Annotated in this window: 57 protein-coding genes, 2 tRNA genes and 2 pseudogenes (1 of these 61 cut by a window edge); 31 read left to right on the plus strand and 30 right to left on the minus strand. The window is 62.9% G+C overall.

The annotated features are described in order from the left end of the window. Positions 1-76, minus strand: a tRNA-Glu gene (locus D906_RS14655). A gap of 289 nt (positions 77-365) precedes the next feature. Between D906_RS14655 and D906_RS14660 the strand changes: the two genes are divergently transcribed. Next, on the plus strand, positions 366-1,133 hold the full coding sequence (locus D906_RS14660; protein WP_019099435.1) for a hypothetical protein: 768 nt from the start codon (positions 366-368) through the stop codon (positions 1,131-1,133). Between the two features lie 136 nt (positions 1,134-1,269). Here D906_RS14660 and D906_RS14670 read toward each other — a convergent pair whose 3' ends face one another. Together D906_RS14670 and D906_RS14675 are read right to left on the minus strand one after the other, a co-directional pair. Next, the gene (locus D906_RS14670) at positions 1,270-1,752 is read right to left on the minus strand and encodes a GAF domain-containing protein (protein ID WP_019099436.1); all 483 of its coding nucleotides are present in this window, start codon (positions 1,750-1,752) and stop codon (positions 1,270-1,272) included. After that, the gene (locus D906_RS14675) at positions 1,753-2,640 is read right to left on the minus strand and encodes an ATP-binding protein (protein ID WP_027615872.1); all 888 of its coding nucleotides are present in this window, start codon (positions 2,638-2,640) and stop codon (positions 1,753-1,755) included. A 76-nt stretch (positions 2,641-2,716) separates the two neighbouring features. Between D906_RS14675 and D906_RS14680 the strand changes: the two genes are divergently transcribed. Next, positions 2,717-5,074 (plus strand): response regulator, encoded by a 2,358-nt coding sequence (locus tag D906_RS14680; protein WP_019099438.1) that lies wholly within the window; start codon positions 2,717-2,719, stop codon positions 5,072-5,074. On the opposite strand, the gene D906_RS14685 is transcribed toward D906_RS14680, so the two are convergent. Both D906_RS14685 and msrB read right to left on the minus strand, forming a co-directional pair. Next, positions 5,064-5,552, minus strand: coding sequence for a glutathione peroxidase (locus D906_RS14685; RefSeq protein WP_019099439.1), 489 nt, complete (start codon positions 5,550-5,552; stop codon positions 5,064-5,066). The genes D906_RS14680 and D906_RS14685 overlap by 11 nt on opposite strands. 13 nt (positions 5,553-5,565) lie before the next feature. Beyond that, positions 5,566-5,961, minus strand: a complete 396-nt coding sequence (gene msrB, locus D906_RS14690; protein WP_016715103.1) for a peptide-methionine (R)-S-oxide reductase MsrB — start codon at positions 5,959-5,961, stop codon at positions 5,566-5,568. Positions 5,962-6,128: 167 nt separating this feature from the next. Here msrB and D906_RS14695 point away from each other — a divergent pair, with 167 nt between their 5' ends. Both D906_RS14695 and htpX read left to right on the plus strand, forming a co-directional pair. Further along, positions 6,129-7,340, plus strand: a complete 1,212-nt coding sequence (locus D906_RS14695; RefSeq protein ID WP_019099440.1) for a pyridoxal phosphate-dependent aminotransferase — start codon at positions 6,129-6,131, stop codon at positions 7,338-7,340. A 290-nt stretch (positions 7,341-7,630) separates the two neighbouring features. Then, positions 7,631-8,518 (plus strand): protease HtpX, encoded by an 888-nt coding sequence (gene htpX, locus D906_RS14700; protein ID WP_016715101.1) that lies wholly within the window; start codon positions 7,631-7,633, stop codon positions 8,516-8,518. Positions 8,519-8,571: 53 nt separating this feature from the next. On the opposite strand, the gene D906_RS14705 is transcribed toward htpX, so the two are convergent. Next, on the minus strand, positions 8,572-9,222 hold the full coding sequence (locus D906_RS14705) for a thiopurine S-methyltransferase (RefSeq protein ID WP_027615873.1): 651 nt from the start codon (positions 9,220-9,222) through the stop codon (positions 8,572-8,574). Between the two features lie 110 nt (positions 9,223-9,332). Here D906_RS14705 and D906_RS14710 point away from each other — a divergent pair, with 110 nt between their 5' ends. Then, positions 9,333-10,100, plus strand: coding sequence for a class III extradiol ring-cleavage dioxygenase (locus D906_RS14710; RefSeq protein ID WP_027615874.1), 768 nt, complete (start codon positions 9,333-9,335; stop codon positions 10,098-10,100). 86 nt (positions 10,101-10,186) lie between these two features. On the opposite strand, the pseudogene D906_RS14715 reads toward D906_RS14710, so the two are convergent. After that, positions 10,187-11,900: pseudogene (locus D906_RS14715) on the minus strand (DEAD/DEAH box helicase). Positions 11,901-12,221: 321 nt separating this feature from the next. Further along, the gene (locus D906_RS14720) at positions 12,222-12,977 is read right to left on the minus strand and encodes a spermidine synthase (RefSeq protein ID WP_016715097.1); all 756 of its coding nucleotides are present in this window, start codon (positions 12,975-12,977) and stop codon (positions 12,222-12,224) included. A gap of 116 nt (positions 12,978-13,093) precedes the next feature. Between D906_RS14720 and D906_RS14725 the strand changes: the two genes are divergently transcribed. Further along, entirely contained in the window at positions 13,094-14,440 is a 1,347-nt protein-coding gene (locus D906_RS14725; protein WP_016715096.1) for a class II 3-deoxy-7-phosphoheptulonate synthase, read from the plus strand. Positions 14,441-14,551: 111 nt separating this feature from the next. Here the strand turns inward: D906_RS14725 and D906_RS14730 are convergent, their stop codons facing one another. Then, complete coding sequence (locus D906_RS14730; RefSeq protein ID WP_019099444.1) at positions 14,552-14,770, minus strand: DUF1127 domain-containing protein; 219 nt, start codon at positions 14,768-14,770, stop codon at positions 14,552-14,554. Between the two features lie 97 nt (positions 14,771-14,867). Between D906_RS14730 and D906_RS14735 the strand changes: the two genes are divergently transcribed. Beyond that, positions 14,868-15,719, plus strand: a complete 852-nt coding sequence (locus tag D906_RS14735; protein ID WP_025754764.1) for a LysR substrate-binding domain-containing protein — start codon at positions 14,868-14,870, stop codon at positions 15,717-15,719. 28 nt (positions 15,720-15,747) lie between these two features. Here D906_RS14735 and D906_RS14740 read toward each other — a convergent pair whose 3' ends face one another. After that, positions 15,748-16,497 (minus strand): sulfite exporter TauE/SafE family protein, encoded by a 750-nt coding sequence (locus tag D906_RS14740; protein ID WP_025754763.1) that lies wholly within the window; start codon positions 16,495-16,497, stop codon positions 15,748-15,750. Positions 16,498-16,610: 113 nt separating this feature from the next. Between D906_RS14740 and D906_RS14745 the strand changes: the two genes are divergently transcribed. The 3 genes from D906_RS14745 (at position 16,611) to D906_RS14755 (ending at position 18,647) form a co-directional block, all read left to right on the plus strand. Continuing rightward, entirely contained in the window at positions 16,611-17,564 is a 954-nt protein-coding gene (locus D906_RS14745; protein WP_027615875.1) for a LysR family transcriptional regulator, read from the plus strand. 57 nt (positions 17,565-17,621) lie between these two features. Next, positions 17,622-18,077, plus strand: coding sequence for a MarR family winged helix-turn-helix transcriptional regulator (locus tag D906_RS14750; RefSeq protein ID WP_027615876.1), 456 nt, complete (start codon positions 17,622-17,624; stop codon positions 18,075-18,077). Between the two features lie 141 nt (positions 18,078-18,218). Further along, complete coding sequence (locus tag D906_RS14755; protein ID WP_012271110.1) at positions 18,219-18,647, plus strand: organic hydroperoxide resistance protein; 429 nt, start codon at positions 18,219-18,221, stop codon at positions 18,645-18,647. Positions 18,648-18,704: 57 nt separating this feature from the next. On the opposite strand, the gene efp is transcribed toward D906_RS14755, so the two are convergent. Next, positions 18,705-19,274, minus strand: coding sequence for an elongation factor P (gene efp / locus D906_RS14760; protein ID WP_012271109.1), 570 nt, complete (start codon positions 19,272-19,274; stop codon positions 18,705-18,707). 48 nt (positions 19,275-19,322) lie between these two features. Then, a complete protein-coding gene (earP, locus tag D906_RS14765; RefSeq protein ID WP_025754761.1) occupies positions 19,323-20,450 on the minus strand; it encodes an elongation factor P maturation arginine rhamnosyltransferase EarP in 1,128 nt (375 codons plus the stop codon). Between the two features lie 130 nt (positions 20,451-20,580). Between earP and D906_RS14770 the strand changes: the two genes are divergently transcribed. Further along, entirely contained in the window at positions 20,581-20,979 is a 399-nt protein-coding gene (locus D906_RS14770; protein ID WP_027615877.1) for a hypothetical protein, read from the plus strand. 2 nt (positions 20,980-20,981) lie between these two features. Then, positions 20,982-21,452: a GreA/GreB family elongation factor gene (locus tag D906_RS14775; protein ID WP_027615878.1), complete on the plus strand. Its 471-nt coding sequence runs from the start codon at positions 20,982-20,984 to the stop codon at positions 21,450-21,452. Between the two features lie 8 nt (positions 21,453-21,460). Here D906_RS14775 and D906_RS14780 read toward each other — a convergent pair whose 3' ends face one another. Beyond that, complete coding sequence (locus D906_RS14780) at positions 21,461-22,399, minus strand: LysR family transcriptional regulator (RefSeq protein ID WP_019098183.1); 939 nt, start codon at positions 22,397-22,399, stop codon at positions 21,461-21,463. Positions 22,400-22,517: 118 nt separating this feature from the next. Between D906_RS14780 and D906_RS14785 the strand changes: the two genes are divergently transcribed. Then, on the plus strand, positions 22,518-23,267 hold the full coding sequence (locus tag D906_RS14785) for a 3-oxoacyl-ACP reductase family protein (RefSeq protein WP_016715087.1): 750 nt from the start codon (positions 22,518-22,520) through the stop codon (positions 23,265-23,267). 41 nt (positions 23,268-23,308) lie between these two features. On the opposite strand, the gene D906_RS14790 is transcribed toward D906_RS14785, so the two are convergent. Further along, entirely contained in the window at positions 23,309-24,193 is an 885-nt protein-coding gene (locus tag D906_RS14790; RefSeq protein WP_025754759.1) for a LysR family transcriptional regulator, read from the minus strand. 106 nt (positions 24,194-24,299) lie between these two features. Between D906_RS14790 and D906_RS14795 the strand changes: the two genes are divergently transcribed. The 3 genes from D906_RS14795 to D906_RS14805 all read left to right on the plus strand — a co-directional run bounded on the left by D906_RS14795 (position 24,300) and on the right by D906_RS14805 (position 28,184). Next, positions 24,300-25,469: an MFS transporter gene (locus D906_RS14795; protein WP_027615879.1), complete on the plus strand. Its 1,170-nt coding sequence runs from the start codon at positions 24,300-24,302 to the stop codon at positions 25,467-25,469. A gap of 116 nt (positions 25,470-25,585) precedes the next feature. Further along, positions 25,586-25,966 (plus strand): hypothetical protein, encoded by a 381-nt coding sequence (locus D906_RS14800; protein WP_019096930.1) that lies wholly within the window; start codon positions 25,586-25,588, stop codon positions 25,964-25,966. Positions 25,967-26,042: 76 nt separating this feature from the next. Continuing rightward, complete coding sequence (locus tag D906_RS14805) at positions 26,043-28,184, plus strand: TonB-dependent siderophore receptor (protein WP_025754757.1); 2,142 nt, start codon at positions 26,043-26,045, stop codon at positions 28,182-28,184. 93 nt (positions 28,185-28,277) lie between these two features. On the opposite strand, the gene D906_RS14810 is transcribed toward D906_RS14805, so the two are convergent. Next, positions 28,278-28,367: transfer RNA gene (locus D906_RS14810), tRNA-Ser, on the minus strand. A 198-nt stretch (positions 28,368-28,565) separates the two neighbouring features. Here D906_RS14810 and D906_RS14815 point away from each other — a divergent pair. The 3 genes from D906_RS14815 to D906_RS14825 all read left to right on the plus strand — a co-directional run bounded on the left by D906_RS14815 (position 28,566) and on the right by D906_RS14825 (position 31,091). Next, the gene (locus D906_RS14815; RefSeq protein WP_019096932.1) at positions 28,566-29,255 is read left to right on the plus strand and encodes a crotonase/enoyl-CoA hydratase family protein; all 690 of its coding nucleotides are present in this window, start codon (positions 28,566-28,568) and stop codon (positions 29,253-29,255) included. An 81-nt stretch (positions 29,256-29,336) separates the two neighbouring features. Next, positions 29,337-30,050: a 1-acyl-sn-glycerol-3-phosphate acyltransferase gene (locus tag D906_RS14820; protein ID WP_025754755.1), complete on the plus strand. Its 714-nt coding sequence runs from the start codon at positions 29,337-29,339 to the stop codon at positions 30,048-30,050. Positions 30,051-30,119: 69 nt separating this feature from the next. Continuing rightward, positions 30,120-31,091: a magnesium and cobalt transport protein CorA gene (locus tag D906_RS14825; RefSeq protein WP_016715080.1), complete on the plus strand. Its 972-nt coding sequence runs from the start codon at positions 30,120-30,122 to the stop codon at positions 31,089-31,091. A gap of 33 nt (positions 31,092-31,124) precedes the next feature. Here D906_RS14825 and D906_RS14830 read toward each other — a convergent pair whose 3' ends face one another. Beyond that, a complete protein-coding gene (locus tag D906_RS14830; protein WP_019096934.1) occupies positions 31,125-31,856 on the minus strand; it encodes an amidotransferase in 732 nt (243 codons plus the stop codon). A 528-nt stretch (positions 31,857-32,384) separates the two neighbouring features. On the opposite strand from D906_RS14830, the gene D906_RS14835 reads away from it, so the two are divergent. Continuing rightward, complete coding sequence (locus D906_RS14835; protein WP_027609496.1) at positions 32,385-33,185, plus strand: cytochrome c; 801 nt, start codon at positions 32,385-32,387, stop codon at positions 33,183-33,185. A 54-nt stretch (positions 33,186-33,239) separates the two neighbouring features. On the opposite strand, the gene D906_RS14840 is transcribed toward D906_RS14835, so the two are convergent. The 4 genes from D906_RS14840 to D906_RS14855 form a co-directional block, all read right to left on the minus strand. After that, the gene (locus tag D906_RS14840) at positions 33,240-33,572 is read right to left on the minus strand and encodes a ribonuclease E inhibitor RraB (protein ID WP_016715077.1); all 333 of its coding nucleotides are present in this window, start codon (positions 33,570-33,572) and stop codon (positions 33,240-33,242) included. A gap of 179 nt (positions 33,573-33,751) precedes the next feature. Continuing rightward, entirely contained in the window at positions 33,752-33,988 is a 237-nt protein-coding gene (locus D906_RS14845) for a hypothetical protein (RefSeq protein ID WP_016715076.1), read from the minus strand. Positions 33,989-34,129: 141 nt separating this feature from the next. Continuing rightward, positions 34,130-36,187, minus strand: coding sequence for an LTA synthase family protein (locus tag D906_RS14850; RefSeq protein ID WP_016715075.1), 2,058 nt, complete (start codon positions 36,185-36,187; stop codon positions 34,130-34,132). 141 nt (positions 36,188-36,328) lie between these two features. After that, the gene (locus D906_RS14855; RefSeq protein WP_012271091.1) at positions 36,329-36,520 is read right to left on the minus strand and encodes a PLDc N-terminal domain-containing protein; all 192 of its coding nucleotides are present in this window, start codon (positions 36,518-36,520) and stop codon (positions 36,329-36,331) included. A 126-nt stretch (positions 36,521-36,646) separates the two neighbouring features. On the opposite strand from D906_RS14855, the gene D906_RS14860 reads away from it, so the two are divergent. Further along, the gene (locus D906_RS14860; RefSeq protein ID WP_019096936.1) at positions 36,647-37,585 is read left to right on the plus strand and encodes a ZIP family metal transporter; all 939 of its coding nucleotides are present in this window, start codon (positions 36,647-36,649) and stop codon (positions 37,583-37,585) included. Between the two features lie 62 nt (positions 37,586-37,647). Here D906_RS14860 and D906_RS14865 read toward each other — a convergent pair whose 3' ends face one another. Both D906_RS14865 and D906_RS14870 read right to left on the minus strand, forming a co-directional pair. Further along, entirely contained in the window at positions 37,648-38,178 is a 531-nt protein-coding gene (locus tag D906_RS14865) for a hypothetical protein (RefSeq protein ID WP_019096937.1), read from the minus strand. Between the two features lie 60 nt (positions 38,179-38,238). Continuing rightward, on the minus strand, positions 38,239-38,763 hold the full coding sequence (locus D906_RS14870) for an ankyrin repeat domain-containing protein (RefSeq protein WP_019096938.1): 525 nt from the start codon (positions 38,761-38,763) through the stop codon (positions 38,239-38,241). Positions 38,764-39,028: 265 nt separating this feature from the next. On the opposite strand from D906_RS14870, the gene D906_RS14880 reads away from it, so the two are divergent. Beyond that, positions 39,029-39,301 carry a DUF3509 domain-containing protein gene (locus tag D906_RS14880; protein WP_016715071.1) on the plus strand — a complete coding sequence of 91 codons (273 nt, stop codon included), beginning with the start codon at positions 39,029-39,031 and terminating at the stop codon, positions 39,299-39,301. A 60-nt stretch (positions 39,302-39,361) separates the two neighbouring features. On the opposite strand, the gene D906_RS14885 is transcribed toward D906_RS14880, so the two are convergent. From D906_RS14885 to aroC, 3 genes are all read right to left on the minus strand, one after another. Then, positions 39,362-39,898, minus strand: coding sequence for an oxidase (locus tag D906_RS14885; protein ID WP_025754753.1), 537 nt, complete (start codon positions 39,896-39,898; stop codon positions 39,362-39,364). Next, a complete protein-coding gene (locus D906_RS14890; RefSeq protein ID WP_027615880.1) occupies positions 39,898-41,052 on the minus strand; it encodes an MFS transporter in 1,155 nt (384 codons plus the stop codon). The genes D906_RS14885 and D906_RS14890 overlap by 1 nt, the downstream gene beginning before the upstream one ends. A gap of 75 nt (positions 41,053-41,127) precedes the next feature. After that, entirely contained in the window at positions 41,128-42,219 is a 1,092-nt protein-coding gene (gene aroC, locus D906_RS14895) for a chorismate synthase (protein WP_016715068.1), read from the minus strand. Between the two features lie 175 nt (positions 42,220-42,394). Between aroC and D906_RS14900 the strand changes: the two genes are divergently transcribed. After that, positions 42,395-43,357, plus strand: a complete 963-nt coding sequence (locus D906_RS14900) for an alpha/beta hydrolase (RefSeq protein ID WP_027615881.1) — start codon at positions 42,395-42,397, stop codon at positions 43,355-43,357. A 65-nt stretch (positions 43,358-43,422) separates the two neighbouring features. Next, positions 43,423-44,205, plus strand: a complete 783-nt coding sequence (locus tag D906_RS14905; protein WP_019096942.1) for a hypothetical protein — start codon at positions 43,423-43,425, stop codon at positions 44,203-44,205. Between the two features lie 49 nt (positions 44,206-44,254). Here D906_RS14905 and prmB read toward each other — a convergent pair whose 3' ends face one another. Beyond that, positions 44,255-45,163: a 50S ribosomal protein L3 N(5)-glutamine methyltransferase gene (gene prmB / locus D906_RS14910; RefSeq protein ID WP_016715065.1), complete on the minus strand. Its 909-nt coding sequence runs from the start codon at positions 45,161-45,163 to the stop codon at positions 44,255-44,257. 180 nt (positions 45,164-45,343) lie between these two features. Here prmB and D906_RS14915 point away from each other — a divergent pair, with 180 nt between their 5' ends. From D906_RS14915 to D906_RS14935, 5 genes are all read left to right on the plus strand, one after another. Then, entirely contained in the window at positions 45,344-45,934 is a 591-nt protein-coding gene (locus D906_RS14915) for a cysteine hydrolase family protein (RefSeq protein WP_016715064.1), read from the plus strand. Between the two features lie 86 nt (positions 45,935-46,020). Beyond that, positions 46,021-46,341, plus strand: a complete 321-nt coding sequence (locus D906_RS14920) for a hypothetical protein (protein ID WP_016715063.1) — start codon at positions 46,021-46,023, stop codon at positions 46,339-46,341. Between the two features lie 60 nt (positions 46,342-46,401). After that, positions 46,402-46,962, plus strand: a complete 561-nt coding sequence (locus D906_RS14925; RefSeq protein WP_016715062.1) for a Smr/MutS family protein — start codon at positions 46,402-46,404, stop codon at positions 46,960-46,962. Positions 46,963-47,032: 70 nt separating this feature from the next. Beyond that, on the plus strand, positions 47,033-47,578 hold the full coding sequence (folE, locus tag D906_RS14930) for a GTP cyclohydrolase I FolE (protein ID WP_012271077.1): 546 nt from the start codon (positions 47,033-47,035) through the stop codon (positions 47,576-47,578). Between the two features lie 59 nt (positions 47,579-47,637). Continuing rightward, positions 47,638-48,009: a glutaredoxin domain-containing protein gene (locus D906_RS14935; RefSeq protein ID WP_027615882.1), complete on the plus strand. Its 372-nt coding sequence runs from the start codon at positions 47,638-47,640 to the stop codon at positions 48,007-48,009. A gap of 69 nt (positions 48,010-48,078) precedes the next feature. Here the strand turns inward: D906_RS14935 and D906_RS14940 are convergent, their stop codons facing one another. Then, positions 48,079-48,681, minus strand: a complete 603-nt coding sequence (locus tag D906_RS14940; RefSeq protein ID WP_016715060.1) for a glutathione S-transferase family protein — start codon at positions 48,679-48,681, stop codon at positions 48,079-48,081. A gap of 145 nt (positions 48,682-48,826) precedes the next feature. On the opposite strand from D906_RS14940, the gene D906_RS14945 reads away from it, so the two are divergent. After that, positions 48,827-50,017 (plus strand): benzoate/H(+) symporter BenE family transporter, encoded by a 1,191-nt coding sequence (locus tag D906_RS14945; protein ID WP_016715059.1) that lies wholly within the window; start codon positions 48,827-48,829, stop codon positions 50,015-50,017. A gap of 83 nt (positions 50,018-50,100) precedes the next feature. Here D906_RS14945 and D906_RS27040 read toward each other — a convergent pair whose 3' ends face one another. The 3 genes and pseudogenes from D906_RS27040 to D906_RS14955 form a co-directional block, all read right to left on the minus strand. Further along, positions 50,101-50,982 (minus strand): methyl-accepting chemotaxis protein, encoded by an 882-nt coding sequence (locus D906_RS27040; RefSeq protein WP_371257726.1) that lies wholly within the window; start codon positions 50,980-50,982, stop codon positions 50,101-50,103. Positions 50,983-51,009: 27 nt separating this feature from the next. Continuing rightward, a pseudogene (locus D906_RS27045) lies at positions 51,010-52,041 on the minus strand (methyl-accepting chemotaxis protein); the annotation flags it as partial. 252 nt (positions 52,042-52,293) lie between these two features. Continuing rightward, entirely contained in the window at positions 52,294-53,055 is a 762-nt protein-coding gene (locus tag D906_RS14955) for an SDR family oxidoreductase (protein WP_027615884.1), read from the minus strand. A gap of 176 nt (positions 53,056-53,231) precedes the next feature. Between D906_RS14955 and D906_RS14960 the strand changes: the two genes are divergently transcribed. Then, positions 53,232-53,850, plus strand: partial view of an NADP-dependent oxidoreductase gene (locus D906_RS14960; protein WP_019096945.1) — the 5' portion only. 383 nt of this gene lie beyond the right edge of the window; 619 of the gene's 1,002 nt are visible here — the first part of the coding sequence; it begins with the start codon at positions 53,232-53,234; its stop codon lies off the right edge, out of view.

The following is a 53,850-nucleotide window of genomic DNA, read 5'->3' on the forward strand; positions in this document are numbered from 1 at the left end:
TGGCGTCCCCTAGGGGACTCGAACCCCTGTTACCGCCGTGAAAGGGCGGTGTCCTAGGCCACTAGACGAAGGGGACACGCTGCTGGCATTACTGCCTGCTTTCACTCCCTGCCGCGTTTCGCTGTGTGCTTTACGCTGCAAGTGGCGCGCATTCTATGGATGGTTCGAAGATGCGTCAACCCCTTTGTAGAAATTTATTTAAATCAATGACTTCCGGGTGGGTTGGGGTGCAGATGCGGGCCTGGTTGTCGATATAGAGAGAGGGAAAGCCGCGAAGAGGCCAGCACAGGTATATAGCCGCTGTTCGTCCCAACGCGAACTCACTACACTCAAAGCTGTAATTCTTCTTCAATGAGGCATTAACGGTGACACCACTTCTGATCACCCTGCTCATCGTGGCGGGCATCGCGTTGCTGATCGTGATCGGCTACCTCAACAATGTGGTCGAGAACGGCAAGATCGAACGCGTCCGGACGAGGATAGAGCTGGCCGACCGCCTGCGCCGCTGTGGCGAAATCACCGAGACCTTCCCCGGCCAGTTCATGACCCCGGCCCTCAAATTGCTGCTGACCCGCCTGGAGCTGAACCTCAACCAGCGCCAGCTGGCGGTGGACAAGCACAACCCCGAGCTGAAGGCGCGCATCGCCGAGCTGGAGGGGTTGATTGCCCAGGGCGACAAGATACCGGTGAACAACCCGCCCAACCCGATCCACACCGAGGTCAAGGCCAAGGATGTACGCTTTTTGCTGGAGGCGATGCACAACCAGGTAACCCGCGCCGCCCAGGAAGGCTTCCTGCCAGCACCCGAGGCCAAGCACTGGGTCAAGGAAATCCGCCATATCCTGGTGCTGTTGCATATCGAGTTCTTCAACAACCTTGGCCAGCAGGCCCTGCAAAAGAACCAGCCGGGCCAGGCGCGCCTGGCGTTCGAGCGTGGCGTGCAATACCTGCGCAAGCAGCCGGAGCCGAAGGTGTATGAAGAGCAGCTGACGTACCTGGAGAAACTGCTGGCCCGGGCCAACGCCCAGGTGCTGGACCGCATGGCACCGGCGGAGGATGAGCACAACGCACTGACAGACGGGCTCAAGACCGATGAGGAAGAGACCTGGAAGAAGAAGGTGATGTACGACTAAGCCTGAATCATGCGTTGGGTTTGATGGCCCTATCGCCGGCAAGCCAGCTCCTACAGGTACTGCACAAGCCTTCAGACCTGAGACAAACCTGTGGGAGCTGGCTTGCCGGCGATAGGGCCGGTACAGGCCACAACAATCAGCAGTCAGTCAGCGCCAGAAAGATCGCCGCCAACCGCTCCAGCCCCGCCTGATCCGCTTCACTGAACCGCCCAACCTTCGGGCTGTCCAGGTCCAGCACCCCGATCAACCTGCCTTCCTTCACCAACGGGATCACCAGCTCGCTGCTGGACGCACTGTCACAGGCAATGTGCCCGGGGAACGCATGCACATCCTCCACCCGCTGGGTCTGCCGGGTGGCTGCCGCCGCCCCGCACACGCCCTTGCTGAACGGAATGCGCACACACGCCACCTGGCCCTGGAACGGCCCCAACACCAGCTCTTCGTTGCGGTTGAGGTAGAACCCCGCCCAGTTCAGGTCATCCACCTGGTTGTACAGAAACGCCGAAAACTGCGCGGCATTGGCGATAAAGTCACGCTCGTCGGCAAACAGCGCCTGCACTTGCGCCGCCAGCAGGTTGTAGCCGTCGAGGCCGGCGCCACTGGCATTGAGGTCGATCATTTACTTTTGCTCCAGCAATTGCAGCCCGACCCAGTAGCGGGCGAACTGATAGGCACAACGGCCATTACGGTTACCGCGGCCGGTGGCCCAGCGCACGGCGAGGATGTCGAGTTCTTCGGTACGCTGCCAGGCCAGGCCCGCAGAGCGTGCCAGCTGGCCGATCCAGTGTTCGACCACATTCAGGAAGTGGTCTTGGGTAAACGGGTAGAACGACAGCCACAGGCCAAAGCGGTCAGACAAGGCGATTTTGTCTTCCACGGCTTCGCTGGGGTGCAGCTCGCCGTCCACGCGCTTCCAGTTCTCGTTGTCGCTCTCTTTCTCCGGCACCAGGTGGCGACGGTTGGAAGTGGCGTACAGCAGCACGTTGTCCGGGGCCTGTTCCAGCGAGCCGTCAAGCACGCTTTTAAGCACCCGGTAGTCGCCCTCCCCCGCTTCGAACGACAGGTCGTCGCAGAACAGGATGAAGCGTTGCGGCAGCTTCTGCAGCTGCTCGACCACCCGCGGCAGGTCGGCCAGGTGGTCGCGTTCGATTTCGATCAGGCGCAGGCCGGCGCCGGCATGTTCGGCCAGCAAGGCACGTACCAGCGACGACTTGCCAGTACCGCGCGAGCCCCACAGCAATGCGTGGTTGGCCGGCAGGCCGTTGATGAACTGGTGGGTGTTGCGGCCCAGCTGGTCGCGCTGTTTGTCGACACCGATCAGGTCGGTCAGGCGGATATCCAGGCTGACGTCCAGCGGCAGCAGGTAACCACTGCGGCCATCGCGCTGCCAGCGGGCGGCCAGAGTGACGCCCCAGTCGATGTTCGGGCGCTGTGCCGGCAACAGGGGTTCGAGGCGCGCCAGTACCGATTCGGCGCGGTCCAGGAAAGCAATCAAGCGAGCGTCCATGACGACTCCTAACAAGACAGGTGAGATTTCCAGCTGAATGTGTGACAGGCCCGCCAGCTGCCGGGGCTATTCGGCTATGCTTGCGCAGCGCAAGGGACGTGAAACCGGCTCGGGACTCATGGATATCAAGTTCACCAATCGCCTGTCATACAAGCAAGCCCGGCTGACAGTCCTGGTCGGCTTCATCCTGGGAACATTGCTCAGTCTCATCCAGATCGGCATCGATTATGCCAGCGAAGACGCGTCCATCAACCGCGAAGTGCGCGCGTTGCTGCAAATCAGCCACAACCCGGCCTCGCGCATCGCCTACAACATCGACGCGGAACTGGCGCTGGAGCTGACCCGTGGCCTGCTGCAGTCGCCCGCCGTCGTCCGCGCGCGGCTGATCGACAACAACGAAACGGTACTGGCCGACGTCGAGCGGCCCAGGCTGGAGGACCGTTACCGGCCACTGAGCGACTTTCTGTTCGGCGAACAGCGCCAGTTCAAGGAACGCCTGTACCTCACCCACATGCCCGAGGAATACCTCGGCACCCTGTACCTGGACGTCGACACCTACGCCTTCGGCAGCCGCTTCCTCGACCGCGCCGGCATCACCCTGCTCAACGGCTTTGCCCGCAGCCTGGTGCTGACCGGCATCCTGCTGGCGTTGTTCTACATGATGCTGACCAAGCCACTGGTGACGGTGATCGGCGCACTCAGCGGCAGCGACCCGCGCAAACCCCGGCAAACCCGCCTTGAATGCCCACACGGGCACGAACACGACGAAATCGGCGTGCTGGTGAAGGTCGCCAACCAGCAGTTCGTCAGCATGGCCACCGAGATCGAACAACGGCGCACCGCAGAAAACCGCCTGACCCAGTACCTGAACGAGCTGGAAGACATCGTCTCGGCACGCACCAACGAGCTGAAAGCCAGCAACAGCAGCCTGAGCCTGTCCAACCAGGAGCTGGAACAGGCCCGCAGCCGCGCGCTGGACATGGCCCAGGCGCGCGCCGCCTTCCTGGCCAACATGAGCCACGAAATCCGCACCCCACTCAACGGCATGCTCGGCATGATCGCCCTGGCGCTGGACAACCCGTTGCCCAGCGAGCAACGCCAGCAACTGGCGATTGCCCACGACTCGGGCAAGGTGCTGGTGGAACTGCTGAACGATATCCTCGACCTGTCCAAGTTCGATGCCGGCCAGCTGGAGCTGGAGCGCATTGCGTTCGACATGGGCTCGATGGTGGAAGACACCGCCAACCTGCTGTCGCAGAACACCGCGCAAAGCGTAGAGCTGACCTGCCTGATCGCCCGCGACTTCCCCAGCAGCGTGCTCGGCGACCCCACGCGGGTACGGCAGATCGTCAGCAACCTGCTGTCCAACGCGCTCAAGTTCACCCGCTTCGGCCGTGTCGACATACGCCTGGTGACGATCGTCGGCGGTGTGCGCCTGGAGGTACGTGATACCGGCATTGGCATCCCCGAAGAAGCCCAGGCGCGGATCTTCCAGCCATTCACCCAGGCTGGTGCCGGCATCACCCGCCAGTACGGTGGCACCGGCCTGGGCCTGGCGCTCACACGCAACCTGTGCAAGGCCATGCAAGGTCACCTGCACATTCGCTCCGAGCCGGGCTTCGGCAGCTGCTTCACGGCCGAGCTGCCACTGCCGGTGCACACCGAGGCCATCCCGCCGACACCGCTGCATGGCCGGGTGGCCGCGCTGAGTGCAGCCGGTAGCGGGCTTAATGAGCTGTTGCAGAACCTGCTGCCCGCCTGGGGCCTGACCTACCAGCGCCATGACAGCAGCGCCACGCTGGACACCACAGCGATCGACCTGCTGATCACCGACGACGTGGACCACCTGTTCGAACTGCGCCCGGCAGTGAAAACGCCGATTCTGCTGGTAACCGCCTACGGCAACTTCCTGCCCAACGAGCAGTCGCTGGCCTTGGCACCCTTGCATCAACTGGCCCGGCCATTGGCACGTAACGCCCTGTACCAGACGCTGCGCCGCACCTTGCAAGGCCATGAGCCCGAGCACCCTCTGGCCACCCCGGCCATTAGCCTGGAGCAAGGGCGAGCGCGGATTTTGCTGGTAGAAGACAACCCGGTGAACCAGCTCGTGGCCAAAGGCATGCTGGCCAAGCTCGGCTGCCAGGTGCAGCTGGCCACCCAGGGCGCCGAGGCTCTGGAGTTGCTGGAGCAGGATGAATTCGACCTGATACTGATGGACTGCAACATGCCGGTCATGGACGGCTATGAAGCCAGCCGGCGCATCCGCCAGAGCGGTCGCTGGCCACACCTGCCTATCGTTGCGCTCACCGCCAACGCCATGCCCGAAGAGCGCGAACGCTGCCGGGCGGCGGGCATGAGCGACTACCTGGCCAAGCCGTTCCGCCGCGAAGAGCTACTGGCCCTGGTCGACCACTGGGTGCCCTTCAACGGCTGAGCAAACGCTCGATGTCCGCTTCCAGGGCCTGCGGTTTGGTGGTGGGCGCGTAACGCGTGACCTGGCCGCTGGCCGGGTCGACCAGAAACTTGGTGAAATTCCACTTGATCTTCTGGCTACCCAGAATGCCCGGGGCGCGTTGTTTGAGCTCGACGAACAGCGCGTGAGCGCCCGGGCCGTTGACCTCGATCTTGCGAAACAGCGGAAAGCTTACGCCGAAGTTGCGCTCGCAAAACTGCGCAATGTCCCGTGCATCGCCTGGTTCCTGCTTGCCGAACTGGTTGCAGGGAAAGCCCAGCACCACCAGGCCACGCGCGCGGTAGGCTTGCCACAGTTGCTCAAGGCCTTTGTACTGCGGGGTAAAGCCGCACTGGCTGGCGGTATTGACCACCAGCAGCGCCTTGCCCGGGAAGTCGCCAAGCTTCTTGTGCTCGCCGCCCAGGGTTACGCAGGGGATGTCCAGCATCGATCCAGCCATGGTCGGGCTCCGGTCAGTCGCGTGGGCGCAAGTCGATACACACCGAGTTGATGCAGTAGCGCAGGCCGGTCGGTGGCGGGCCATCGGGGAACACATGGCCCAGGTGCGCGTCGCAGCGGGCACAGGTAACTTCGGTGCGGATCATGCCGTGGGAGGTGTCACGGATCTCGATCATCGCGCTGTCCTCGATCGGCGCGTAGAAGCTTGGCCAACCGCAGCCGGAATCGAACTTGGTCTGCGCATCGAACAACGCCAGGCCGCAGCAGATGCAATGGTAGATGCCATCGCGGCGCTCGCTGTTGTACTTGCCGCTGAACGGCCGCTCGGTGCCCTTGAGGCGGCATACCTGGTACTGCTCGGGGTCAAGCATCGAGCGCCATTCATCCAGGGTTTTTTCAATCTTTTTCATGCAGGAACCTCGGCAGGCTGAATTTCACCCCGCACCGTCTTTTCCGGGGCGCGGGTGGCACGTATATTAGTTGGCTTCGTGTGCCAGGCGTTCAGTCTGGCACCCGCTTCCTGCCGTTTCAAACCTTTCGGCGTGGGTGGCGTGTTTTCTCATATCGGGATCCCATCATGCAGTTCAGCAAATCGAACAAGCTCGCCAATGTCTGCTACGACATTCGCGGCCCAGTGCTCAAGCACGCCAAACGCCTGGAAGAGGAAGGCCACCGCATCCTCAAGCTGAACATCGGCAACCCAGCGCCGTTTGGCTTCGAGGCGCCCGATGAAATCCTTCAGGATGTCATCCGCAACCTGCCCACCGCGCAAGGCTACAGCGACTCCAAAGGCCTGTTCAGCGCGCGCAAGGCGGTGATGCAGTACTGCCAGCAAAAGGAAATCGAAGGCGTCACCATCGAGGACATCTACCTCGGTAACGGCGTGTCCGAGCTGATCGTCATGTCGATGCAGGCGCTGCTGAACAACGGCGACGAAGTGCTGATCCCGGCCCCCGACTACCCGCTGTGGACCGCCGCCGTGAGCCTGGCCGGCGGCAAGCCGGTGCACTACCTGTGCGACGAGCAGGCCGACTGGTTCCCCGACCTTGAAGACATCAAGGCCAAGATCACCCCGAACACCAAGGCCCTGGTGATCATCAACCCGAACAACCCGACCGGCGCGGTGTACTCCAAAGCGCTGCTGCAGGGCATGCTGGAGCTGGCCCGCCAGCACAACCTGGTGGTGTTCTCCGACGAGATCTACGACAAGATCCTGTACGACGAAGCCGTGCACATCAGCACCGCCTCGCTGGCCCCCGACCTGCTGTGCCTGACCTTCAACGGCCTGTCCAAGTCGTACCGGGTGGCGGGCTTCCGTTCTGGCTGGCTGATCATCTCCGGGCCCAAGCACCACGCACAAAGCTACATCGAAGGCATCGACATGCTGGCCAACATGCGCCTGTGCGCCAACGTGCCGGCCCAGCATGCCATCCAGACCGCGCTGGGCGGTTACCAGAGCATCAACGACCTGGTGCTGCCGCCAGGCCGTTTGCTGGAGCAGCGCAACCGCACCTATGAACTGCTCAACGACATCCCGGGCGTGAGCTGCGTGAAGCCGATGGGTGCGCTGTATGCGTTCCCGCGTATCGACCCGAAAGTGTGCCCGATTCTCAACGACGAGAAGTTCGCGCTTGACCTGCTGCTGTCGGAAAAGCTGCTGATCGTGCAGGGTACGGCGTTCAACTGGCCGTGGCCGGACCACTTCCGCGTGGTGACCTTGCCGCGCGTGGATGACCTGGAAGCGGCGATTGGCCGGATCGGGAATTTCCTGCGGACTTATTCGCAATAAGTGATGGCCTCTTCGCGGGCAAGCCCGCTCCCACAGGTACACACAAGGTTTGAAATCTGCGCCAATCCTGTGGGAGCTGGCTTGCCGGCGATGGGCTGCACAGCAGCCCCTTGCAATCTCACAGGATGTTTCTTACATCCTGCAACGCTCTATCCCACAGCCCCCGCGCCATCCTCTGCCATACTCCGCCGTACACAGTTTGAAATAGTCGCCCGATTGAATCGGCGCGGCAGGCCCCTTATATACCCCGCAGTAAGCGACAATTCATCCGTCAGGAGAACGTAACAACCATGATGCGCATTCTGTTGTTTGTGGCCACCAACCTCGCGGTGGTGCTGGTTGCAAGCATTACCCTGAGCCTGTTCGGATTCAACGGGTTCATGGCCGCCAACGGGGTCGACCTGAACCTCAGCAGCCTGCTGGTGTTCTGCGCCGTGTTCGGCTTTGCCGGCTCCCTGGTCTCGCTCTTCATCTCCAAGTGGATGGCGAAGATGAGCACCGGCACCCAGATCATCAGCCAGCCGCGCACCCGCCACGAGCAGTGGCTGCTGCAAACGGTCGAAGAGCTGTCCCGTGAAGCGGGCATCAAAATGCCCGAGGTGGGTATTTTCCCGGCGTACGAGGCCAACGCCTTCGCCACCGGCTGGAACCGCAACGACGCGCTGGTGGCCGTGTCCCAGGGCCTGCTGGAGCGTTTCTCGCCCGATGAAGTGCGTGCGGTGTTGGCCCACGAAATCGGCCACGTGGCCAACGGCGACATGGTCACCCTGGCGCTGGTGCAGGGCGTGGTGAACACCTTCGTGATGTTCTTCGCACGCATCATCGGCAACTTCGTCGACAAGGTCATTTTCAAGAACGAAGAAGGCCAAGGCATTGCCTACTACGTGGCAACCATCGTTGCCGAGCTGATCCTGGGCATCCTGGCCAGCATGATCGTGATGTGGTTCTCGCGCCGCCGCGAATACCGCGCCGACGAGGCCGGTGCGCAGCTGGCCGGTACCGCAGCGATGATCGGCGCCCTGCAGCGCCTGCGCGTAGAGCAAGGTCTGCCGGTGCACATGCCTGACACCATGAAGGCCTTCGGCATCAACGGCGGCCTGAAGCACGGCCTGGCCGGGCTGCTGATGAGCCACCCGCCGCTGGAAGACCGTATCGAGGCCCTGCGCCGTCGCGGTTGATCCACTTGGCAATGCAAAAAGGGCGACTTTGGTCGCCCTTTTTCATGCGTGCGTCATCGGCGGACCCGATACACCCGCTCCAACAGACTGGAAGCCCCGGCCTGCGAAAACTTCGGGCTTTCCTGAATAAGCTCCACAACTTCCAGCTCATCCACCTGCCACCCGACCAACCCCTGCCGCACCTCTTCATCCCCCACCGAAAACGGCGGCCCGTCCAGCAGCGCCTGGTCATAATCCAGCGTCACCAGCAGCCCCCGACAGCTCACCGGCAACGATGCAGACAAAGCCTCCATGTACTTCGCACGCATCTGCGGCGGCAGCGCAATCAACGCCGCCCGATCATAAAACCCCACGCACTCGACAATGTCCTGCGCGCGCAACGCGAAGAAATCGCCACACCACAGTTCGATGTCACCCTGGCGCCATACCTCGAATGCGCCTTGCTGACGCACCTCGGGTTCAAGCCCTTGCTCATGGAAGAAGCCCTCCACCGCCCGCCGCGACAGTTCCACGCCCAGCACGTGGTACCCCTGCCCCGCCAGCCAGGCCAGGTCCAGGCTTTTGCCGCACAGCGGCACCAGCACGCGGCTGCCTGGCGCCAGGCCCAGTGCTGGCCAGTGCGCTTGCAGGTACGGATTGACCTGCCCCTGGTGGAAGCCGATCTGGTTGTCGGCCCACCGTTTTTGCCAGAACGCTGGCTCCATGGTTGCTCCTTGTTTATCGAGTAAACCGATAGAAAACGCGTAAAACTTGCGATGGATATCGATCAGTTTCTGATCGAAGATGAGTGCATCTTAACCCTCAGGACCTCGCCATGCTGCCCAGCCTGTTCATCTCCCATGGTTCCCCCATGCTCGCCCTGCACCCCGGTGCCAGCGGGCCGGCCCTGGCCGGGCTGGCCAACAGCCTGCCAAGGCCGAAGGCCATCGTGGTGGTGTCGGCGCACTGGGAAAGCCGTGAACTGCTCGTGACCAGCAGCGCGCAACCCGAAACCTGGCATGACTTCTACGGCTTCCCGCCGGCGTTGTACGCCGTGCAGTACCCCGCGCCGGGCGAGCCTGCGCTGGCTGCCAAGGTAAGCGAACGACTCACGAATGCCGGCCTGCCGGCCCGGCTGGATGCGCAACGGCCGTTCGACCACGGCGCCTGGGTGCCGCTGTCGCTGATGTACCCGGATGCGAGCATTCCGGTGGTGCAAGTATCGCTGCCCAGCCGCATGGGGCCGGTGCTGCAATTGAAGGTGGGCCAGGCGCTGGCGGGGCTGCGCCGTGAAGGTATTCTGCTGATTGGCTCGGGCAGTATCACCCATAACCTGGGCGAGCTGGACTGGCACGCCGGGCCGGATGTGATCGAGCCTTGGGCACTGGCGTTCAGGGACTGGGTGGTGGAGCGGTTGCAGGCGGATGACCGGGCGGCGCTGCTGAATTACCGGCAGCAAGCGCCGTATGCGGTGCGCAACCATCCCAGTGATGAGCATTTGCTGCCGCTGTTCTTTGCCCTTGGGGCTGGGGACAGGTTTGGGGTGGTGCACCAAGGGTTTACCTTAGGGGCTTTGGGGATGGACATTTATCGGTTTGACTGACGATAGCCAGGGGCGCTTGGCGCCCCAAAATCCCACAGGCAAAAAAATCCCCAGCCAAGGCCGGGGATTTTTTCATTGCGCCAGGATCAATCCTCGCGGTAGCGACGCAGCTTCAGCTGCTTACCAGCCACGCGGGTGTCCTTGAGCTTGGACAGCAGCTTCTCCAGGCCATCTTCCGGCAGCTCGACCAGGCTGAAGCTGTCGCGCACCTGGATGCGACCGATGGCGTCACGGGCCAGGCCACCTTCGTTGAGGATCGCACCCAGCAGGTTCTTGGCAGCGATGCCGTCACGGGCACCCAGGGCAGTACGGCAACGCACACGGCCTTCGGCCAGCGGCATTGGCGCACGGCGCTCACGGTCGCCACGGTCTGGGCGCTCGCCACGCTCACCACGCTCGGTACGCTCGCCACGCGGGGCAAAGCTAGGCACCAGCGGCTGCTCACGCTCTACCGCCGCCAGGTCCAGCGCCTGGCCATTGGTGGCCTTGCGCAGCAGGGCCGAAGCCAAGGCACGGGCACTGCAACCCAGGTCGGTGGTCAGGCGGTCGAACAGGTCGCCGTGGGTGGCTTCGGCTTCGGCTACCAGCGGCGCCAGGCTCGAAGTCAGCTTCTTGATGCGGGCATCCAGCACGGCCTGGGCATTCGGCAGGCGGGCTTCGGCTACCTTCTGACCGGTCACACGCTCGATCACCTGCAGCATGCGGCGCTCACGCGGGGTGACCAGCAGCAGCGCACGGCCATCGCGACCGGCACGGCCGGTACGGCCGATACGGTGTACGTAGGACTCCGGGTCGTACGGCATGTCAACGTTGAATACGTGAGTGATGCGCGGTACGTCCAGGCCACGGGCGGCGACGTCGGTGGCGACGACGATGTCCAGGCGGCCATCCTTGAGCGAGTCGATCACGCGCTCACGCTGGTTCTGGGCGATGTCGCCGTTCAGCGCGGCAGCCTTGTAGCCCTTGGCTTCCAGCGCGGCGGCCAGGTCCAGGGTGGCTTGCTTGGTGCGCACGAAGGCGATCAGCGCGTCGAACTCTTCCACTTCCAGCAGACGCAGCACAGCCGGGATCTTCTGGTCGGCGTGGACCATCAGGTGAGCCTGCTCGATCGCGGTAACGGTCTGGGTCTTGCTCTGGATCTTGACGTGCTTGGGCTCACGCAGGTGGCGCTCGGCGATCGAACGGATCGACGAAGGCAGGGTTGCGGAGAACAGCACGGTCTGACGGGTAGCCGGGATTGCGTCGAAGATCACTTCGAGGTCGTCCATGAAGCCCAGCTTCAGCATCTCGTCGGCTTCGTCCAGCACCAGGTACTGCACGGTCGACAGGACTTTTTCGTCACGACGCAGGTGGTCGCACAGGCGGCCCGGGGTGGCCACCACGATTTGCGCGCCGTTGCGGATTGCACGCAGCTGTGGGCCCATCGGGGCACCACCGTACACGGCAACCACGTTCACGCCTGGCATCTGCTTGGCGTAGGTTTCGAAAGCGGTAGCAACTTGCAGCGCCAACTCACGGGTTGGCGCCAGGATCAGGGCTTGCGGTTCGCGCTTGCTTACATCGATCTTGTTGAGGATCGGCAGGGCGAAGGCAGCGGTCTTGCCGGTGCCCGTCTGCGCCTGGCCGATCATGTCGTGACCGGCGAGGATGATCGGGATCGATTGTTGCTGAATGGCGGACGGCTCTTCGTAGCCGGTCGCCAGAACGGCAGCAACAATATTCGGATTAAGATCGAGAGCGGCGAAGCCGCCGGTTTCCTGGGTCATGGGTCTGCCTCTAGGTGCATCCGCAAAGACCCATGCTCCAAAGCTGCACATGCCTTGAAAGACCGTCAGGTCACCCAGGCAGCTTTGGCGGCGGGGATTTGCGAAAACGATTGAAAAAGAAAACGTGGGAAGGTCCGCCTAGCGGACGTGCAGCCGAAGCTGGACTCGGAGGATTTGCACCACCTGATTTTGAGGTCCGCTAAAAGACCGGCGCGTACTATACCCGAAATCGTGCGGGGACGTGAGGAATATTTTCGCGGTGAAAGGCCATTGTCGGGCCATCAATGGCATCAAGCTGAATCGATAATTCTTTCAAGGCTGACGCGGCCGCTCCTACACTGACCGTGCCAGGCATTCAGGTAGCCGGCCGAATCTCGCGGATCAACCCCTCAAGGCTATACCCCAACCGCGGTGCCAGCGCTTCGGCACGCGCCCGCAAGCCTTCCAGGTCCAGCGATTGTTCCAGATCAGCCGGCACCAGCAAGATCACATTGCCTTCCTTCACCGGCAGCTCCCAGTAATGCCGGTGGTACAACCCACGCAGCAACGCCGCACCCAGCGGCTTGCCGTCATCGGTGGCCCACTGGTTGATCACCAGCCAACCGCCCGGGTTCAACTGCTGCTGGCAGTTCTCCAGGAAGTTCCACGCCAGGTGCCCCACGCCCGGCCCGTGGTCGGTGTACAGGTCGACGAACAGCAGGTCGGCCTTCTCCGCCGTGGGCAGCAACTCCAGGGCATCGCCGATACGCACATACAGCCGAGGGTCGTCATCCAGCCCCAGGTACTCCATGGCCAGACGTGGCACGTCCGGGCGCAGTTCGATGGCTTCGATATCTTCCAGCGGCAGGAACTTCATGCAGGCCTGGGTCAGCGTGCCGGCCCCCAGGCCAAGAAACAGCGCACTCTCGGGCTGCTCGTGGCACAGCGCCCCCACCAGCATGGCGCGTGTGTAGTCGTACTCCAGCCAACTCGGGTCGGCCGTGAACACACAGCTTTGCTCGATGGCATCGCCGAATTCCAGAAAGCGGTAGTCGTCTACTTCGTACACGCTGATGACGCCAAACGCGTCCTCTACCCGTGCCAGTAGCCGCTCTTCCCGTTCCGCCGTCATGCTTACCACCCGCCCGCGCAAAAACGCGCATTGTCCGTCAACACCCTCGATGCAACAAGCGCAGCGCCAACTGTTACCATGGCCCATAGCCTACAACCGACAAGACCGAGCCCGAGATGAACCAACCGTGGAGCCCTGACAGCTGGCGCGCCCTGCCGATCCAGCAGCAACCGACCTACCCCGACGCCGCGCACTTGCTGAAGGTTGAACAAACCCTGGCCAGCTACCCGCCGCTGGTGTTCGCGGGCGAGGCCCGCGAGCTGCGCCGCCAGTTTGCCGAGGTGACCGAAGGGCGCGCCTTCTTGCTGCAGGGGGGCGACTGCGCCGAGAGCTTCGCCGAGTTCTCGGCGGCGAAAATCCGCGACACCTTCAAGGTGCTGCTGCAAATGGCAATCGTGATGACCTTTGCCGCCGGCTGCCCGGTGGTCAAGGTAGGCCGCATGGCCGGCCAGTTTGCCAAGCCACGCTCCTCGGGCGATGAAACCATCGGCGACATCACCCTGCCCGCCTACCGTGGCGACATCGTCAACGGCATCGGTTTCGATGCCAAGAGCCGCATCCCCGACCCGGATCGCCTGCTGCAGGCCTACCACCAGGCCACCGCCAGCCTCAACCTGCTGCGCGCCTTTGCCCAGGGCGGCTTTGCCGACCTGCACCAGGTGCACAAGTGGAACCTGGACTTCATTGCCAATTCGGCGCTGGCCGACAAGTACCACCAGCTGGCCAACCGCATCGACGAAACCCTGGCGTTCATGCGCGCCTGTGGCCTGGACAGCGCGCCACAACTGCGTGAAACCAGCTTCTTCACGGCCCACGAAGCACTGCTGCTGAACTATGAAGAAGCCTTCGTGCGCCAGGACAGCCTGACCGGCGACTATTACGACTGCTCGGCGCACATGCTGTGGATCGGCGACCGCACCCGTCAACTGGACGGTGCCCATGTGGAGTTCCTGCGTGGGGTGCACAACCCGATCGGGGTCAAGGTCGGCCCCAGCATGAACCCTGAAGAGCTGATACGCCTGATCGACACGCTCAACCCGGCCAACGACCCCGGGCGCCTGAACCTGATCGTGCGCATGGGCGCGAGCAAGGTTGGCGACCACCTGCCGGGGCTGATCCGCACCGTCGAACGCGAGGGGCGAAAGGTGCTGTGGAGCTCGGACCCGATGCACGGCAATACCATCAAGGCCAGCACCGGCTACAAGACCCGCGACTTTGCGCAGATCCTGGATGAAGTGAAGCAGTTCTTCCAGGTACACCAGGCCGAGGGCAGCCATGCCGGCGGCATTCATATCGAGATGACCGGGCAGAACGTCACCGAATGCATCGGCGGCGCCCGGCCGATCACTGAAGATGCGTTGTCTGACCGCTATCACACCCATTGTGACCCACGGATGAATGCCGATCAGTCGCTGGAGCTGGCGTTCCTGATCGCCGAGACGTTGAAGCAAGTACGGCGGTGAGGCTGGGGCGCATGCCTTGGGGTTTGTGCCGCCTGTGAGATCGAGCGCCGCCCGCGCGGCGCTCGATCTCACAGGCGCTGAAAAGCTAAAGACAAGCACCCCAGCCCAAACTCACTTTCTCAACGGATCATCCCAGAAAGGCCGCTCGGCCTCTTGCTGGACATCCGCCCGGCTCAGCCCCAGGTCATGCAAGGTAGCATCGCTGAGGGCGGCCAGTTCTCGCCGCTGGCGGTACAACTCCAGCCAGCGCACCGGCCGCTGCAGGGCCGCATGCCACAGATGGTTCAGGGAGAAAGCAGGTTGCTGGATGCTGCTGACATGACCTTTCATCGTGAAGCCCTCCGTGTTGGATGGCCTCAGTCTCGCGCCGGGCTTAAGATCAATCCAACGAATGTTTCTGATGCCATGCATCTCGGAGATTGATGCAATGTCCCAGTACCAGAGCCTCGATGCGGACGTGCTGCGCACCTTCGTCGCCATCGCCGAGCAAGGCGGTTTCACGCGCGCTGGCGAAGTGGTCAACCGCACCCAGTCGGCGGTGAGCATGCAGATGAAACGCCTGGAAGAAGACATTCTGCAGCGCCAGCTGTTCGAGCGTGACGGCCGCCAGGTCAGGCTCACCGCTGAAGGCCAGGTGTTGCTGGGCTATGCCCGGCGCATCCTCAAGCTGCATGGCGAGGTGTTCAATACCTTGCGCATGCCGCACATGGTCGGGCTGGTGCGTATCGGCACGCCAGACGACTACGCCATGCGCTTTTTGCCGACCATTCTGTCGAGCTTTGCCCAGGCCTACCCTCTGGTACAGGTAGAAGTGCATTGCGACTCGTCCAAACAGCTGATGCTGCGCCAGGACCTGGACCTTACCATCGTCACGCGCGAGCCGGGCAACGAGGTTGGCCAGTTGTTGCGCCAGGAACGCCTGGTGTGGGCCGCCGCCGAAGGCTTTTGCCCGCAAGAGCAGCGGCCGATGCCAGTGGCGCTGTTCAATACCGACTGTTTCTGCCGGGCCTGGACGTGCAATGCACTGGAAGCACAGGGCATCGACTACCGCATTGCCTATACCAGCCCCAGCCTGGCGGCGATCTTTGCCATTGTCACGGCAGGCTTGGCGGTGACGGCGCAATTACAGAGTCTGATTGGCGGAAACATCCGCATCCTGGGCGAACAGGACGGGCTGCCGCAGTTGCCCATGGCCAATGTGATGCTGTTGCGCAACACCCAGACCCAGTCACCCATCACCGACTGCATGGCCGATTACATCGTTGAAGGGTTCAAGTAATTGGGGGCCGTTTTGCGGCCCCACAATCTCAAAGTTCAAACCCGAGCATCACCGCACACACCACCAAAAACACACAGAACATCGCCCGCAATACCTTCTCGGGCAGCGCATGGGCCAACTTCACCCCCCAGCTGATGCTGAGCAAACCGCCCACCGCCAGTGGAAGCCCCACGCCCCAGTCAACGCTATGGTGCACGCCATACGTAACCAACGTCACCAAGGTGCTCGGCGCCGCCAACGCCAGCGACAACCCCTGCGCCACCACCTGGGTGGTGCCAAACACACTGGTCAGGATTGGCGTGGCCACCACGGCCCCCCCCACCCCGAACAACCCGCCCATGGTGCCGGCAAAACTGCCTAGCACGCCCAGCCACGGCCAGGCATAGCGCAGTTCGGCACTCGGCGGTGACACTTTCATGAACATCCGGGCCACGTTCCACACCGCCAGCGCTACCAGAAAGCCGACAAAACCCAGGCGCATGGAATGCGCATCCAGCCCCACTGCCCAGATCGACCCCAGCCAGGCAAACAGGAAGCTGCACGCCGACAGCGGCACGGCATGGCGCAGTTCGATGCGGTTGCGCTGGTGGTACCGCCACAGCGCCAGCAACACGTTCGGCACCACCATCACCAGCGCCGTACCCTGCGCCAGTTGCTGGTCCAGGCCGAACAGCACGCCCAGCGCCGGAATCGCGATCAGCCCGCCGCCAATGCCGAACAGCCCGCCCATAGTGCCCAGGGCAGCGCCCAGCACGATATACAACAACCACTCGATCATCAGGGCCTCGTCCGCCTGTACAGATATTGCGAGCATGCTAACGATTGCGGGCTGGCAGGGAAACGCACAGCAGCGCACAATGGCTGTGCGCATTTCGCAAAAGCAAGGCAACCATGAGCCCCGATGCCCTCACCGACCAACTGAGCCTGTTCCTCGATGTGCTGGAGACCGGCAGCTTTTCAGCCGCCGCCCGCCGCCATCCGCTGACCCCGTCTGCCGTGGCCCGGCGCATCGACAACCTGGAAACCGCCGTGGGCAGCCGCCTGTTCACCCGCAGCACCCACGCCGTGCGTGCCACCCCTGCGGGCAATGCGTTTGCCGAACGAGCCAGGCGCATCATCGAGGAACTGCGCCTGGCCCGGGCCGAGGCGGTATCGCTGAGCAACGCCCCGGAAGGACTGATCCGCATCGATGCACCCGCCGCGTTCGGCCGCCGCCACCTGGCCCCGGCCATCGCCGATTTCCTGGTGGCTTACCCTGGCCTGGACGTGCAGTTGCGCCTGATCGACAGCTTCGTCGACCTGCATGGCAGCCACCTGGGCGAGGTCGACCTGGTACTGCGCGCCGGCCCCCTGGCCGACACCCGCCTGGTCGCTACGCCGCTGGCCTACATGGTACGCATCGCGTGCGCCAGCCCGGCTTATCTGGCCAACCGAGGCATCCCTACCTGCCCCAGCGAACTGCCCGGGCACGACGGCCTGGACTGGGACGGCCTGGCACCGCCGTTCGCCTGGCGCTTCAACGTAGCCGGGCAAACCCGCCTGTATCGCCCCGCGCGCATGCGCATGGCCGCCAACAATGCCGAAACCCTGCTGTTCGGCGCCCTCGCCGGCCTGGGTGTTGCCCACCTGCCCACCTGGCTGATCAGCGAGTACCTTTTGCGCGGCGAACTGGTCCCGTTGTTTTGCGATGGCGGCCTGCCCGAAGCCGAAACCAGCGGTATTTACGCGCTACGCCTGGAACACAAAACGAACTCTCGCAGCCGTTTGCTGCTCGAATTCCTCAAGAGCCGCTTCAGCCCGGTTCCACCCTGGGACCTGGCCTTGCGCAGTGAACTGCACGAGTAATGCGCGCACTAACGATCAGCGAGCCAGAATTCCCCATTATTACCTTCAAGGACCTGCATGAACGCCGACACCCAAGCCTCCTGTGACGAGCTGCTGCTGGACAACCAGGTCTGCTTTGCCCTGCACTCCACCTCGTTGCTGATGACCAAGGTCTACAAACCGCTGCTGCAGGCCTTGGGCCTGACCTACCCACAGTACCTGGCCATGCTCGTGCTGTGGGAGCGCGACGGCCTGACCGTGGGCGAGATCAGCCAGCACCTGCTCACCGACCCGGGCTCACTGACCCCGCTGCTAAAGCGCCTTGAAAGCGAAGGCCTGTTGCAACGCAACCGCAGCCGCGAAGACGAACGGGTAGTAATGGTGCAACTGACCGACAAGGGCCGCGCCTTGCAGCAGCAGGCCAAAGAGGTGCCTCAGTGCATCCTCAGGGCCAGTGGGTACAGCCTGGCGCAGCTGCAACAACTGCAGGCCGACCTGCTGAACCTGCGCGAGAACCTGCAGAAAAACCTCTGAAAGCTATGCTGTGCAATGGCCGTTCGGATGAGCGGTGACGATTTATCTTGCGCGCTAACTAATTGCACGCTAAATTAAATCCCACACCAACCCGCGCCCTCCCCCGAACAGGAAGCGCACAGCACATTAGCGAGGCTCAAGATGCAAAAGGTCACTCCGCTGTACATCGCAGAAGCTACCTCCACCGGTGGGCGCGACGGCAAATCCAAGTCCAGCGACGGCAAGCTGGTCGTCAGCCTGAGCACCCCCAAGGAACTGGGCGGCGCCGGCGGTGACGGCACCAACCCAGAGCAGATGTTCGCCGCCGGTTACTCGGCCTGCTTCATCGGCGCCCTCAAATTTGTAGCCGGGCAAGAGAAAAAAGCCCTGCCGGCCGATGCCTCGATCACCGCCAAGGTGGGCATCGGCCAGATCCCGGGCGGTTTCGGCCTGGACATCGACCTGCACATCAACCTGCCGGGCCTGGCCCAGGCCGATGCCGAAGGGCTGGTGGAAAAAGCGCACAAGGTGTGCCCGTACTCCAACGCTACCCGCGGCAATGTGGATGTACGCCTGCACGTGACCGTGTAAATCACAGGCACAAAAAAACCCGGCCGAGGCCGGGTTTTTTGCGTTTCACAAGAAGAATTACTTCTTGGAGCGGCCTTTGAAGCTGTTGTCGCGAGTGTCGATGTCGATCCACTCGTCGATCTGGATGAAGTCGGCAACCTGGATCTCGGTACCGTTCTTCAGTTTAGCAGGCTTCATGACCTTGCCCGAGGTGTCGCCGCGAGCAGCGTTCTCGGTGTAGACAACCTGACGGCTGATGGTGGTCGGCAGTTCAACCGATACCAGGCGGCCTTCGAAGAACACGGCTTCGCAGATGTCTTCCATGCCTTCTTCGATGTACGGCAGAACGGCGTCGATGTCTTCGGCGTTCAGTTCGTACATGGTGTAGTCGGTGGTGTCCATGAAGGTGTACGAGTCACCGCTGATGAACGACAGGGTCGCTTCTTTGCGATCCAGGATCACGTCGTCCAGCTTGTCGTCCGCACCGTATACGGTTTCGGTCTTGTAGCCGGTCAGCAGGTTCTTCAGCTTGGTCTTCATGATCGCGCTGTTACGGCCCGACTTGGTGAACTCAGCTTTTTGAACCAGCCACGGGTCGTTGTCGATCCGCAGGACGGTACCGGGTTTCAGTTCTTTACCAGTTTTCATTACGAAGTATCCGAATCTGGATGGATTTATAAAAATCGAGGCCGCGTATCATAGCGAATTTCGGCAAAAGTGTACTAGCGCTGTGGCAAGGTCCGGCTGAGCGGCCTGTTGCCCAGCCCAAAGGCGGGCATGCTGCTGCAGTTCTGGCCAATGCTGACGGGCCGCCCGCCAGGCCTGGCGCATGTCGAGATCCATGTTCCAGGCACGCCATAGGCCCAGCAGGGCGGCATCGGCTGCTTCTGACAGGCCGCGTCGATAATGCCCGAGAAACGCTTCGAGCTTTTCCCAGTGGGCGTTTTCGTCCTGTATGTAGATGTGCCACAGCATCGGTTGCCCGGCCCACTGTGCACGCACGAACGAGTCTTCGCCGCGCACCGCGTTGAAATCACAGCTCCACAGCAGCCGGTCGTAGTCGTCCTGGCTGACGAAAGGCAGCACCTGCACCGTCAGTGCCCCTCGTTTGCGCAGGCTGCCCACGGGTAACGTCGGCTCGCCAAGCCACTGGCTGAGCCCCGCGACAACGCGCCCCTGCGGCACTAGCAGGTGACAAGGCTGCTCGCTTGTGGCCAGGGCATCGAGCCAATTGCCCAGCTGCGGGTTTTCGTAGGCGAACAGCGAAACCAGCAACGCCCCCGCTTCGGGGTTTACGCCAAGCCCCTGCAAGAAGGCCTGCCTTGCCCCCTGCTGAAACGCGTCACGCCGCGCCAGCAGCGAGCCTTCGCGCAGCAGGCCACCGGTCTTCTCGGTAAAGCCGGGGAAGAAAAACACCTTGCGCAGGCCGTTGGGCTGCGGCGACGGCAAGCCATGGCAGCCTTCCACCCAGTCCTCGGCACTGAGGTATTCCAGGTTCAGCCACAGCGGCGGCGTGGCGCAGGCACGCATGGCCTCCACATAAGGCGCCGGCAACTGGCAGGCGAATGCACCGATCACCACATCAGCCGGATCCACCGGCAACCAGGCCGCCGGCCATTGGCGCACTTCCACACCCTGCTGCCACTGTTGCGTAGCAGTGGCATCGGCGCCGGGGCACATGGGCGTGAAAGCGTTGAGGTCATCCACCCACAGGCGCACCGCCAGGCCGTGCTCAGCCACCAGCTGCCGGGCCAGGCGCCAGGTCACGCCAATATCGCCGTAGTTGTCGACGACACTGCAGAAGATGTCCCAGGTGGCTTTCATGCGCCCCTCCCGTACCGGTGCAAAAACCGCGAATTCTGCGCATAAATTGTCGCCGACAAAAGCACCTGCGCGGAAAAATGCCCAAGTGCATGCGACAATGCACCCCGACCGACCTTGCCAGGAGGCTGCCATGCCCCGCCAGCGTGAACTGAAAATCACCCTCAAGCCGTTGCCGTTGATCCTGTGCGTTGCCTTTGGCCTTTGGCTGGGCGCGGTGGCCATCGTGGCGAGCGCCTGGCTGGCCCTGTTGGCGTGGCCGCAGCAAGTGCAGCTGTTGGCCCAGGCCCTGCCCCCTAGCGTCTACCCGCCAGCACCGGCGCCGGCAGCAGCCCCGCCAGCGGATGCCCAGGCCGAGATGTTCGACCGTTACAAGGACATCCTGCACAAGCAGGAACAGCAACAGGCCGCCGAAGCAGCCCAAGGCAACCCGCGCAATCTCAACAGCCCCAAATGCCAGTTCTGGCTGCAGCAGAACCGCACCGCCCCCACCGACAAAAGCCAGGCCAATGTGCTGGAGTTCTGTTACTGACCATGGACAAGCCCCACCTGCTGGCGCAGATCGTCGCCATCCTTACGCATGATCTGGACGTGCTGACCCGTGCGGCGCAAACCGCCTACGAGGCCGCCACCGCCGAAGAGAACATCGCCGAGAACAAGTACGACACCCTGGGCCTGGAAGCCTCATACCTGGCCACCGGCCAGGCCCGGCGCAGTGCAGAGATTCGCCAGGCGCTGCTGATCTACCAGCAGTTGCTGCTGCGCGACTATGACCCCGCACGCGGGGTGCAGGTGAGCAACCTGGTGAAACTGGAGGATGAGGAAGGTAGCCAACGCCAGCTGTTCCTTGGGCCTGAAGCGGCGGGACTGAAGATTGGCGAAGGAGATGAGTTGATAACAGTGATTACCCCGCGTTCGCCGCTGGGGCAGCAACTGATGGGCAAAAAGATTGATGACGAGGTGTGCCTTGGGGCAAAGGTTCTGTTCATCGTTGATATTACCTGAAAGGGCCTTTACAACGTCTGCAAGGCATCAAACCGCCCCGCCAACCCCTGCTCGGCAAACTTCTCCACCACAAAATCGATAAACGCCCGGGTCTTGCCCGGCAACAGCTTGTGCTCGGCGAAATACAGGCTGATGTGCCCGTCGTCCACATACCAGTCCGGCAACACCCGCCGCAACCGCCCGCCCTGCAGGTAGGGCACGGCAAACGGCAGGCTCACCAGGGCAATCCCCAGCCCCTGCTCGGCCACCGCGCACGCCGCATCCGAATCGCTCATGGTCATCGCCTGACGCAGCTGCAACGGCTGTTGCGCCTGCCAGCGGCTGGTCAACGGCCACGAACGCACCCGCCCCGTCTGCGGTGAGCGGATCAAGATGCCGTCGTGGCGTTGCAGCACCTCTGGGTCTGCAATCGGCGCATGCCGCTCAAGGTACACCGGCGCCGCCACCAACACCCGGTGCGCAGGGGTCAGCTTGCGCGCCACCACCCCCGGCGGCAGTTCAAAACCACCGCCAATCGCTGCATCGAACCCTTGGCCAATCAAGTCGACCTGGCGGTTGTCGAAATGCCAGTCCGGGGTAATGGCCGGGTAGCGGCGCAAAAACTCACTCAGCAACGGCAACACGTACAAGCGCCCGAACACCGTCCCCATACTTACCCGCAAAAGCCCGGCCGGCTGACCTTCGGCACTGGCCAGGTTGGCCACGGCGTACTGGATAGTGCGGAAGCTGTCACTGACCTCACCAAGAAAACGCTGCCCCGCTTCGGTCAAAGTCAGCTTGCGGGTACTACGCTGGAACAACCGCACCCCCAGGCGCGCCTCCAGCTGAGCCACATGCTTGCCCACAGCGGCCGGGGTAATGCTCAGGCGCCTGGCAGCCTCGGCAAAGCTGCCGACCTCGGCACTGCGGATGAAGCACTCCAACGCGTTGAACGATTCCATGGCCATGATTGGCAACCAAAGGTTTACTCTGCTGATAGTGATTGCCATCTTATCAGCAGGTAATCGAGCGCCGATACTGCGCCCATCCAAGGCATTCCGGCCTGGCTTCCAGCAGGAGATCAGCATGTCCAAGCAACTTACACTCGAAGGCAAAGTGGCCCTGGTACAGGGCGGTTCCCGTGGCATTGGTGCGGCTATCGTGCGGCGCCTGGCCCGCGAAGGCGCACACGTAGCCTTTACCTATGTCAGCTCTGCCGGCCCGGCAGAAGCACTGGCCCGGGAAATTACCGAAAACGGCGGCAAGGCCCTGGCCCTGCGGGCCGACAGTGCCGATGCAGCAGCCGTGCAGCTGGCGGTGGATGACGCCGTGAAGGCGTTCGGCCGTCTGGATATCCTGGTCAACAACGCCGGGGTACTGGCGGTAGCACCGGTCACCGAATTCGACCTGGCCGACTTCGACCGCATGCTGGCGGTGAATGTGCGCAGCGTGTTCGTCGCCAGCCAGGCTGCCGCACGCTACATGGGCCAGGGCGGGCGCATCATCAACATCGGTAGCACCAACGCCGAGCGCATGCCGTTTGCCGGTGGCGCACCCTATGCCATGAGCAAGTCGGCGCTGGTTGGCCTGACCCGCGGCATGGCCCGTGACCTGGGGCCGCAAGGCATTACCGTGAACAACGTGCAGCCAGGGCCGGTGGACACCGACATGAACCCGGCCAGTGGCGAGTTTGCCGAGAGCCTGATCCCGCTGATGGCGATTGGGCGGTATGGCGAGGCGGATGAAATTGCCAGCTTTGTGGCTTACCTCGCGGGCCCAGAGGCCGGGTACATCACTGGGGCAAGCTTGACGATTGATGGCGGGTTTGCCGCTTGAGTTGATGGGCTGCCTGTGCCGGCGACAGAGCCGGTACAGGCTTATCCACTCCCAGACCCCAGCCGCTGTTCCATCACCTCCAGAAAAGCCCGGGCAGCGGGCGTCGGGCTGGAGGACCACACGGCATACAAGTGCCGCACCGGCGCATCCACCAACCGCGCCACCGTCACACCTTCGAAGCCCTGGGCCACCCGCTCCGGCACAAGGCCCACCGCCATGCCCCGCTGCACAAACTTTTCCACCAGACGCACATGCCCGATTTCAAACTGCACCCGGCGCTGCAACCCTGCGGCGTGAAACGCCTCATCCGTCTGCCGCCGTGCCCCGGTGCCTTCGGGGAAGTCCACCAGCACTTCGTCCGCCAGGTCGGCCAACGCCAACGGCGTACGGCCGGCAAGTCGATGATCAACCGGCAACAACGCCACCAGTTCCTCCCTGGCCAGCAAGCGATGCTCCACGCCCTGCACGACCTCGCCCTGCCACAGGCCAATAAAGCCCACATCCAGGCGCCGCTCGACCACATCGGCGATCAGCAATTCGCTCTTGGCCGTGATCCAGCGCACATCCACATCCGGGAAACGACCATGGAACAGTGCCAGCAGGTCGACCAGGTCCAACGCCGTGAGCGAGCTGATTTCACCAATCGCCAGTCGCCCGCGCACCTGCCCGCAAGCCGCCGCCACGTCATCGGCAATGCGCCGGGCCGCTTCCACCGCCGGCCGGGCGCTGAGCACAAAAGCCTCGCCGGCAGGGGTCAGGCGCACCCGTCGCGAACTACGCTCGAACAGGCTGACGCCCAACTGTGCCTCCAGCCGCGCCACCTGGTGGCTAAGCGCCGACTGCACCACATGGCAGCGCTCGGCCGCGCGGGTAAAGCTGCCCGTGTCGGCAACGGCAAGGGCATATTCGAGCTGCTTGAGGTTCATGCATCTATCTGCTTTCAAGATGGATAAGTTGAAAACTATACATTGGTGTCATGCCAGACACTTCCTGATAATCCTCCCACTTACTACTGCCCGCCACGAGAACCGCATGAACGCCTCCACTCTCAGCCGCGCCCTGATCCTGCTGATGGCCACCGCCACCGGCCTGGCCGTGGCCAGCAATTACTACGCCCAACCACTGCTGCACAGCATCGCCGAGCAGTTCGGCCTGAGCACCGCCAGCGCCGGCAGCATCGTCATCGCCGCCCAACTCAGCTATGGCGCCGGCCTGTTGCTGCTCGCGCCGCTGGGTGACCTGTTCGAGCAGCGCCGGCTGATCACCGTAATGACCGCTATTTCCACGCTGGGCCTTGTCATCAGTGCCTGTGCGCCGAGCCTGCCCTGGCTGATCCTGGGCACGGCGCTGACCGGGCTGTTCTCGGTGGTGGCGCAGATTTTGGTCCCCATGGCCGCGACCCTGAGCGAGCCACATCAGCGCGGCCGTGCGGTCGGCACGCTGATGAGCGGCCTGCTGCTGGGCATCCTGCTGGCGCGGACCGCAGCCGGCTTCATGGCCGAACTGGGCGGCTGGCGTAGCATCTATGTGCTGGCCGCCGTGTTGATGGCGATTACCGCCTTGGCGCTGTACCGCAGCTTGCCACAGCACCACAGCCATGCCGGGCTGAAGTACCCGGCGCTGATCGCTTCGGTGTTCCGCCTGTTCTTCGAAGAGCCCGTGCTGCGCCTGCGCTCGCTGCTTGGGCTGCTGGCGTTCAGCCTGTTCGCACTGTTCTGGACACCGCTGGCGTTTCTGCTCGCACAAGGCCCCTACCACTATTCGGATGCCGTGATCGGCCTGTTCGGCCTGGCCGGTGCGGCGGGTGCGCTGTCGGCCAACTGGGCCGGGCGGCTGGCAGACCGTGGCAAAGGCTCGCTGGGTACCACTGTGGGCCTGGTCGTATTGCTGCTGTCGTGGGTGCCGCTGGGGTTTGCCCAGCAGTCGCTGCTGGCCTTGCTGCTGGGTGTGTTGATGCTCGACCTGGCAGTGCAACTGGTGCACGTGAGCAACCAGAACGCAGTGATTGCCCTGCGGCCCGAGGCACGCACACGGCTGAATGCCGGGTACATCACCTGCTACTTCATTGGCGGGGCGCTGGGGTCGCTGCTGGGCACACAGTTGTTCCAGCACCAGGGCTGGATGGGCATTGTGGTAGCAGGCCTGGTGATAGGCGGGCTGGCGTTGCTGGCGTGGGGGCTGGCCAATCGAAAGGCCGCTTGATTGACACAAGAGCGACATCGCACCGCACTACCCTCCGTCGTATTGCCGTTGACTTGGCTGCCCGGGCAGCGCTCAGTAGTCGCTGGTCACTGCCCTTTCCCTGACAGGACGACTTTATGACAAGACTCACGGTACAATCCGGCGATTTCTTGCAAGGTGAAGGCGAGTATCGCAACGGATCGCTCACACTCAAGACCTCGCGCAGCCCCTCCCCGGGCGAGCGGATTTCACTCGCGCGCATCAGCGACCTCAGGCTGGCCAGCCTGGAATCAAGCCGCAGCCTGGGCAGCGCCCTGGGCTGGGGGGTGGCCGGCGCGCTGGTGGCGGGCCCGGTAGGGTTGCTGGCCGGGCTGTGGCTAGGTGGCAAGGAGGAAGAAGCCACCTTCCTGGCCACCTTCAAGGATGGACGCAAGCTCATGGCGATAACCGACGGCAAAACCTGGTCAAAGATCGATGACAGTTGGCGGCAGCACAAGCGGCCCGCCAACCAGGACTGAATATCGCGGGGCCCGGATCGTTTTATGCAGAAGGCGGCTGTTAAGATGCCGCCTTTTTCATGGTCGGAGCCCCCGCATGCCACCGCGTCACCCCCGCCTGCCCCTGAGCCTGCTCAGCCTGGGCCTGGCCCTGCATTGCCCCCATGTGCTCGCCGAAGACAGCGTGGTGCTGGCGCCGCTGCAGGTGTCCGACACCTATGCCAACGATGGCTACCAGGCACGCCAGGCAGCGGTGGGTGGCTTTCAGCCCGCGCCCTTGCTCGATACGCCCGCCTCGGTCAGCGTGTTCAGCCAGCAACTGCTGGAAGACCGCCAGGTGCGCAAGCTAAGCGAAGTGCTGCAAAGTGACGCCTCGGTTGGCGAAAGCTATGCCCCCATCGGCTACTACGAGAACTTCAATGTGCGCGGCTTCGAGCTGAATGCCGCCAGCAGCTACCGCATCAATGGCCAGACCATCGCCGGCGAGCAGAACGTGGCCCTGGAGAACAAGCAGCAGGTGGAATTGCTCAAGGGCCTGTCAGGGCTGCAGAGCGGCGTTTCTGAGCCGGGCGGCCTGATCAACTACGTGACCAAGCGTGCCGAAGACGTGCGCAGCGTCACGGTATCGACCAACGAGCAAGGCGAACGCTACCTGGCCACCGACCTGGGCGGCTGGTTCGGCAGCGAAAAGCAGTTTGGCCTGCGCGCCAACCTGGCCCATGAAGACATCCGCTCCTACGTCGACCACGCCGACGGCAAGCGCGACTTCGCCTCGCTGGCGTTCGACTGGCAGATCAACCCGGATGCCACCCTGCAGCTGGATGCCGAATACCAGCACCGCGAACAACGCTCGGTGCCGGGTTACCAATTACTGGGCGGCACAGAAGTGCCCCACGGCATCGACCCGGATGACCGTCTGGCGTACCAGAGCTGGGCCAAGCCGGTGCAGAACGACTCGCTGAACCTGGGCGGGCGCTTCGAGTATCGCTTCAACGAGGCCTGGACCGGCACCTTGAGTGCCTCGCGCAGCAAGGTGGTGATCGACGACTACAGTTCGTTTGCCTGGGGAAGCGAAGATGGCTGGCAGTCTCATTTCAGCCCGGAAGGCGACTACGATATCTATGATTTCCGCAGCCCTGACGACACCAGGCGTGTCGATGAAGCACAGGCGATGGTCAACGGACGGTTTGACGTTGCCGGCAACAGCCATGAGTTGACCGTGGGGACCAGCGCTCAACGTCGGACGCTGGATCAACGCACCTACTACAACGAGCTTCTGGAACACCCCGGAAATATCGACACAGGCTCCCCAGCCCAACCGCCTTCCGACAAACCCATTGGCGCCAGCGAACGCCGCCTGGACAGCCGCCAGTATGGCCTGTTCGTCAGCGATCGCATCAGCTTCAACGAGCAATGGCAAACTGTACTGGGCGCCCGCGAAGTGCGCCTGGATGAAAAGACCTGGGACGAGAACGGGGTTGCCGGGCGCCATACCCGCCAGTATGAGTTGCTGCCCAATGCTGCGCTTATCTATAAGCCGCAGCCGAACACCACGGTATACGCCAGCTATGCCAAGGGCCTGTCGGCCGGCGGCACAGCGCCGTGGTTTGCGCTGAACAAATTCGAAATCCTTGCCCCCACGACCTCCCACCAACTGGAACTGGGCCTCAAACATGACTGGCAAGGCCTTAGCCTCAGCGCCGCGCTGTTCCAGATCCGCCAGGCCTACCAGTACGCACGCCCCGACGACACGGGCTACTTCACCTATGTGCAGCAGGGCCAGCAGAAAAACACTGGCCTGGAACTGGGCGCCAGCGGCTGGGTGACCCACAACCTGCAGGTGCAAGCCAGCGCTGCGGCCATTCGGGCGCGGGTGCAGAACAGCGGTACCGATGCTTATGAAGGCCATCAGGCAATCAATGTGCCCAGGTTCCGGGCAGCGCTGCACGCGGAATACACGTTGCCGGTGCCGGGGCTGGCGCTGCTGGGCGGGGCACGGTACAGCGCCAGCAAGTATGCAAGCCAGGCGGGGAATGTGGAGGTTGGCGGGTACACCGTATTCGACCTTGGCAGCCGCTACCGCACGCGTATTGCCGGGTATGACACCGTGCTGCGGCTGACCGTGGATAACGTATTCGACAAACGCTACTGGCGCGATGTGGGGGATTACCTGGGGGACAACTACCTGTTCCAGGGGGCACCGCGTACGGCTCGGCTTTCGGCCTCGGTCAGCTTCTAGATTGCCAGGGCCGCTTTGCGGCCCTTTCGTCGCACAAGGCCCAGAATGCAAAAAGCCCCCGAACTTTTCAGCTCGGGGGCTCTTCGCAGAATGTGGCGGTGAAGAAGGGATTTGAACCCTTGATACGATTTCTCGTATACACACTTTCCAGGCGTGCTCCTTCGACCACTCGGACACTTCACCGTTTCTCTTCAAGCCGTGCGGCCCGTCGAGGTGCGCTAATTTAGTGAAAGAGCTTCCCTTTGGCAAGCATTTTTTTCAGTTTTTTCATGTATTTGCATTTGAGCCCCGGTGAACGCTGACCGACCAGTCAGCCTTGCTGCTTTACCTGGCCTCTGGCGCTGGGTAACGTCGTCGCCACGCCAACAAAAGGACTCTGCCATGAGCGAGCTGATTACCTACCACGCCGAAGACGGCATCGCCACCCTGACCCTGAACAACGGCAAGGTCAACGCCATCTCGCCGGATGTCATCACCGCCTTCAATGCCGCGCTTGACCGCGCTACTGAAGAGCGTGCCGTGGTGATCATTACCGGGCAGCCAGGCATTCTGTCGGGCGGTTACGACCTCAAGGTGATGACCAGCGGCCCGAAAGAGGCCATCAGCCTGGTCACTGCGGGCTCCACCCTCGCCCGCCGCCTGCTGTCGCACCCGTTCCCGGTAGTGGTCGCCTGCCCGGGCAATGCCGTGGCCAAGGGCGCCTTCCTGCTGCTGTCGGCCGATTACCGCATTGGCGTCGAAGGGCCGTACAAGGTGTGCCTGAACGAAGTGCAGATCGGCATGACCATGCACCATGCCGGCATCGAATTGGCCCGCGACCGCCTGCGTCGTTCGGCTTTCCATCGTTCGGTGATCAATGCCGAGGTGTTCGACCCGGTCGCGGCAGTGGATGCCGGCTTCCTCGACAAGGTGGTGCCGGCTGAACAGTTGCAGGACGCAGCTCTGGCGGCGGCGCGGGAGCTGAAGAAGCTGAACATGCTGGCGCACAAGAACACCAAGCTGAAGGTGCGCAAAGGGCTACTGGAGGCGCTGGACAAGGCGATCGAGCTGGACCAGCACCACATGGGTTGACCGGACAGGCTCACACCAAGGTTTGCCGCAATCAGTGCACACCCGTACACTGTCCGGCGACTGTCTGGTGTGAGTCGTACCATGCTTTATTCGTTGCGCATGCTCCTGCTGGCGCTGCATTTTCTTGCCGTTGGCGCCGTGGGCCTGATCATTGGCCTGTGCCGCCCCTTCAACCCCGACAACAGCCGGGTGTTTGCCCACCTGTACAGCCGGCCAGCCACCTGGCTGATGCGCATCAAGGTCAAGGCCGAGGTCGGGCCACTGTGGGACCACCCACCCGGTTGCGTGATCGTCGCCAACCACCAGTCCAACTTCGACCTGTTCGTATTGGGCCAGGTGGTACCCCAACGCACCGTGGCCATCGGCAAGAAAAGCCTGGGCTGGATCCCGCTGTTCGGCCAGCTGTTCTGGCTGGGCGGCAACGTGCTGATCGACCGCAAGAACGCCTACCAGGCGCGCAAGGCGCTGCAAAAGACCACGCGGGTGCTGCAGGACGACACCTCCATCTGGATTTTCCCTGAAGGCACGCGTAACGCCGGCGAGCAGCTGATGGCCTTCAAGAAAGGTGCGTTTCACATGGCCATCGAGGCCGGCGTGCCGATCGTGCCGGTATGCGTCAGCCGCTATGCCAGGCGCATGAGCCTGAACAGCTGGCGCCAGCGCACGGTGATCGTGCGCTCGTTGCCACCCATCGTCACGGCGGGCATGACCCAACGGGACATTCCGGTGCTGATCGAGCAGTGCCGGAGGCAGATGCAGCAGTGCATCGACGGCATGGAACACGAGCTGGCCTGAAGCGGGTTGCTCTTGGGCCGGGTACGGCCCAAGCTGTAACCCGTGTTCAACCGGAATAAGCGGGCAACCATGGGTCGTGTCGTGGCATCGGCGGTGTACAGCGCCGGCAGAAAGGTCACTAACATCAGCATCGACGAAGGCAGCGAGTGGGCGCGCAAGCCGGGGCACTTCGTGTGGATCGGCCTGGAAGAGCCCAACGCCGAGGAGCTGGCCAACCTGCAGTGCCAGTTCAACCTGCACGAACTGGCCATTGAAGATGCCCTTGAAAAGCACAGCCGGCCCAAGCTGGAAACCTTCGGTGACGCGCTGTTCATCGTCACCTATTCGCCGGTTCGCCACGAAGGCAAGCTGGAGTTCATCGAAACCCATATCTTCGCAGGCAACGGCTACATCATCACCTGCCGCAACGGGCACTCCAAGTCCTACGCCATGGTGCGCCAGCGCTGCGAGGCACGGCCATTGCTGCTGGAGCATGGCGAAGACTTCGTACTGTACGCCCTGCTCGACTTCGTGACGGAAAACTACCAGCCGGTCAGCGAAGCCATTCATGGCGAGATCGAAGAGCTGGAACAAAGCGTGCTGGGGGGCTCGCTGCAGGAGGACGACATCCGCCGCCTGCACAGCCTGCGCCGCGACATCCTGCGCCTGCGCCGTTATGTGGCGCCGATGGTGGAAGTGAGCGAAGAGCTGCAGCGCCTGAGCTTCCCGTTCATCGACAAGAACATGCGGCCCTACTTCCGTGATGTGCAGATTCATGTGACGCGGCAAATGGAAGACCTGGCCGGCATCCGCGACATCGCCAGCCAGACCATCGAGATCGGCATGCTGCTGGAGTCGTCACGGCAAAGCATCGTTCAGCGCAAGTTCGCGGCCTGGGCGGCGATTTTGGCGTTCCCCACGGCCATTGCCGGGGTTTACGGGATGAACTTCCAGAACATGCCGGAACTGGCTTGGCACTATGGGTATTTCGGGGTGCTGGGTGTAATCGGGCTGGGGTGTGCGGGGTTGTATGCCAGCTTCAAGAAGTCGGGCTGGCTTTGAGATTGTGGGGGCCGGCTTGAGGCCCCCAGCCTCTTACGCCGCGTCGTGCTTGCTCACCGGCTGCTGGATAAAGCGCAACATCCACTCCCCCACCAGGTCGCCCTGGTGCTCGGTGGCCAGGCTGGCCACGGCCTTGTGGTACACCTCATCTCCCAGGAATTCCTGACGCGCATCCAGCAATGCGCGGGAATAGTCATGCACGAACTCCGGGTGGCCCTGGAAGCACAGCACCTGGTCACGAATGTGGTACGCCGCATTCGGGCAGAAGTCGCTGGAAGCAATCACCGTGGCGCCTTCCGGCAATTCGGTCACCTGGTCCTGGTGGCTGATCAGCAAGGTCAGCTCCGACACCTCCGGGTCCATCCACGGCGCATGGGCCGCCAGCGAGTAGCGATGGATGCCCACGCCCCAGCCCTTGTCGGCCCGCTCGGCCTTGCCACCCAGGGTCAATGCCAGCAACTGGTGGCCAAAACACACCCCCAACAGCTTCTCGCCCCGTTCGTACAATTTCAGCAGGTACGCCTTGAGGGTCTGGATCCACGGGTCGGAACCAAACGAGTCAGCCTTGCTACCGGTCACCAGGTAGGCATCGAACACTTCACTGTCGGCGGGGTAATCGCCGTTCATCACGTTGTACACACGGAATTCGGCGGCGATCGGCTGACGCGAAAAGAGCTGCTCGAACATCCTGCCGTAGCCTTGGTACTGCGCGGTCAACTCCGGTCGCAGGACATCGGTTTCAAGGATGCAGACGCGTAACGACATAGGGGTAGTCCTGAACGACATGGGTGGGAATCTGCTGTAGAGACTGACGCGAAAGACACGTACAAGCAAGTAGGTTGCACTGACGAACGGTCACATTTCGTCGGCGCCCGCCAGGTACTTGCGCCACTGTCTAGCCAGAGCATGCCAGCCGACTGGCACATGGCCTCATAGCAAAAAGAAATCATCGACCAACACTGTTAGAAGAAAGGGTTCTCAAACATGGATGCCACACACCCTACTGTTGGTTGTATATCCACTTTCAAGAGGCAGGCAGTTCAGGCGCCACGCGTCGTTGCTGCGATCGACCCGAAGTGCGACAAGGAAGCCAACGGGTATTCAGGAATAACAAAAAGAAGGCGGTCCGCCATGTTCAGACAATCGAAAATTCGCCAAGCTGGGCTCATTCTCTTCGCCACCACTTTACTGCTGATTTTGCCGAACCTGACACGCTTGTTCGGCTGACAGTGGCGATGGCGCCACCGGGCAATACACAGGTAACCTGCTGGCCTTGATGGTCGGAGATTGCCCATGCGCCACTGCCTTGCCTTGTTAGCGTTGCTCCTGAGCCTGCCGCTGTCGGCGGCGCAGCTGCACCTTGAACTGGGCGCCAATACGCGCCAGTGGAGCAGCACCGAACTGCTTGACCACCCGCAGGCTCGGGATATCAGCATCGAACAAGACGTTTCCTACAAGCGCCCCATGCACTATCGGGCGGTGCCGTTGGCCACGCTGCTAAAAGGCGTGAGCGCCGGTGATCACCTGCAGGCCGTGGCGCTGGATGGCTTTGCCGCTGAAATGCCCGCTGCGCCACTGTTGCAGCAGGGGCCGGCACAGGCCTGGCTGGCGGTGGAAGACCCAGGCCAGCCGTGGCCGGCACTGGGCCAGGGCAAGCCGAGTGCGGGGCCGTTCTACCTGGTGTGGACCGCGCCGCAGGCCAGTGGCATCCGCCCGGAGCAGTGGCCGTTCCAGATTTCCACCATTCGCATGCTCGCGCCGGTGGCGCAGCGTTTTCCCGCGCTGCTGCCCGACCCCAAGCTGCCCGCCGACAGCCCGGTGCTGCAGGGTTTTGCATTGTTCCAGCAGAATTGCCTGGCGTGCCATCGACTGAACGGTGCAGGGGATGCGCAGGTGGGGCCGGATTTGAATGTGCCGCACAACCCTACCGAGTATTTTCGGCCAGAATACCTGCGCAAGCTGATTCGGGCCCCGCAAAGCCTGCGGCAATGGCCGCAAGCGAAGATGCCGGGGTTTGACGAGCGTGTGTTGAGTGAACAGGAGCTGGACGCGTTGCTGGCCTATCTGGGGCATATGGCCAAGCGCAGACCTTGACGCCCGCGTGTGCTTTTTCGCGGGCGAACCCGCGAAAAAGGCAACACAACACGCTTAGGCAATCGGCCGCTCATGCTTGACGCCCCACCCTTCCACCTCTCCCCCATAAGGTGTCACCAACTGTTCAAAGGCCTCTTCAAAGTCGCCAATCCCGCCATAGGTGGCATACATGACCTTGCTCAGTTCCAGGTGCCAGGCACCGTCGCCCAGCTCCTTCACCTGGGCATTGAGCGATTCGCCACGAAACTGCCCGGCCGCACGGCGGGCCCCTGCTTCGTCGGGGAATACGGCGTAAAACTCGATGGGGTGGATCTGGGTGAAGTCGAACCCGCCTGCTTTCATCTGGCGCAGGACGTTGCTGCTGATATCGTCGTTCTGGCTGCTCATGAATCGTCCTCCTGAATAATGCTATGGATAGACTTTCCGTGCACTACGCACCTGCCGGCAGTCATTGGCCAGGCAGTTCGAGCTGATGCAAGACGCGAATTGAAGCGGTGCCAACCCGCAGAATAGGCGGCACCTTCCAGTAGCGTAGTGCCTGCAAAGGCGCCACGCAAACGTGTGTATCAGGGTGCTTCGTGAATGCTGGTGATAGTCACGCCGCTATGTTCTTTCAGCCAGCGGGCGGTGGGGGAAATGGTGCGGTCCTGGAAGTCGTTGAGGTCCAGCTCGTCCATCACCGGGAACAGGTGCGAACGGATGGCCCGCGCGGCGTCCTCTTCGCTGGGACAGTGCTCGGCCCGCAGGGTCATGGTGGACGGTTCGCCTTTCTGATCGGCAAAGATGACTTCCCACGCTTTCATTGAACGAGCCCTCTCAATTCAAGAACACCAGTTGGGTGATGCCTGAATAACTGACCTTGGGGCTGGGAGAATGTTCAGTCTGCGCTGGTCTCTTCGCGGCTTTAGCCGCGAATGGGCCGCAATGCGGCCCATATAGCAGCGTTACTTCGGTGTGCCGTGCACCACGCCAGCGGTGTTATCCAGCAAGCTCTTGGTCGCGGTCTGAATGTACGCTTCGAGCTTCTTGAGCATTTCTGGCTGGTCCGGGCTTTCGATCAGCTCAGCCTTGAACTCACTGCCCAGCTGGTAGCGGTACATGCGCGGGCTCATGTCCTTGGACTCGATCAGGATGCGGTCGCCCTGTACCAGGCCAACGATCTGCTCGCTGCCCGACGGCTTGATCATGCCCACACCCTGGTCGCCTTCAGGCAGGTTGAGCAGGTCGCGGCCCCAGCACTGGTGACGGGTCTGGCCACCCAGGCGGCCCATGATGGTCGGCACGATATCGACCTGGGTACCCACGGTGTGATTCACCGCACCGAATTTCTCCTGAATGCCCGGGGCAATCAGCAGCAGCGGTACGTTGAAACGGCCCAGGTCCAGCTCGGTGACCTGCTGGTGGTTGCCGAAGCCATGGTCGCCGACGATGACGAACAGGGTTTCCTTGAAGTAGGGCTCTTTACGCGCCTTCTCGAAGAACTGGCCAAGCGCCCAGTCCGAATAGCGCATGGCGGTCAGGTGCTCATCCAGGCGGCCCTGGCCGGTGACCTTCTCGACCGGCAGGTCTTTCGGCAGCGCGTAAGGCGTGTGGTTGGACAGCGTCTGCAGCAGCGCGTAGATCGGCTTCTTGCCGTCGTGCTTGGCCAGTTCCTCGTTGCCGCGGTCGAACATATCCTGGTCGGACACACCCCAGGTCGGGTCGGAGAACACCGGGTTGACGAAGTCGTTACGGCCGATGAAGGTGGTCATGCCCTGGTTTCCGAAGAACCCGGACTGGTTGTCCCAGGCAAAGTCGCCGTTGTAGACGTACACATCGTCGTAGTCGCGGGCGCTGAGCAGGGCCGGCAGGCCAGACAGCTTGTGGCCGCCTTCCGGGGTTTGCATCAGGTACTCGAAGCCTGGCAGGTTGGGGAAGCAAGCCATGGTGGCGAACATGCCCTGGTGGGTATGGGTGCCGTTGGAGAAGAAGCGGTCGAACAGCAGGCCTTCTTTGGCCAGCTTGTCGAAGTACGGGGTTATGTTGTTGGGGCTGCCCAGCGCGCCCACCGAATGGCCGGCGAAGCTCTCCATGAGGATCACCACCACGTTCTTGATCGGCAGGGTGCGGTCAGCCGGCGGCACGAAGTCACGGCGGATGGCAGCCTCGTCGGCATCGACCAGGGTATCGTTGGCGGTCAGCAGCTGTTCGCGCACGCTTTGCGTGGCCACGTTCTGCTCCAGCACCGGCTTCCAGATGTTGGCGCGGTCTTCGCCGAAGCGGCTCTTGGCGGCATCGATCAGGGTCAGAGTGCCGTTCAGGCCCAGCTGGTTGACGAAGTTGGAGTCGGTGGTGAAGGCATCACCCCAGCGCATCGGCGGCCCTTGGCGCAGGGTGCCACGGGCAGCGACCACGGCCACCAGCAAAATCACCATGAACACCGCCAGGCGGTTGTACCACGGTGCAACGCGCTGCACGCCCTCACCCCGGGTGGCACGGTCAATACCCTTGAACAGCAGGCTCAACAGCCAGGTGCCGAAGGCCCAGGCCAGCAGGTAGCGCACCACCGGGAAGCCGTACCAGAGCATGCTCATGACGGTTTTCGGGTCTTCCTTGATGTACTGGAACACCAGGCCGTTGAGGCGCTGGTGGAACTCGCGGTAGAAGTCCATCTCCATCAGGCCGAGGAACATCACCACGCTGGAGGTGAGGGTCAGCCAGAAGCGGAACACGCCACGCCGGGCCATGGCCCAGGGGCTGAGTATCGCCAGCAGCAGCGGGATGCTGAGGTACACCACCACCCGAAGGTCGAAGCGCAAACCGTTGAGGAAGCCTTCGGCTACCGTGGAATACGGCGTATCGCCGACCATGTCACTGTTGTAGACCAGCAGCGCCAGGCGCACCAGGCTGAGCATCAGCATGATCACCAGGCCACTGAGCAGCGTGTAGGCCAGGTGGGATTTCAGGGTCGGCGAAAACGACGTTCGCGCGCCCTGTTGCTTCAAGGCGTCCGTGTTAGCCATGAATGGGAAGGTCCTAGGATTGCGGTTTGCGAAGAGGCGCTGGCGCTAGGCCAACGCAGCATTGTGCGGGTGCGGATTCTGTTTAAACCAATGTGAAAATTTTGTCACTGGGGTGTTGCGGGTTTTGTCTGTGCCGGCCTTTCAGATGCGCACATTCCCCCGCGGCCCCGCGATGGCCCAAATCACCAGGCCCACCACCGGCAGCAAAGCGATCAGCAAGATCCACAACACTTTGATGCCCACCTCGCTGCCACTCTTGATCACATTGAGGATGGCCCAGATATCCAGCGCCAGAATGATCAGCCCTACCAGGCTATTGAATGTCGACCCCATGCTAAAACTCCTGTCAAAAGGCTTTGCTGCACAGCATAGTCAGCTATCGCGCCGATAGAAGCGAATCCTTGGCGGCTGGCGCAGGTCTCTGAGTAGACTGCCTGTATTCATTGATTCGAGGTTCGTATGCCCTCCGCCCACACGCAAAGCGCCACCCCACCCTCACTGCTGAACGCCTGGCGCCAGCAGGCCGTGAACACCCCCTGGCTCAGCGCCGGCCTCGGTCTTAGCCTGCTGGCGGTGGTCGTGCTGCTGGGCGCCAGCGTGTGGAACGCGGTAAACGGCGACCACGCCGACAACCTGCACCTGGCCGTGTTGGGCGGATTGTCCGGCTTTGGGGCTACCGCTCTGGGCGCTGTGCTGGCGGTGGTGCTGCGCGATGTCAGCGCCCGCACCCAGGACGTAATGCTGGGCTTTGCCGCCGGCATGATGCTGGCGGCCAGTTCGTTTTCGCTGATTCTGCCGGGCCTGGATGCCGCGCGTGAAATTACCGGCAACGGCCCGGCTGCGGCCTTTACCGTGGTGCTGGGCATGGGGTTGGGCGTGCTGTTGATGCTGGGCCTGGACCGCTTCACCCCGCACGAGCATGAAAGCACCGGCCCCTGCGGCCCCGAAGCCGAGCGCATCAGCCGGGTGTGGCTGTTCGTGCTGGCGATCACCCTGCACAACCTGCCTGAAGGCATGGCCATTGGTGTGAGCTTCGCCAATGGCGACATGAGCATCGGCTTGCCGCTGACCAGCGCTATTGCCATTCAGGACATCCCTGAGGGGCTGGCCGTGGCCCTCGCCCTGCGTGCCACCGGGTTGTCGAGCCTGAAGGCGGCGCTGGTGGCTGTAGGTTCGGGGCTGATGGAGCCACTGGGGGCGGTGATCGGGCTGGGGATTTCCACAGGCTTTGCCCTCGCCTATCCAATCAGCATGGGGCTGGCGGCGGGGGCGATGATCTTTGTGGTCAGCCACGAAGTGATCCCGGAAACCCACCGCAACGGGCACCAGACGGCGGCGACCCTGGGGTTGATGGGTGGGTTTGCGGTGATGATGTTTCTGGATACGGCGTTGGGCTGAAGTTTCACGTTGCCTGTACTGGCTTCTTCGCGGGCTCGCCTGCGAAGAGGCCATAGGCGAACTCAAATGTGGACGGCGACCTTCAGGGCTTCCAAAGCCGGCTCGACCTTGATACCCACCTCTGCCCCCAACTCCAGCACCCGCGCCAGGTCGTTCTGCCCCACCATCACCATCTGCAGCTCGTCATCCAGCAACTGGCTGAAGTTCAGCAGCACATAACCCCCAGCCTCTTTGTTCAACGCCCCCATCTGCACCTGAATGCGGTTGAGCGCGGTCAGTGGCTCGGTACGGGCCAGCTGCTTGGGCTTGAGGGTGAACGGCACACTGTTGTCGAACGAGTCGCTGATCTGCTGGAACAGGTCCTGGTAGCTGTCGGCCTGGAATACCACGGTGTCCGGCAGGCTGCCCAGCACAACCCATTCACCCAGCGGGATCGGGAACGTGTCGTCGTAGTTGATATCGGGGTTGGCAACCAGGAAAGCAGCCGGGTCGGCATAGGCCTGGGCGGCCTCGTCGGCGATGCGCTCGATGTCGGCCTCGCGCATGCAGCCAGCGCCAATGAGACTGATGAATTCGAGCAACTGAGTTTTCATGAAAGGGGGCCTGCGACGGGTGAAAAGTCGCCAAGGATAGCCGCAAATGCCCCCAGGTGGTTAGCCGGCCAGCGTTTGCAGGCGGGCGGCGGCGTCTACGGCCCCCATGGTTTGCGCCGCCATCAGCGCAGTGGCGCCACGGGCATCCTGGCGCGCCGGGTCGGCGCCTTGGGCCAGCAGGTAGTCGAGGATCTCGCTGCGATTGAACATGGCCGCCAGCATCAACGCCGTGCGCCCGTCCTGCGCAGCGGCGTCCACAGGGACGCCGTGCTCAAGCAACAACCGGATCATCGCCAGGTCCCCCTTGAAGGCGGCCCCGGCGATAGGCAGCTGGCCGTTGTCGTTGGCAATCAACGGGTCGGCACCGTGGGCCAGCAGCACGCGCACTGCTTCGTGGTGGCCGTGGTAGCTGGCCAGCATCAGCAGGGTATCGCCCTTATGGTTGCGCAGGTTGGCCGGCAGGCCGCTGGCGAGCAGGCGCTCGATCATTTCGGCATCGCCTTGGCGGGCACGTTCGAATACCTGCTCGGCGAATGCGGCGGCTTCGTTTTCGGTCATGGTGGCGGGGGCGGTCTGGCGGGTCATCGGAACCTCCTGGCATAAATGATTGCCCAAGTGTTTGTCAGGCACGCCAGTGCGGTCAAAGGTTCAGTTTCTATGGGGCCGATAGGCAATGCCTGACTCGTGCAAAATGCACTGTGCAAAATGCATGACCATGCAACCTGCACGGCGACACTTTCGTAGAGTCTCCGTAAAACCCTGATTTTACTGGATTTTTTATGAAACTCAGACCTGGCACGGTCGCTGCAAATATCTACTCATGTCTGCCACACCACAGCCAGGAGTTGATATGGACCTCATCCAGCAAAAGTTCGTCTCGGTATTTTCTGCTTATCAGGTCAATACCCAGGCCCGTCCCGATGGCGGCGTGCTGCTGACCCTGCGCGCAGCCGATGGCAAGGTTACCCGCCGAGTGCTGACCTATGCGCAACTGCACAGTGCCGAGCAGCTGTCATGGGCGATCAGTGCCATTCGCCGTGACCTGGCTGAACAGGCTAGCGAATTGCCGGTGATTTCGATGTTGCAGAGCCAGCAGCGGTTTGCCCTGCCGACCTACCGCTGAGGTTTGTGTTGCTTTGCCGGTCTCTTCGCGGGCAAGCCCGCGAAGAGACCGGCAAAGCAACTACAACTCGTCAATCCCCAGAAACGCCCGCGCAGTCACATCCCCGGTAAACCGCGCCTGCGCACCCCGCTCGCTGCCATACAACCGCAGCGCCAGGCAAAACGGCGTCCCCCCCAGCTCCACCCAGCGCCGCGTCCCCGCCGGCACCACCAACTGGTCACCCTTCTCGCACAGCACCGAATACACCTGGTCGCCCAAACGCAGGGCAACCTGCGCACGGCCGCTGACTACGGCAAATACCTCTTCGGCGTCATGCACATGTTCATCGCGCACATCGACCTGCGCCGGGTCTTCACCGTCGCGGTTCAACAGCACGAATGCCTTGCTGCCATGCGCCGTCATCAACTGATCCAAATGCTCACGGCATGCGTCCAGCACCTCGCCTTCAGCCGTACCAGGGCGCACCCGCAAGCCATGCCCGGCGTGCACAAAACGCACGCCCTGCTCGGCCAGGGTGGCGACGATATCGTCGTGGTGCGTCAGCACCTTGTTCGGCAGTTCCGGGCTGGCGGGGTGGAAAACACTGAGAATGCTCATCAGAGGCGGGTCCTGGTCGGTTGCGAACAAAGGGCAATGATAACGGCTGCGGCCAAGGCTGCGGCACTGGCCATACCAAAGGTGAAGGTGGGGCCCAGCAGTTTCCAGCTGTAGCCCGAATACAACGCCCCCAATGCGCCCCCGGTACCCGACAGTGCCGCATACAGCGCCTGGCCCTGGCCTTGTTGGCGGGCGCCGAAGCTGGCCTGCACGAAGGCGATGCTGGCGGCATGGAAGCAGCCAAAAGTGGCCGCATGCAGCAACTGGGCAAAGATCAATAGGGCAGGCTCACCTGCCAGGTTGCCCAGCAACAGCCAGCGTACGGCCGCCAGCAGGAAACTGGCCAGCAACACCCGCTGCACGCTGAAGCGGGCGAACAGGCGGCTCATGACCATGAACATCAGCACTTCGGCCACCACCCCCAGCGCCCACAGCAAGCCGATGGCACCACGGCTGTAGCCCAGGTGCTCCAGGTGAAGGGTCAGAAACGTGTAGTAAGGCCCATGGCTGAGCTGCATCAGCGCCACGCAAGCGTAGAACGCGACCACCCCGGGGGCACGCAGCTGCTGCAAAAAGCCACCGGCGCTGCTGCGCTCACCTTGCTCCACCGGCTGGGCATTGGGTACCCACAGGCTCGCGGCGACAATGCCGGCCATGATGGTGACCAACGCCACCGGGTAGATGTCCAGGCTCAGCCATTCGAACAGGCGGCCCAGGCCGACCACGGTCAGGATGAAGCCGATCGAGCCCCACAGGCGCACCTGGCTGTAGCGGGACGTTTGCCCGTGCAGGTGGGCCAGGGTAATGACCTCGAACTGGGGCAGTACCGCGTGCCAGAAGAACGCGTGCAAGGCCATTACCAGCGCCAGCCACGCGTAACTTTTGCCGAAGAAGATCAGGGCGAAGGTGGCCAGGGTGCACAACGCCCCCAGGCGCACGATCAGCAGCCGCCGCCCGGTGCGGTCGCCCAGCCAGCCCCACAGGTTGGGGGCAACGCAGCGCATCAGCATGGGGATGGCCACCAGCTCGCCGATGCGTGCCGGGGAGAAGCCCAGGTGGTCGAAGTACAGCGCCAGGAAGGGGGCGGTGGAGCCTAGCAGAGCGAAGTAGAAGAGATAGAAGCTGGACAGGCGCCAGTAGGGGATCGGGGGCATGGGTTCAGCCAATCATGTTGTTACATGCACCTGCCTCTTCGCGGGGGTGCCCGCGAAGAGGCAGGTACATGTGAATCAGAGCTGGCCCAGCACCGGGGTATTCACTTTTACATCAGCATTCTGCGCACGGTGACGCAGCAGGTGGTCCATCAGCGCGATGGCCATCATCGCCTCGGCGATCGGCGTAGCGCGGATGCCCACGCACGGGTCGTGGCGGCCTTTGGTGATGACGTCCACCGGGTTGCCGTCGATGTCGATCGAACGGCCCGGGGTGGTGATGCTGGAGGTCGGCTTCAGCGCCAGGTGGGCAACGATCGGCTGGCCCGAAGAAATGCCACCCAGGATGCCGCCGGCGTTGTTGCTGAGGAAGCCTTCCGGGGTCAACTCGTCACGGTGTTCGGTACCACGCTGGGCAACGCTGGCGAAGCCGGCACCAATTTCCACGCCCTTGACCGCGTTGATGCTCATCAGCGCGTGGGCCAGTTCTGCGTCCAGACGGTCGAAGATCGGTTCGCCCAGACCCGGCATCACGCCTTCGGCCACCACGGTGATCTTGGCACCCACCGAATCCTGGTCCCGGCGCAGCTGGTCCATGTAGGCCTCGAGCTCCGGTACCTTGTCCGGGTCGGGGCTGAAGAAAGCGTTCTGCTCCACCGATTCCCAGGTCTTGAACGGGATTTCGATCGGGCCCAGCTGGCTCATGTAGCCACGCACGGTAATGCCCTGGGTGGCCAGGTATTTCTTGGCAATGGCACCGGCAGCCACGCGCATGGCGGTTTCGCGGGCCGAGCTGCGGCCACCACCACGGTAGTCGCGGATGCCGTACTTGTGATGGTAGGTGTAGTCGGCGTGGGCCGGGCGGAACAGGTCCTTGATGGCCGAGTAGTCCTTGGACTTCTGGTCAGTGTTGCGAATCAGCAGGCCGATCGAACAGCCCGTGGTACGGCCTTCGAACACGCCAGAGAGGATTTCCACCTCGTCGGCTTCCTGACGCTGCGTGGTGTGCCGGCTGGTGCCGGGCTTGCGCCGGTCGAGGTCGTGCTGCAGGTCGGCCAGGGAAATCTCCAGGCCCGGCGGGCATCCATCGACAATGGCGACCAACGCCGGGCCATGGCTTTCGCCAGCGGTGGTGACAGTGAACAGCTTGCCGTAGGTATTGCCGGACATGGACGCTCCGCGAGTTCTGCCTGAGGTGAACGAAAGCGGCAGTATACAGATGGTTTGCTCGCCTGTGCTGGCCTCTTCGCTGGCTGGGCCGCGAAGAGGCCGAGCCAGCCTTGCACTGCCAGAGAACCTTCCCACGAACATTAGGTCAAAGCTGCATCTCCCTATGTAGTACTGCATGATGTCGCGCCTCGTCGCCCTGCTCTTCCTGCTGTGCACCAGCCTGGCCCAGGCCGCCGCCCCCACCGTGCTGCAACGCCCCATCGACCTGGACACCGGCCAGGGCGTGCTGTACGGCAGCCTGCTGTTGCCGCAACAGGCCACGCCGCCGCCGGTGGTGCTGATCATCGCCGGCTCCGGCCCCACCGACCGCGATGGCAACAACCCGGCGTCGGGCCGGGTCGACAACCTCAAGCGCCTGGCCGTGCTGCTGGCCAACGAGCACATCGCCAGCGTGCGCTACGACAAACGCGGGGTGGCCGCCAGCCAGCCGGCCACGCCTGACGAGCGCGACCTCAGCGTGGAGCGCTATGTAGCGGATGTGGTCGCCTGGAGCAACAAGCTGAAAGCCGACCCCCGCTTCGGCCAGCTGATCCTCGTAGGCCACAGCGAAGGCGCACTGATCGCCAGCCTGGCCGCCGAGCAGGCAGGTGCCAGTGCGGTGATCACCCTGGCCGGCAGTGGGCGACCGCTGGCCGAAGTCCTACGCGAACAGCTCGCCCGTCGCCTGCCACCAGCGCAACTGGCCGGGGGCAGCGCCCTACTCGATCGCCTGCAAGCCGGGCAGACCAGCCTGGAAGTGCCCGCGCCGCTGCGCCAGGTGTTCCGCCCCAGCGTGCAGCCGTATCTGATTTCGCTGTTTCAGCAAAACCCGGCAGCCGCCTTTGCCCGCCTGCCCATGCCCGCCTTGATCGTGCAAGGGCGCAACGATGTGCAGGTGGATGTGGCCGATGCCGAACGGCTGAAGGCAGCCAAGCCGGATGCGCAGCTGGTGCTGATCGACGGCATGAACCACATGCTGCGCATCAGCCCCAAAAGCATGAGCCAGCAGCGCGACAGCTACCTCAACCCAGAACTACCGCTGGCACACGAGCTGGGTGAGCGGATTGTGACGTTCATCCAGCATTTGCCTTCCGCGTAACGTAATCGGGCTCAGGTCCTTGGCAAGCCTGCCGATACAGCAGGCATAGCCGAGGACTTGCCCTGATGACAATCGCCCCCGCCGCCGAAGAGCCGGCCGAAGAGCCCCAGCCAAGCGCCGCCCTGCCTTGGGCCGACCTTGCCGCCGAACATTTCCAGCTACTGCGCCTGGCAGCCCTGCCCACAGACCGCAGCACCGGCGCGCGGCCGCTGCGCTTTGTGCAGTTCGGCTATGCCGAACGCCACGACAAGGCACACAGCCTGTTGCGCATGGAAATCCAGCTGCCCGGGCAGAAAGTGCACAAAGAGCAGAACCGCCTGGACATCCGCGTCGACCATGCCGAGCGCCTGGTACGTATCGGCAATGAACATGGCCTGCAACTTGAACCGGTGAACCGTGGTATCGGCCGCTTCATGCTGGCCCAGGCCGTGCAGTGGCTGCAGCGCAAGTGGTCGCACTATCGGGTGGAGGGCATGGCGCTGCCGAGCAAGGATGCGTTGAACGAGGACTCGCGCCTGCGCCGTGACCACTGCTTGCGCGGGGTGGGTATCGAGGTGGAGTACGAGGACAGCCAGCATTTGAAGGGCCGTACCGTGGACATGACCGTGGGCCAGCTCAAAGCCGCCTGGAGCAGCGAGCGACTGCAGCGGGTGGAGATTCTGGATGCCGCCAACCTGCTGCAGCAGGCCGACCAGCAGTTGCAGGAAAAGGAAGGGCAACTGCGCGAGCGTGATGAGCGGGTGGCCAAATACCAGCGCGAAGACGGCGGGTTGCGCTTTACCATTACCTGTCTGGTGGCGTTTGCGGTGTTTCAGGCGGGATTGTTGATCTGGATCGCCACCCGCTGAGACCGCGTGAGCCGATGGAGATTGGGGCCGCTTTGCGGCCCCAAATGGCTCAGACCCGGGCTTTGAACAGCTCCTGATGCTGGCGGCACTGCTCAGCGGTCAGCATGAACACCCCATGCCCGCCGCGCTCGAACTCCAGCCAGGCAAAGTCCACCTCAGGGTACAGCGCCTCGACATGCACCTGGCTGTTGCCCACCTCGACAATCAGCAAACCCTTGTCAGTCAGATGGTCTGCCGCTTCGGCCAGCATGCGCCGCACCAGGTCCAGGCCGTCGTTGCCGCAGGCCAGGCCCAGCTCGGGCTCGTGGTGGTACTCGGCCGGCATGTCGTCGAAGTCTTCGGCATCGACATACGGCGGGTTGGACAGGATCAAGTCGAAACGCTGCCCCGGCAGGCCGCCAAAGCCATCACCCTGCACGGTGTACACGCGGCCGTCGAGGCCATGGCGTTCGATATTCTGGTTGGCCACCTCAAGCGCCTGGAACGACAGGTCGGCCAGCACCACCTCGGCCTCGGGGAACACGTCGGCAGCTACGATGCCGATGCAGCCCGAGCCGGTGCACAGGTCGAGAATGCGCGCAGGCTCGCTGGCCAGCCACGGTTCGAAGCGTTTTTCGATCAGTTCGCCAATGGGTGAACGCGGTACCAGTACCCGTTCGTCGACGATGAACGACATGCCGCAGAACCAGGCCTCGCCCAGCAGGTAGGCGGCAGGCACGCGCTCTTCAATGCGGCGTTTGAGCAGGTGCTGCAGGCGTACCCGCTCGTCGTCCTCGAGCATGCAGTCCAGGTAGCTGTCGGCCACCTCCCATGGCAGGTGCACCGCACCCAGCACCAGCAGGCGGGCCTCGTCCCAGGCGTTGTCGGCACCGTGGCCGAAGAACAGGTCGTGCTCGTGGAAGCGGCTGACCGCCCAGCGGATGTAGTCGCGCAGCGTGCGCAGACGGGATGTGATCACGGGGTACTCCTATTTCAGACCGGACAAAAGTCTAACAGCCCCACCCGCACATTTGTTCCTTTGCCTTACCCAAAGGCTAGCCACAGGCCAGTAACCATGCCGCTTGCGTTGTCAACCATTCCCATTGGCGCCAAGGCAGGGGACAATAGGTATACAAAAGCCCTATCCAAGGAGCCCTTGATGTCCGTTCCAACCACGATGTTCCGCCTCACTGGCCGCGACTACCCGCCGGCCAAGCTGAGCCACGCCAGCCTGATCATCATCGATGCGCAAAAGGAGTACCTCAGTGGTCCCCTGCAGCTGTCGGGCATGGACGAGGCCGTGGCCAACATCGCCAGGTTGCTCGACGCCGCGCGCAAAAGCGGCCGTCCGATCATCCATGTACGCCACTTGGGCACTGTCGGTGGCCGCTTCGACCCACAGGGCCCGGCCGGCCAGTTCATTCCGGGGCTGGAGCCCCAGGAAGGCGAAATCGTCATCGAAAAGCGCATGCCTAACGCGTTCAAGAACACCAAACTGCACGAGACCTTGCAGGAGCTCGGCCACCTGGACCTGATCGTCTGCGGTTTCATGAGCCACTCCAGCGTCAGCACCACCGTGCGCCGCGCCAAGGACTATGGTTACCGGTGCACCCTGGTGGAAGACGCCTCGGCAACCCGCGACCTCGCCTTCAAGGACGGGGTAATCCCGGCCGCACAGATCCACCAGTGCGAAATGGCCGTAATGGCCGACAACTTCGCTTGCGTGGCCCCCACCGCCAGCCTGATCTAAGGGGCTGGGCACGACCGCCCGGCAGCCGGGCGGAACCCGATGGGCGGCAGCAGGTCGAATTCCGGATATCCACAGAGGAGAGCGGAATGAAGCTTAAAGGCAGTTTCGACGCCAAGCGCCTGCGCCCGCGCCAACCGCGTAACTGGGGCGCCCGCCTGGCGGCCGGCCTGTCGGCCCTGCTGGCGACCTTGGGCGTACTGCTGGCCATGGCCGGTGTTGCCGGCCTGCTGGGCAATTACCCTGCCCTGCAAGAACTCAATGCCAACAAGCCGCTGTCCAGCATCCTCACCGGGGCTGGATTGCTGCTGCTGTGGCTGGGTGTGCGGTTTTGGCGGCGTAGCCGTATTCGCTTGCGTCGCGGGCGGGAGTTGAACCTGTCGCCACACCTGATGAAGAAGCATGATTGATGGCTTGGTATCACCTGCGCCCCACAGTCGCGTAAACTACGCCGCCAACGTGGAGGCATCATGCAAGACGACGATTTTTCCCTGTTCAAGGCCGAAGTGCGCGGCGTAAAGCAAATCCGCCACGACCGTGCCGAAGTAGGCAAGCCCAAGGCCGACCGCCAGCAGCTGGCTGGCCTTCGCCAGGCAGCGACAGTGCGCAGTGACAAGGCCCTGGTGATCGACGGCATGTCCGATCAGTTCGTTATCGACGTTGGCGCTGAAGACGAGCTGATGTGGCGCCGCGACGGCGTGCAGGAAGGCCAGTTGCGCAAGCTGAAACTGGGGCAAATTCCGTTCGAAGGCAGCCTCGACCTGCACGGCATGACCGTGGAAAAGGCCCGCGAAACCCTGTGGGACTTCATCGCCGAAGCCACCAAGCTGGAAGTGCGCTGCGTGCGGGTGACCCACGGCAAGGCTGCCCGCCTGGACGGCAAGCGTCCGATGATCAAGAGCCACGTCAACACCTGGCTGCGCCAGCACCCGCAGGTGCTCGGTTTTGCCTCTTGCAGCGCCCGCCACGGCGGTACCGGCGCGGTGTATGTGATGCTAAAGCGAACCATGCTCGAAGGCCGCGACGAGTAACGCCGCGCTTGCAGCGCCGCCCTCACCGCCGTACCCTTCGTTTTTGCGATTTTTTCCCACAGGTAGATCCATGTCCCTGGAACAGAACTACACCGAGATCCTCAGCCAGATTGGCGAGGACGTCTCCCGTGAGGGCCTGCTCGACACGCCCAAGCGGGCTGCAAAGGCGATGAAGTACCTTTGCCGCGGTTATGAGCAAACACTGGAAGAAGTCACCAACAACGCGTTGTTCAGCTCTGACAACAGCGAAATGGTGCTGGTCCGGGACATCGAGCTGTATTCGATGTGCGAACACCACATGCTGCCGTTCATCGGCAAGGCACACGTTGCCTACCTGCCCAAGGGCAAGGTACTGGGCCTGTCCAAGGTTGCGCGTATCGTCGACATGTACGCCCGCCGCCTGCAGATCCAGGAAAACCTCAGCCGCCAGATCGCCGAGGCCGTGCAGCAGGTAACCGGTGCCGCCGGTGTGGCCGTGGTGGTCGAAGCCAAGCACATGTGCATGATGATGCGCGGTGTCGAGAAGCAGAACTCGACCATGATCACTTCGGTGATGCTGGGTGAGTTCCGCGAAAACGCCGCCACCCGCAGCGAGTTCCTCAGCCTGATCAAGTGATTGGCTGCTGACCCCAAGCCGACCCTGCCGGGTCGGCTTTTTCATTTCAGGAGTTGCCCATGATCGTCAAAGCCCTGCGGGTTGGCCTCGGCCAGCTCATCGTGTTCGGCGACTGGATCAGCCGCCCGGCCAAGCGCAAACGCGACGCCGCCGCCCAGGCCCGCGTCGAGCAAGCGGCCAAGGGCCTGGCGCTGTACCAGTTCCACGCCTGCCCGTTCTGCGTCAAGACCCGCCGCACCCTGCACCGGCTGAACGTGCCGGTGGCACTGCGCGATGCCAAGAACGACCCGGTGCACCGTCAGGCCCTGCAAGAGGGTGGCGGCCGGGTGAAAGTGCCGTGCCTGCGCATCGAAGAAGGCGACAAGGTAACCTGGATGTATGAATCCAAGGCCATCATTGCTTATCTGGATGAGCGCTTTGCTTCCATCTGATGGCTTGTAGTTTTCCTGTACTGGTCCTTTCGCGGGCTGGCCCGCGAAGAGGCCGGTACAGGCTAAAGATCAGCCCACCATCGGCACATGCCGCGGGTGGCTGCTGACGCGTTCCAGCCAGGCCCTTACTGCCGGGTAATCGGCCAGATCGAACCCGCCCTGATGCGCCACATGGGTATAGGCATACAGCGCCACATCGGCAATCGAATACTGCTCACCCACCAGATACGGCGTCATCTGCAACTGCCGCTCCATCACCTTCAGCGCCTTGTAACCGCCCTTGTGCAGCTTGCGGTACTCCTCCAGGCGCTCATCCGGCAGCCCCAGGTAGAACTGGATAAACCGGGCCACGGCAATGTACGGCTCATGGCTGTACTGCTCGAAGAACTGCCACTGCAGCACCTGGGTACGTAGACGCGGCTCGCTGGGCAGAAACTCGCTGCCATCGGCCAGGAAGTTGAGAATGGCATTGGACTCCCACAAGTAACTGCCATCTTCCAGCTCCAGCACTGGCACCTTGCCATTAGGGTTCATCGCCAGAAACTCGGGCGTTTCGGTCTCGCCCTTGAGGATATCCACCGGGTGCCATTCATACGGCCGGCCCAGCAGGCTCAACATCAGCTTGACCTTGTAGCAGTTGCCCGACTGGTAGTCGCCATAGACCTTGTACATTGCCCCTCCCCTTCCAAGCAGTTTCGCATTTGTGCCCAATAGTTGGCGACTGTACGGCTAAAAGCAATGGCCGCTGTATGGCAAGGATCAACCTTGCGCGCTGTAGTCTGAAAAAACTGCTTACACCTTTACAAGGACTTTGTTCATGACCGATGCCACCTCCGCACGCCTGCGGCCCCTGGCAGACAGCTCCCCGTCGGCGGTCGTCGCCGGCTTTATCGCCATGCTCACCGGCTATACCAGTTCGCTGGTGCTGATGTTCCAGGCTGGCCAGGCAGCCGGGCTTACCACTGCACAGATTTCGTCCTGGATCTGGGCGCTTTCAATCGGCATGGCGGTGTGCAGCATCGGCCTGTCACTGCGTTACCGCACACCGATCACCGTCGCCTGGTCCACCCCCGGTGCCGCCTTGCTGATTACCAGCCTGGGCGGCGTGAGCTATGGCGAGGCCATTGGCGCCTACATCACCTGCGCCGTGCTGGTGCTCATCTGCGGCCTGACCGGCAGCTTCGAGCGCCTGGTCAAACGCATCCCGGCTTCGCTGGCCTCGGCGCTGCTGGCGGGTATTCTGTTCAAGATCGGCAGCGAAATTTTCGTTGCCGCGCAGCACCGCACGTTGCTGGTGCTGGGCATGTTCTTCAGCTACCTGCTGGTCAAGCGCCTGTCGCCGCGCTACTGCGTGCTGGCCGCGCTGCTGGTGGGCACTGCGTTATCCGGGGCCCTGGGCCTGCTCGACTTCAGCGGCTTCCAGCTGGAAGTGGCCAAACCGGTATGGACCACGCCGAGCTTCTCGCTGGCAGCCACCATCAGCATTGGCATTCCGCTGTTCGTGGTAGCGATGACCTCGCAAAACATGCCCGGCGTGGCTGTGCTGCGCGCCGACGGCTACCAAGTGCCGGCCTCACCACTGATCTCGGCCACCGGCTTTGCCTCGCTGCTACTGGCACCCTTCGGTTCGCATGGGGTCAACCTGGCGGCGATCAGCGCGGCGATCTGCACGGGGCCGCATGCCCATGAAGACCCGGCCAAGCGCTACACAGCAGCAGTGTGGTGCGGGATTTTCTACGGTATTGCCGGGGTGTTCGGCGCAACCCTGGCGGCGTTGTTTGCGGCACTGCCGAAGGAGCTGGTGCTGTCGATTGCCGCCTTGGCGCTGTTTGGTTCGATCATGAACGGGCTGACCGTGGCCATGAGCGAGGCGCGTGAGCGGGAGGCGGCGTTGATCACCTTTATGGTCACGGCTTCGGGGCTGACACTGTTTTCGATTGGCTCGGCGTTCTGGGGGATTGTAGCGGGGGTGGTGACCTTGATGATCCTCAACCCGCGTCGGGTATGACGGTAGATTGGCGTTAGGGTTGAGATCGAGCGCCGCGCGGGCGGCGCTCGATTTCAGAACCAACAAAAATCCCAAGACCAACACTACAACCTGAAATGCCCCACCATCCCTTTCAAATCCTTACCCAACTGCGCCAGCTCCACACTGGACCTGGCATTGTCCTGCATCGCCAACGCCGCCTGGTCCGCGCTACCGCGAATCTGCGTCACGCTACGGCTGATTTCTTCCGCCACCGAACTCTGCTGCTCGGCCGCTGCGGCGATCTGCTGGTTCATCTGCTGAATCAACGAAACCGCCGACGCAATGCTGCCCAGCGCGCTCTCGGTCTGTAGCGCATCTGCCACCGCCAGGCGCACCAGTTCGGTACTGCCGCGAATCTGCGCCACCGACTGCTGGGCGTTGCCACGCAGGCTGGCGACCAGTGTCTCGATCTGCTCGGTAGACTGCCGGGTACGCCGCGCCAACGCGCGCACTTCATCGGCCACCACGGCAAAACCACGCCCCTGCTCACCCGCACGGGCGGCCTCGATGGCAGCATTGAGCGCCAGCAGGTTGGTCTGCTCGGCCACACTCTTGATCACTTCCAGCACATCGCCAATGGTGTGGATTTCGGCACTGAGGCTGTCGATACCGGCACTGGCCGTTTCTGCCGCAGACGCCAGCTGCTCGATGCGCTGCATGCTCTGGCGCACCACTTGTTGCCCCGACTCGACCTTGTCGTCCGCAGCCTGGGCCGCCTGCGCCGCTTCCTCGGCATTGCGTGCCACATCGTGCACGGTGGCGGTCATCTGCTGCATGGCGGTGGCCACCTGTTCGGTTTCCTCTTTCTGGCTGCCCACCTCGCGGTTGGTCTGCTCGGTCACTGCCGACAACGCCTGGGCATTGCCCGCCAGTTGTTCGATACCTTGCTGCAAGCCACTGACAATACCCGACAGGCCCGCCGCCATCTGCTGCATGGCCTGCATCAGTTGCCCCACTTCGTCGCGACGCGGCGCCTGGGCGTCGAACCCCAACTCGCCAGCGGCAATGCGCTGGGCACGGGCGATCACATGCTTGAGCGGGCCGACGACCGCACGGGTAATCAGCCAGGCTGCCAGCAAGCCGACAACCAGCGCCAACGCCGTGGCCAGGCCAATAGCTATGGCATTGCGCTGCAGCTCACCCTGCAGCACCTGCTCCTGGCCCAGATAAGCCTGGTCGACCCGACCGGTGACTTGCTCGGCGCTGGCTTGCAACTGGGCTTTGAGCCCCTGCTCACGGGCCAGCTGGTCGGTGTATTCGTTGAGTTTTTCCGAGAAGCTGCCAATGTGCCCCGCCACCTCGCCCAATACACTCTGGTAGCCGGCATCACTGACCGTACCCTGCAACTGGCCTACCAGGCTGGCGGCCTCCACTGTCTGGGCAATACGCTCCTGGCTTACGCCCTCTTCGCCTTTGCGGCTTTTTTCCAGGCGTACCCGTGCTTCGTCCATGGCCTGCAACATCAACCGCGACACCTGCGCCACCTGCGCAGCCTGCTCCAGAAACTCGCCGCCCTGCTGGCCCTGGGACTGTTTGAGGGTGTAGACACCGTCATCGGCCAGGCCGGCCTGCAGCACATCGAGGTTATTGGCCACGCTGGACACCGACCAGCTGGCCATGTCCAGTGCCAGCTCCTTGGCCTGCACGGCCTCCACAAAGGCCTCGAAAGCCTGGCCGTAGGCTGTCAGGTCGCTTTGCGCCGCCGCCAGCGACGGCAAGCCACGGGCGCGCTCGGCAAGGCCCTGGAGGCCGTTGCGCAAAGCCTCGGCCTGCTGGATGTCGGAGCGCAAGGCAAACGCCTGCTCGTGCTGGCGCAAGCGCAGCAGGTCGGTATTGAACTGCGCCAACTGGCGCAAACTGTCGAAGCGCTGGCCAACGCTGTGCAAGGCAGCAATGCCGATGGCCGCCACTGCCAGGGTAAGTACCAGCACCAGGGCAAAGCCCAAGCCGAGTTTGCGGGCCATGCCCAGGTTGGCCAGCACACCGTGCTTGCTCGCGCCCATCGCCGACTCCCCTTCTGCGTGTAAGGTTATCCCGAGGGCCAAGGGTGGCAACGTTGCCAACCGATGAACAAGGGCCTGGCGTCAGAATAGTGTCAAATAGCTATGAGCGTGTCGTTTTCAGCTTGGCAGGGGTCGCCCTGCATGCCAGAGGAAAGCCTGAACGCGGGAATCCTGCCCGTAAGCGACATTGATACGCAGCCAGGCTGCTGGCCTCGCCGTGGTAATCAACGGCGCTGCCAGGCACAGATCGGCTCAGATCGCCGTCGCCCCACCATCCACTGTCAGGCAATGCCCGGTGGTAAACGCCGCGCCGTCGCTGCACAGGTACAACACGGCGCTGGCAATTTCCTCGACCTTGCCGATCCGCCCCACCGGGTGCATGGCGGCGGCGAACTCGGCCTTGCGCGGGTCAGCCTCGTAGGCACGGCGGAACATGTCGGTGTCGATCACTGCCGGGCAAACGGCGTTCACGCGGATGCCCTTCTTCGCGTACTCGATGGCCGCCGACTTGGTCAGGCCAATCACCGCATGCTTGCTGGCACTGTAAATGCTCATCTTCGGCGCCGCCCCCAATCCCGCCACCGAAGCGGTATTGACGATTACCCCACCGCCCTGGGCCAGCAACAAGGGCAGCTGGTATTTCATGCACAACCACACGCCCTTCACATTCACGCCCATGATGGCATCGAACTCGGCCTCGCTACCCTCGGCCAGGCGGTTTTGCTCTATCTCGATGCCGGCATTGTTGTAGGCGTAGTCCAGCCGGCCGTAAGCGGCAATCAGCCGCTCATGCAACTGACGCACCTCGGCGTCGCGGGTAACGTCGCAGGCAATGAACAGCCCGTCGCCGCCCACCGCGTGGATCAGCGCCACGGTGGCTTCGCCGCCAACCGGGTCGAGGTCGGCTACCACCACTTTCAGGCCCTCACGGGCGAAAGCCAGGGCAGTTGCCCGGCCGATACCGGCGGCGGCGCCGGTAACCAGGGCCACCTGGCCAGAAAAGGTCATGCTCATCGCGTGCTCCTGTGAGGGTTGGCTGGGGTGCAGAGCATAGTCAGCCACGTCAGGGCCGGGCAGCATCATCACACCAACGGTTGGGCTACCATGCTTGTCAGTGATGTTACGGACCTACCTACATCAACAAGGTAGATTGAACGCCTGACTCCCTCCACAGCCCACAAGGACCCGCCATGACCCAGACCAACCGCCGTTTCCTGCTCGCCAAACGCCCGGTCGGCGCTGTGCGCCGTGATGACTTCAACTTCGAGAGCGTACCCACCGAACAACCCGGCGAAGGCCAGGTGCTGGTGCGCAACCTGTACCTCTCCCTGGACCCGGCCATGCGCGGCTGGATGAACGAAGGCAAGTCTTACATCCCGCCGGTGGCCCTGGGCCAGGTGATGCGTGCCCTGGGCGTGGGTGAGGTGGTCGCCTCCAACCACCCCGCCTTCAAGCCGGGCGACCATGTAAGCGGCGCCCTTGGCGTGCAGGACTACTTCACCGGCGAACCCCAGGGCCTGCACAAGATCGACCCCAACCTGGCGCCCCTGCCCCGCTACCTGTCGGCACTGGGCATGACCGGCATGACCGCCTATTTCGCCCTGCTGGACGTAGGCCAGCCCAAGGCCGGCGACACCGTGGTCATTTCCGGCGCGGCCGGTGCGGTGGGCAGCATTGTCGGGCAGATCGCCAAGGTCAAAGGCTGCCGTGTGGTCGGTATTGCCGGCGGCGCCCAGAAATGCCAGTACCTGAAGGACGAACTGGGCTTCGACGGGGTGATCGACTACAAAGCCGAAGACGTGCTGGCCG

It is taken from the genome of Pseudomonas sp. LAIL14HWK12:I1, from assembly GCF_003202095.1.
In the GTDB taxonomy this organism is placed as follows: Bacteria; Pseudomonadota; Gammaproteobacteria; order Pseudomonadales; family Pseudomonadaceae; genus Aquipseudomonas; species Aquipseudomonas monteilii.

What these genes read in the sequence shown, in the direction of transcription:
- D906_RS14670 (WP_019099436.1), bottom strand. Translation starts at nt 1,752, where the DNA reads ATGATCGACCTCAATGCCAGTGGCGCCGGCCTCGACGGCTACAACCTG.
- D906_RS14675 (WP_027615872.1), bottom strand. Translation starts at nt 2,640, where the DNA reads ATGGACGCTCGCTTGATTGCTTTCCTGGACCGCGCCGAATCGGTACTG.
- D906_RS14680 (WP_019099438.1), top strand. Translation starts at nt 2,717, where the DNA reads ATGCTTGCGCAGCGCAAGGGACGTGAAACCGGCTCGGGACTCATGGAT.
- D906_RS14685 (WP_019099439.1), bottom strand. Translation starts at nt 5,552, where the DNA reads ATGGCTGGATCGATGCTGGACATCCCCTGCGTAACCCTGGGCGGCGAG.
- msrB (WP_016715103.1), bottom strand. Translation starts at nt 5,961, where the DNA reads ATGAAAAAGATTGAAAAAACCCTGGATGAATGGCGCTCGATGCTTGAC.
- D906_RS14695 (WP_019099440.1), top strand. Translation starts at nt 6,129, where the DNA reads ATGCAGTTCAGCAAATCGAACAAGCTCGCCAATGTCTGCTACGACATT.
- htpX (WP_016715101.1), top strand. Translation starts at nt 7,631, where the DNA reads ATGATGCGCATTCTGTTGTTTGTGGCCACCAACCTCGCGGTGGTGCTG.
- D906_RS14705 (WP_027615873.1), bottom strand. Translation starts at nt 9,222, where the DNA reads ATGGAGCCAGCGTTCTGGCAAAAACGGTGGGCCGACAACCAGATCGGC.
- D906_RS14710 (WP_027615874.1), top strand. Translation starts at nt 9,333, where the DNA reads ATGCTGCCCAGCCTGTTCATCTCCCATGGTTCCCCCATGCTCGCCCTG.
- D906_RS14720 (WP_016715097.1), bottom strand. Translation starts at nt 12,977, where the DNA reads ATGACGGCGGAACGGGAAGAGCGGCTACTGGCACGGGTAGAGGACGCG.
- D906_RS14725 (WP_016715096.1), top strand. Translation starts at nt 13,094, where the DNA reads ATGAACCAACCGTGGAGCCCTGACAGCTGGCGCGCCCTGCCGATCCAG.
- D906_RS14730 (WP_019099444.1), bottom strand. Translation starts at nt 14,770, where the DNA reads ATGAAAGGTCATGTCAGCAGCATCCAGCAACCTGCTTTCTCCCTGAAC.
- D906_RS14735 (WP_025754764.1), top strand. Translation starts at nt 14,868, where the DNA reads ATGTCCCAGTACCAGAGCCTCGATGCGGACGTGCTGCGCACCTTCGTC.
- D906_RS14740 (WP_025754763.1), bottom strand. Translation starts at nt 16,497, where the DNA reads ATGATCGAGTGGTTGTTGTATATCGTGCTGGGCGCTGCCCTGGGCACT.
- D906_RS14745 (WP_027615875.1), top strand. Translation starts at nt 16,611, where the DNA reads ATGAGCCCCGATGCCCTCACCGACCAACTGAGCCTGTTCCTCGATGTG.
- D906_RS14750 (WP_027615876.1), top strand. Translation starts at nt 17,622, where the DNA reads ATGAACGCCGACACCCAAGCCTCCTGTGACGAGCTGCTGCTGGACAAC.
- D906_RS14755 (WP_012271110.1), top strand. Translation starts at nt 18,219, where the DNA reads ATGCAAAAGGTCACTCCGCTGTACATCGCAGAAGCTACCTCCACCGGT.
- efp (WP_012271109.1), bottom strand. Translation starts at nt 19,274, where the DNA reads ATGAAAACTGGTAAAGAACTGAAACCCGGTACCGTCCTGCGGATCGAC.
- earP (WP_025754761.1), bottom strand. Translation starts at nt 20,450, where the DNA reads ATGAAAGCCACCTGGGACATCTTCTGCAGTGTCGTCGACAACTACGGC.
- D906_RS14770 (WP_027615877.1), top strand. Translation starts at nt 20,581, where the DNA reads ATGCCCCGCCAGCGTGAACTGAAAATCACCCTCAAGCCGTTGCCGTTG.
- D906_RS14775 (WP_027615878.1), top strand. Translation starts at nt 20,982, where the DNA reads ATGGACAAGCCCCACCTGCTGGCGCAGATCGTCGCCATCCTTACGCAT.
- D906_RS14780 (WP_019098183.1), bottom strand. Translation starts at nt 22,399, where the DNA reads ATGGCCATGGAATCGTTCAACGCGTTGGAGTGCTTCATCCGCAGTGCC.
- D906_RS14785 (WP_016715087.1), top strand. Translation starts at nt 22,518, where the DNA reads ATGTCCAAGCAACTTACACTCGAAGGCAAAGTGGCCCTGGTACAGGGC.
- D906_RS14790 (WP_025754759.1), bottom strand. Translation starts at nt 24,193, where the DNA reads ATGAACCTCAAGCAGCTCGAATATGCCCTTGCCGTTGCCGACACGGGC.
- D906_RS14795 (WP_027615879.1), top strand. Translation starts at nt 24,300, where the DNA reads ATGAACGCCTCCACTCTCAGCCGCGCCCTGATCCTGCTGATGGCCACC.
- D906_RS14800 (WP_019096930.1), top strand. Translation starts at nt 25,586, where the DNA reads ATGACAAGACTCACGGTACAATCCGGCGATTTCTTGCAAGGTGAAGGC.
- D906_RS14805 (WP_025754757.1), top strand. Translation starts at nt 26,043, where the DNA reads ATGCCACCGCGTCACCCCCGCCTGCCCCTGAGCCTGCTCAGCCTGGGC.
- D906_RS14815 (WP_019096932.1), top strand. Translation starts at nt 28,566, where the DNA reads ATGAGCGAGCTGATTACCTACCACGCCGAAGACGGCATCGCCACCCTG.
- D906_RS14820 (WP_025754755.1), top strand. Translation starts at nt 29,337, where the DNA reads ATGCTTTATTCGTTGCGCATGCTCCTGCTGGCGCTGCATTTTCTTGCC.
- D906_RS14825 (WP_016715080.1), top strand. Translation starts at nt 30,120, where the DNA reads ATGGGTCGTGTCGTGGCATCGGCGGTGTACAGCGCCGGCAGAAAGGTC.
- D906_RS14830 (WP_019096934.1), bottom strand. Translation starts at nt 31,856, where the DNA reads ATGTCGTTACGCGTCTGCATCCTTGAAACCGATGTCCTGCGACCGGAG.
- D906_RS14835 (WP_027609496.1), top strand. Translation starts at nt 32,385, where the DNA reads ATGCGCCACTGCCTTGCCTTGTTAGCGTTGCTCCTGAGCCTGCCGCTG.
- D906_RS14840 (WP_016715077.1), bottom strand. Translation starts at nt 33,572, where the DNA reads ATGAGCAGCCAGAACGACGATATCAGCAGCAACGTCCTGCGCCAGATG.
- D906_RS14845 (WP_016715076.1), bottom strand. Translation starts at nt 33,988, where the DNA reads ATGAAAGCGTGGGAAGTCATCTTTGCCGATCAGAAAGGCGAACCGTCC.
- D906_RS14850 (WP_016715075.1), bottom strand. Translation starts at nt 36,187, where the DNA reads ATGGCTAACACGGACGCCTTGAAGCAACAGGGCGCGCGAACGTCGTTT.
- D906_RS14855 (WP_012271091.1), bottom strand. Translation starts at nt 36,520, where the DNA reads ATGGGGTCGACATTCAATAGCCTGGTAGGGCTGATCATTCTGGCGCTG.
- D906_RS14860 (WP_019096936.1), top strand. Translation starts at nt 36,647, where the DNA reads ATGCCCTCCGCCCACACGCAAAGCGCCACCCCACCCTCACTGCTGAAC.
- D906_RS14865 (WP_019096937.1), bottom strand. Translation starts at nt 38,178, where the DNA reads ATGAAAACTCAGTTGCTCGAATTCATCAGTCTCATTGGCGCTGGCTGC.
- D906_RS14870 (WP_019096938.1), bottom strand. Translation starts at nt 38,763, where the DNA reads ATGACCCGCCAGACCGCCCCCGCCACCATGACCGAAAACGAAGCCGCC.
- D906_RS14880 (WP_016715071.1), top strand. Translation starts at nt 39,029, where the DNA reads ATGGACCTCATCCAGCAAAAGTTCGTCTCGGTATTTTCTGCTTATCAG.
- D906_RS14885 (WP_025754753.1), bottom strand. Translation starts at nt 39,898, where the DNA reads ATGAGCATTCTCAGTGTTTTCCACCCCGCCAGCCCGGAACTGCCGAAC.
- D906_RS14890 (WP_027615880.1), bottom strand. Translation starts at nt 41,052, where the DNA reads ATGCCCCCGATCCCCTACTGGCGCCTGTCCAGCTTCTATCTCTTCTAC.
- aroC (WP_016715068.1), bottom strand. Translation starts at nt 42,219, where the DNA reads ATGTCCGGCAATACCTACGGCAAGCTGTTCACTGTCACCACCGCTGGC.
- D906_RS14900 (WP_027615881.1), top strand. Translation starts at nt 42,395, where the DNA reads ATGATGTCGCGCCTCGTCGCCCTGCTCTTCCTGCTGTGCACCAGCCTG.
- D906_RS14905 (WP_019096942.1), top strand. Translation starts at nt 43,423, where the DNA reads ATGACAATCGCCCCCGCCGCCGAAGAGCCGGCCGAAGAGCCCCAGCCA.
- D906_RS14915 (WP_016715064.1), top strand. Translation starts at nt 45,344, where the DNA reads ATGTCCGTTCCAACCACGATGTTCCGCCTCACTGGCCGCGACTACCCG.
- D906_RS14920 (WP_016715063.1), top strand. Translation starts at nt 46,021, where the DNA reads ATGAAGCTTAAAGGCAGTTTCGACGCCAAGCGCCTGCGCCCGCGCCAA.
- D906_RS14925 (WP_016715062.1), top strand. Translation starts at nt 46,402, where the DNA reads ATGCAAGACGACGATTTTTCCCTGTTCAAGGCCGAAGTGCGCGGCGTA.
- folE (WP_012271077.1), top strand. Translation starts at nt 47,033, where the DNA reads ATGTCCCTGGAACAGAACTACACCGAGATCCTCAGCCAGATTGGCGAG.
- D906_RS14935 (WP_027615882.1), top strand. Translation starts at nt 47,638, where the DNA reads ATGATCGTCAAAGCCCTGCGGGTTGGCCTCGGCCAGCTCATCGTGTTC.
- D906_RS14940 (WP_016715060.1), bottom strand. Translation starts at nt 48,681, where the DNA reads ATGTACAAGGTCTATGGCGACTACCAGTCGGGCAACTGCTACAAGGTC.
- D906_RS14945 (WP_016715059.1), top strand. Translation starts at nt 48,827, where the DNA reads ATGACCGATGCCACCTCCGCACGCCTGCGGCCCCTGGCAGACAGCTCC.
- D906_RS27040 (WP_371257726.1), bottom strand. Translation starts at nt 50,982, where the DNA reads ATGCAGGCCATGCAGCAGATGGCGGCGGGCCTGTCGGGTATTGTCAGT.
- D906_RS14955 (WP_027615884.1), bottom strand. Translation starts at nt 53,055, where the DNA reads ATGAGCATGACCTTTTCTGGCCAGGTGGCCCTGGTTACCGGCGCCGCC.